A 40,629-nucleotide genomic window follows, 5' to 3' on the forward strand; every position below is an offset into this window, starting at 1 on the left:
CTCGAGGCGGCAGCCGGCGAGCCCGCGAACTGGGTTACCCACGGTGGCGACTACGCGGAGGACCGCTTCAGCACGCTCGAGCGGATCACCCCCGAGAATGTCGAACGGCTCGGCCTCGTGTGGGCCTACGATATGCCCCTGCGTGGGGGAGTGGAAGCCACGCCGCTCGTCGTCGGGGGCGTCATGTACACGACCGGGCCCTGGAGCATGGTCTTCGCCTTCGATGCACGCTCCGGCGAGCTCCTGTGGAGCTTCGATCCCCAGGTGCCCCGACTGCGCGGGCTTCAGGCCTGCTGTGACGTGGTGAACCGGGGCGTCGCGCTGTACGAAGGCCACGTGTTCGTCGGTACTCTGGACGGGCGGCTGATCGCGCTGGACGCGGGGCGTGGCACGCCGGTCTGGGAGGTGGTGACCGTAGACCAGACAAAGGATTACAGCATTACGGGCGCGCCGAGGATCGTGAACGGACTCGTGATCATCGGAAACGGCGGCGCTGAGTATGGCGTGCGCGGTTACGTGACCGCGTACGATGCCGGGACGGGTGAGCAAGCGTGGCGCACTTTCACGGTGCCGGGTGACCCCGCTCTGGGCTTCGAATCGGCCGCGATGGAGCGGGCGGCCGAGACGTGGTCGGGGGAGTGGTGGAGCTTGGGTGGTGGTGGCACGGCCTGGGACGGCATGGCGTATGACCCGGCTCTGGGTCTTCTCTACGTGGGGACAGGGAACGGCTCCCCCTGGAACTGGCGCGTGCGGAGCCCGGGTGGAGGCGACAACCTCTACCTCTCGTCGATCCTCGCCCTGCGCGCGAGCGACGGCGAGATCGTCTGGCACTATCAGACGACGCCGGGCGATCACTGGGACTTCACCGCCACGCAGCCGATGATCCTGGCCACTTTGCAGATCGAGCGTCAGGCGCGCGAAGTGCTCATGCAGGCGCCCAAGAACGGCTTCTTCTACGTGCTCGACAGAGCGACCGGGGAGCTGATTTCCGCGGAGACCTTCGTGGAGGTGACCTGGGCCGACGGCATCGATCTCGAGACCGGGCGACCACGGATCCGGGAGTCCGCTCTGTACGGAGACGCTCCCGCGGTAGTAGCTCCGACGGCGATCGGAGGGCACAACTGGCAGCCGATGGCGTTCAATCCCGGCACGGGTCTCGTATACGTCCCGATCACCGAGATGGCCGCGCGGTATTCGGGGAACCCCGAAGGCGGCCTCTACGCGGGCTTGTGGAATACCGGGGCAGATTTCAGAATCGCATCGATCCCCATGGGCTTTCTGCTCGCGTGGGATCCGGTCCGGCAGGAGGAGGTCTGGCGGGTAGGGCACGAGCACTGGTGGAACGGCGGCGTCTTGACCACTGCGAGCGGGCTCGTATTCCAGGGCGCTGGAGACGGCCGCTTCGTCGCGTACCGGGCCTCGACAGGAGAAGCGGTTTGGGACATATCGACCGGGCTCGGCATCATCGCTCCACCGGTCACCTACGAGTTGGACGGCGTCCAGTACGTCACCGTCTCAGCGGGCTGGGGCGGGAACAGTGGCCGATATTTCTCACCGGCGGGCGACGCGGCCCAGTACGAGCAGATCGGCCGCGTCATGACGTTCGCGCTCGACGCGAACGCACCGATGCCGACACCGCAGCTGAGGGCGACGGAGCCCTACGTCGCCCAGCTGGAGCTGTCCACGGACGCGGCTTCGACCGAGCGCGGCGAGTCCCTGTTCGCGGTCGACTGTTCATGCGTACCTCGTTCAGCAGGCACGACAAGCTACGGGGGGGGGTTGACTTGACTGCCCGTTTCGCCAGCTAGCGGCTACGTTCCGTTCCAGGGTCATGACCCCGGAACCGCCGATCCCATGAGGCTTTCGTGATCGCCGTAACGCGCAGAAGAACTGTTCCCGTCGACGTCGGAGGCGTGACGATCGGCGGAGGCGCGCCGGTGGTCGTCCAGTCGATGACCAACACGGACACCGCCGACGTCGAGTCGACGGTCGATCAGGTTCGGCTGCTCGCGGACGCCGGAAGCCAGATCGTGCGGGTCACAGTCAACAATGACCAGGCGGCGCAGGCGGTGCCGGAGATCGTGAGCCGACTCCACGACGATGGCTACGAGACACCCATCGTGGGCGATTTCCACTACAACGGCCATCTCCTGCTCACGAAGTACCCGGACACTGCGGACGCGCTCGCGAAGCTACGGATCAATCCCGGAAACGTCGGGACCAAGCGCCGCGACGAGAATTTCACGCAGATCATCGAGGTCGCGATCGAGCACGACAAGCCCGTGCGCATCGGTGTGAACTGGGGATCGCTGGACCAACGCTTGCTCACCGAGTTCATGGACGCGAACGCGCTGGCGGACGTCCCCAAAGAAGCTCGGGAGGTGCTGCTCGAGGCGATGGTCGAGAGCGCGCTCCGCTCCGCGGCGTTGGCGGAAGAGACGGGGCTCGGCCACGATCGCATCGTGATCTCCGCGAAAGTCTCCACCGTTCGCGACCTCATCGCGGTGTACCGCATGCTCGCGGCCCGCAGTGACTATCCGCTGCACCTCGGCCTCACCGAGGCGGGCTTGGGCACCAAGGGAATCGTGGCTACAACCGCGGGGCTGGCTCCCATCCTGCTCGACGGGATCGGCGACACCATTCGCGTGTCACTGACGCCGAGGCCGGGTGGCGACCGGGCCGAAGAGGTGCGCGTAGCTCAACAGGTGCTCCAGTCTCTGGGCATTCGTCACTTCGAACCCCAGGTGACGTCCTGCCCCGGGTGCGGCCGCACCACCAGCACCTTTTTCCAGGAGATGGCGGAGGACATCACCAACTACATCAGGGAGATGATGCCTGAGTGGCGTGGCGAGTATCCGGGCGTCGAGGAAATGGACGTCGCGGTGATGGGCTGCGTGGTGAACGGACCCGGTGAGTCGAAGCACGCGAATATCGGGATCTCGTTGCCGGGCACCTCCGAGGATCCCAAAGCGCCCGTCTACATAGACGGCGAACACTCCACGACCCTCAAGGGCGACGGGCTCGTGGACGAGTTCAAGGAGATCCTTCTCGACTACGTGAAGAGAAGGTACGCGCGTCGCGCATCCGCGGGCGCGCTGGGCGAAGAGTAAGGTCAGGGGCGAGCGACCCATGACCGGCCGATCCGGCTTCTTTCGGCTCTCCGCAATGATCATCTACAACTGTCGGTGCAACGATCCCGGGAAGGTTCCGCGTCCTATGGACGACCGCTTCGGACGGACGGTCGGATGAGGCCACCACTACACCTGAGAAACCCGCACCTCGAGGACGTAACATGAGCTTTTCCAGACGCACACTGAGCTTGGTCACAGTGCTGCTTGTCTTCGGTGTCCTCATCGTCGGCGTCTGGTGGCGTCTTGGCGGCTTCGCCCGAGAGGCGGAGGCCGGGAACGTCGCGGAAGGGGGTGAAGCCGACCTCCCGGAGACCAGTGGTGGCAGCCAGTTCTCGGCCGATATGCCTCAAGCCGTAGGCGGTGCGGAGGTGGTCAGGGACACGCTTTGGATCCGCGTCGGCGCGGCCGGACAGGCGGAGGCTTTTCGCAGGACGACGCTCACCGCTCAGGTCGGGGGCGTCGTGCAGGAGCTCCCGGTACGGGAGAACCAGCGCGTGACGGAGGGCACTCCCTTGCTGCAAATCGACAGCACCGAGTACGCCCTGGGGGTCGCACAGGCGCAGGCCGATCTGCTCGCTGCGGAGACGGACTACCGGCAGTTGACCCTGTTCGATGACGAGATCGAGGATCCGGCGGTTCGGGCCGAGCGTGAGCGAATCGCGCGCACGCGCAGCGGGCTCGACCAGAGCCACGTCGCTCTCCGGCAGGCGCAGTTGCAGCTCGAGCGCTCTCGGGTCACCGCTCCCTTTGCAGCGAGGATCGCCGACATCCGTGTGGTGGAAGGGCAGTACGTGAGCGCCGGCACTGAGTTGATGACGGTCGTCGATCTCGACCCGATCAAGGTCGAAGTGCAGGTCCTCGAAGCCGAGCTCGGCTTCCTCTCAGAGGGCCGTCGAGCGGAGGTCCAGTTCGCGGCCTATCCGGGTGAGACGTTCATCGGCTCCATCGAGACGATCAATCCGGTCGTCGATCCCGACAGCCGCACGGGTCGCGTCACTGTCCTGCTCCCCAACCACGACCACCGCATCAAGCCGGGCATGTACGCGGAGGTGTCCCTGGATGCCGAGGCACTGCCCGACCGCGTCATGGTTCCCCGTGCGGCGATCCTGGAGCGCGGGGAAGGAACGCGGCGCACCATGCTGTTCGTTTACGAACAGAATGGGAACGTGGGCGTAGCGGCGTGGCGGTACGTCAACACGGGTCGGGAGAACGACACCCACGTAGAGATCCTCCGGGAAGGCCCGGAGAACGGCATGGTGGAGCCGGGCGAGATCGTGCTCATCGACGGGCACCACTATCTGGCGCACGACACGGCGGTCCGGCTCGTCGACAACGTGGAAGCCGCCGGGGGAAGGCCGAGCCGATGAGGTCCAGGACGCTCGTCGCCGCGCTCATCGCGACCGGGCTTGTCGGCCCCGGGTTGGCGGCTCAGTCGGCGGACACGCTGCGGCTCACGCTTTCGACAGCGCTCGACATCGCCGAGGGGAACAACCCGACCTACCGGCAGGCGAGCAACAGCGCGCTGCTGAACGATATCGAGATGCGGACGACATGGTTCGATCAGCTGCTGCCGCGGGTGAACCTGCAGCTCTTCGATACAGGGTTCCGCGGCAACATTCAGCGCGTCGGCTACGACAACTTCGGCAACACGATCGTGAACGATTCCGCGGACTGGCAGTACTCCTCAAACACCCAGCAGGCGATGTCCTTCAACTGGAATGTCCGCGGTCGGTCGCTATTGCAAGCGCATCGCCGGCAGTCCATCACGAACGAGGATCGGGAGCTCAGTGTGGTCAGGGCGCTCACGGGGCTCCAGGTCCAGATCCAGCGGCTGTACATGGACGCGCTCGAGCAACGCGACCTCATGCGCGCGGAGGAGGAGTTGGTAGAGGCGCGGCAGATCGACATGACCGTTGCCGAACGGCTGTTCAGCCTGGCTCTGCGCACCCGCGTGGACGTGCTCAACGCCGAACTCGCGGTCGAGCAACAGTTGCTCGAACTTCAGCAGCAGCGGGCGACGTACGAGCAAGCAGTGCTCGCTTTGCGAACCCAGCTCGGAAGTGAGGAGCGGGTATCACTGTCCCTGGCTGATGAGGATCTGCCGATCTTCGATCCGTCCGGCCTCGAAGTCGAGCAGTTGGTCGCCTCGGCGCTGGTCGTGAACCCCGAGCTCCGGCAATCGAGACTCTCGATAGAGTCCGCTAGCCTCGGAGTGCAGGAGGCCCAGAACTCCTGGTGGCCCGCGGTGTCGATGAGCGTCGACGTGTGGCGGCGTTCCCAGCCGCGGGGTTTGTCGGTATTCGACGTCGGAATCAGCGAGCCGCTGGAGGCCCAGTTTCGCGTGCAGTTCTCCATCCCGATGTTCAACAACTTCTTCCAGAATCGTCAGGCGATGGAACGGGCCGCGGTTCAGCTCGACAACGGCCGCGAAGCCGAACGGGAGGCCAGGCTGCGCATCGAAGAGACGGTGCGCAGTGCCGTGCTGGAGATCTCGAATCAGTACGAGGTACTTCGCCTCGCAGAGCGGTCTCTCGAGATCGCCCAGGAGGCGCTGCGCCTCGCTCGTGAGGAGTACCGCATCGGGACCCGTACCTTCGAGGACCTGCGATCGAGCTTCGACTCGGAGGCGACGACCCGCCGCCAGGTGATCACCGCCCGGCACAGCTTCGTGGACGCAGTTCTGACCCTCGAGGAGGCAGTGGGAGCCCGTGTCCGCGGCGGCACGCCGCCCATTGCGTCCGGCTCGGGAGGGCGCTGAGCGGTGTCCATACCCGGTGCCTCGACCCGAAGGCCAGTAGCGGTTTGGATGCTTTTCCTGGCGATCATCTTGCTGGGTGGCATCTCGTACGTCAGGCTGCCGATCGATCTGCTGCCGGACGTGAGCTACCCGCGTCTCGTCATCTACACGTCGTACCCCGACGTCGCGCCCGCTGAGGTCGAACGGCTCGTCACGGAGCGCATCGAGGGACAGGCGGCTGCCGCGCCCGGTGTGGAGCGGGTGACGTCTGTGTCGCGGGAGGGTGTGAGCCTGGTGACCCTACGCTTCGCGTGGGGCACGGACATGGACTTCGCGATGCTCAACGTGCGCGAGCGCATGGACAACGTGCGCGAGTCCTTGCCGGAGAGCGCCTCGCGGCCGGCGATTCTTCGTGTCGATCCCGAGTCCGACCCGATCATGACCTTGTCGGTCTCCGGCGGCATCGATCTCTGGCAGACGAAGGAGCTCGCCGAGACCGTGTTCCGACGTCGACTCGAACAACTCGATGGGGTCGCGGAGGCTGCCGTCACCGGTGGGCTCGACCGCGAGATTCAGGTCGAGGTCGACCCCAACCTGCTGGACTCGTACGGAGTGACGATCCTCGAAATCTCTCAGGCGCTCGACGCCGCCAACGTGAGCGCGCCGGGCGGCACGATCCTACAGGGCAGGTACCGGTACCCGCTGCGCACTCTGGGCGAGTTCCAGACGGTCGAGGAGATCGCGGACGTGGTCGTCGCACGTCAGCCGATCGGGGGTCAGGGAGGCGGAGCAGCCACAGGGACTGGTGTGACCGGCGGGGGCGGGAGCCAGGGATACAGGGTCGTTCGCCTGAGTGACGTCGCGCGCGTTGTCGACGGCTTCGCAGAGCGCGAGACCATCGCCCGGTACGCCGGCGAAGAAGCGGTCGGCCTGCTCGTCTTCAAGGAGTCCGGGGCGAACACGGTGAGGGTGGCCCGGAGAGTAGAGGAAGTTATCGAGCAGTTGCAGGCCGAGTATCCGGGCATGCGCATCGACGTTGCGGACAATCAAGCAAGCTTCATCGCGGACTCGATCTTCAACGTCGTGCAGGCGCTCATCATTGGAGGTATCCTCGCGTTCCTGGTTCTCTTCCTGTTCTTGAGAGATCCGAGGTATCCGGTCGCGATCGCGCTGGCGATCCCGATATCGGTGGTGGGTACGTTCGCGCTCATGGATGCGGCCGGCGTGAGCTTGAATATCATGAGCCTCGGGGGGCTCGCGCTCGGCGTCGGCATGCTGGTCGACAACTCGATCGTCGTGCTCGAGAACATCTTCCGGCATCGGGAAGAGCTGGGAGAGGATGCTGTGACGGCGGCTGCAGCAGGTGCCGAAGAGGTGCAGACGGCGATCACGGCGTCCACGCTCACGACGATCTCGGTTTTCGGTCCCATCGTCTACGTCGAGGGCGTGGCCGGGGAGCTGTTCAAGGACCTTTCCCTCGCGGTCACGTTCTCACTGCTCGCCTCGTTGCTGGTCGCGCTCACGCTGCTTCCGTCTCTGGCCGCGCGGTTCGCGGGTGGCGGGAAGGAGCCGGGCCCGACAGCGCCACCGGCGGGCGGCCGGCCCCCAGGCTTCTTGAGGACCACGCTCTGGATCTTCGAGCGCACCGCGCTGGCTCCGTTTCGCTTCGTTCGTGGCAGTTGGCGTCTCGCGCTCGCCCTCCTACGCTTTTGGGGGATGGGCATCGCGGCGTTCCTGGGGCACGTGTTCGGCCCGCTGCTGCGCGCGTTCGACCGGCTCTTCGATCACTTTGCAGTTCGCTACCACCGCGTCCTGGAATGGGCCCTCGATCACCCCGGACGTGTGCTCCTCAGCTCGGGAGCTGCGCTGGCGATCACTGTGACGATGGGGTTCACGCTGCAGAGGGACCTTCTGCCCACGGTCGATCAGGGGGCCTTCCGCATCCGGTTGGAGCTGGAGGCAGGCACCGCACTCGATGCTACGCTCGAAGCCGCGATTCTCGTGGAGGCGGCGGCGCTCGCGGACCCGGACATCGACGTGGTATTCACCAACGTGGGTCGCGACGTGCGTGCGTATGCGAAAGGGGAAGAGGCTTCGGGGTTGCACACGGCCACGTTCCAGATCCGTGTACGGGAGGGTGTGGCGAGCGCTCCGGTTGCCGAACGAATGCGGGCGCTGGCGTCGAACTTCCCACCCGGGGCGCTTTCGGTCGAGACGGGGCAGGCCACGGCACTCGGCACCATGCTGGGTGGATCCGAGGCGGATGTGGCCGTGCGGGTGCGCGGCGAGAACCTCGACGCGGCGTATGCGCTGGCCGAACAGATCCAGGGACGCCTGAGCGGGTTGATGGGTCTGGGCAACGTCCGCATCGGGACCGAGCTCGGGAAGCTGGAAGTCCAGATCGAAATCGATCGTGCGGCGTGCGCCAGTTATGGCATCGATCCGCAGCTGGTGGCGGGAACCGTGGATCGCGCCATGCGGGGTGACATCGCCACGGAGTTCGTCGACTTCGACCGCAAGATCGACGTCGTCGTCCGCTATCCGGACGAGCTACGGTACTCCCGGGCTACGCTGGACGGGCTGCGCGTCCAGGGGGTCCCGATTCGGGAGCTCGTGCACGTGCGCGAGGCGGTGGGCCCGGCTGAGATCCGCAGAGAAGAACAAGCGCGCGTCATCCCCGTGTATGCGGACGTGGTCGCGGGCGGGCTCGACCAGGCCATCGGGGAGATCGAAGCCGCGCTCGAGACGCTCCCACGTACGCGAGAGCTGCGTTGGGAAGTCGGCGGTGAGAACGAGGAGATGCGCCGTTCCTTCCGTGACCTGGCGTTCGCCTTCGGACTGGCGCTGATCCTGGTCTACATGATTCTCGCAGCGCAGTTCGAGTCGTTCGCGCATCCGCTCACGATTCTGATGTCCGTCCCGCTCGCGCTTGTCGGTGCTGTGCTCGCGTTGATCCTCACGGGTCAGGGGCTCAATACGATGAGCCTCATCGGGGCGGTCATTCTCGTGGGAATCGTGGTGAACGACGCGATCGTGAAGGTCGACTTCATCAACCTGGCCAAGTCGCGCGGCCTGGATCTGCGAGCCGCGATCCTCGAAGCCGGACGAGTGCGGTTGCGTCCGATCATCATGACGACCGTGACTACCGTGCTCGGCCTGACGCCGATGGCGCTGGGACTCGGGCGCGGCTCGGACCTGAGGGCGCCCATGGCGATCGTGGTGATCGGTGGATTGGTGGTGGCCACGGCTCTCACGCTGATCGTCGTGCCGGTCGTGTACCAGAGTGTCGAGATCACGCGCATCCGCGTGACGGCCGGGCTCGGCCGATGATACGGATGAGCCTGAGAAGACCTGTGGCCGTTGCCATGACGTATACGGCCGTCTCGCTACTCGGCGTTGCTGCCTGGCGCAACATTCCCATCGAAATGCTCCCGGACACGCAGCTTCCACAGCTTACGGTCACGGGGACATGGCGCGGAGCGTCGCCCGAGACGCTCGAGGCGTTTCTCACGGCGCCGCTCGAGGCGACGATCCAGCAGGTCCAGGGTGTCGAGAAGATCGTCTCAGAGTCGTTCGAGCAGCAGGGCATCGGCACGGCCGAGATCCGGATCGAGTTCGACCGTGACACCGATATGGATTTCGCGCGGCTCGATCTCTCCGAACGCATCGCCACGCTGGAAGAAGCGCTCCCTCCTGGGGTCGATCGGGTTACGGTGAGCCAGTACGTGCCCGAAGAGTTCCAACAGCAGAGCCAGCCGTTCCTCTATTACACGTTCACGGGACCCTACACCCCGGAGGCTCTTCGCCAGCACCTGGAAGACGTGGTGCAGGACGAGCTCGGCCAGGTCGGTGGCGTGGCGCTGGTCCGGGTGTTCGGCGGCCGTGACCGGCGGCTCGAGATCGACCTCGACGAGGTGGCGTTGGCGGCGCTGGGTCTGGATCCGCGAGAGGTCGGGCAGAGTATCCGCGACCTCGATCTGGTTCAGGAGGCCGGCGCGATCCGGGAGGGAGACGACCAGCGCACGATCACCATCGTGAACCGGCCGGCGAACGCCGAGGACGTACGCAACGCGGTGATCACCGCGGTCGGCGGCACAGCGGTCCGCGTCTCAGACATCGCGTCCGTGCACGATACCTACGAGGAGGCTCAGTCCTACTCGCGGATCGACGGTCGGCCGTCTGTGGGCTTCACAGTCGTGAAGGGCGTCGGGGTCAACACGGTGCGCGTCGCCGACGCGGTGAAGGCCCGGCTCGCCGAGCTGGAGCGCCTGAGCCCCTACGGCACCGAATTCGACCTCGTATACGACGAGAGCGAGGATATCGAGCGACAGCTCACCGATCTCCGCAAACGGGCGGGCTTCAGCGCGATCGTGATCTTCGTCGTGCTGCTCGGCTTCCTGCGTTCTTTCCGCTCGGCTGCGCTCATCTTCGCGACGATCGCGTTCAGCGTCTTGATCACCCTCAACCTGATCTACTTCGGTGGCTTGACGCTGAACCTGCTCACGCTGATGGGGCTGGCGATGGGCTTCGGCCTCATCGTGGACAACTCCATCGTCGTGTTGGAGAACGTGTACCGAAGGTGGCAGCGCGGGGAGGAGGCATTCTCCGCTGCGGAGGGCGGCGCTCGTGAGGTCGTGCTGCCCATCCTGGCGTCGACGGCCACGACGCTCATCGTCTTCGTACCCTTCGTCTATCTGCAGGGCGAGCTACGTGTCTATTACGTGCCACTTGCGATCGTGGTCGCGCTGACCCTAGTGGCTTCGATCTTCGTGGCGTTCTCGTTCATTCCCGCGCTGGCCGCTCGCTTTCTCCAGGCCGGCCGGGGGGCTCCCAGGCGCGAGCCCCAAGCGCGCCAGCCCCTCTATGTCCGATTCTACTCGGATGTGGTTTCGTTCACCGTGCGCTGGCCGTGGTTTGCGATGTCGGTGGCGGCGATATGCTTCGGGGGCTCCTACTACCTGTTCGACACGTACGTGAACACATGGGCGATGTGGGGTGGAGGCTTCGGCTCCCGCACCTACATCCAGGTGAACATCACGCTTCCGAGGGGCTCGAACCTCGAGCGCACCGACCAACTCGTGCGTTACTTCGAGGACCGCGTGGCGCAGATGCCGGAGGTCGAACGCTACACCGCGGACGTGCGCGCCCAGCGCGGACGCGTGGAGATCACCTTCCCGGACTCCATCGAGAACACGCAGATCCCGGTTGCCATCAAGGAGCAGATGGTGGCGTACAGCCACACCTTCACCGGAGCGAGCGTCCGCGTATACGGGTTCGGTCCGTCCTTCTACGGGGGCGGCGGCAGCGCGCCCAACTACGGGATCCAGGTGCTGGGCTACAACTACGAGAAGGTCAGGGACATCGCCGAATCACTGGGCCGGAGACTGGAACGAATCAGTCGCGTTCAGGAGGTTGACACGAACTCCAGCTCGAACCGGTTCAATCGTGACAAGGCGGCAGAGTTCGTCGTACGCGTGGACCGTAACCGCCTTGCACAGCATGATCTTACGGTCGAGCAGCTCGTGGTAAGCATAAACCAGGCTGTGGGCGGTAGCGCGCAGCTCGGGACGGTCAAGCTGGGCGGGGAAGAAGTCCAATATCAGGTGAAGCTCGCGGGCAATGTCGACATGGACGTGCTCGCGCTCCAGGAGATCTTGATCGACACGCCCGGCGGCCAGCGCATCCGCCTGGGGGACGTGGTGAGCATTGAGGCGCGGGATGTGCTCGCGCGTATCCGTCGGGAGAACCAGCAGTACGAGCGCACGGTCGCCTATGAGTTCCGAGGGCCCCAGAAGCTCGGTGATATCTGGCACGAGGGCATCATCGAGTCGACGGAAGTGCCTCCTGGCTACACGGTGAAGAAGGGCAACACGGGATTCTCGATCCGCGGGGAAGAGCGCACGCAGATCTGGCTGGTCATCGCACTCGCGCTTCTGCTCGTATATATGGTCACCGCGGCGCTCTTCGAGTCGCTGCTGCAGCCATTGTGCGTCATCCTCACGGTACCGATGGCGCTCATTGGCGTGTACCTGATCTTCTTCTACTCCGAGGCCTCCTTCACGCGGGAGGCGTACGTCGGGGTGATCATGATGTTCGGAATCGTGGTGAACAACGCGATCCTGCTCGTGGACCACGTGAACCAAGTGCGCAGGAAGAGTCCGGAGCTTCCGCTACCAGACGCGATCGTGAAGGGGACCCTGGAGCGGGTCCGACCGATTCTCATGACCACCGCGACGACGGTGCTGGGGTTGCTTCCGCTCGTGCTCTTCGGCGACGCGGCGGGCTCGAACATTTGGGACGCGCTTGCGCTTGTGCTGATCGGTGGCCTTCTGTCGTCGACTCTGTTTGTACTGACCATTACCCCCGCTGCGTACCACGTCTTGGAGCGCGGGAAGGCTCGACGCGCTTGACGGCATTGTCCATCCCGGGGGACACGGGATGTCTCGGCCACTGGAGAGAGGAGATGGGTGGTGCGGAGCAACCGTTGCTTTGCAGTGGTTTTTTCGCCATTCAATGGTGGCACGAGGGTTGCTAAGTGTACCGATAGGACGGACACTGTGGTGGGACAGGAGAGATCCAGCATGACTCCGACGCAACGAGTACGGACGATCCAGGCTCTTTTGGTGGCGGCACTCTTTGCGGTGGTTCCGCCTGAAGATGCGGTGGCGCAGGGAGGTCCGGGCTTTCTGTTCAAGGAGCCCGTCGTGTCGGTGGGACTCCGCATGGGATACGCCATGCCGAACGCGGGAAGCGATCTCTTCGCTCATGCGGTGGAATTCCTAACTATCGAGAACAGCGACTTCGCTTCTGCCTACTACGGTGGAGAGCTCTCGGTCCGAGTGTCGAGTCGCGTGGACATTGCGCTCGGCGTCGGGCATACCAGGTCGATCACGCCGTCCGAGTTCAGGTGCTGTCTCGACCTCGACAGCCTGGCGATCGAACAGACCACGGAGTTCACCACCACCCCGGTCACGCTCAGCGCCAAGTACTACCTTACGGACCGCGGGCGCTCGATCGGTCGCTTCGCTTGGGTGCCCGCCGTGGTGAGTCCGTTCGTGGGTGGCGGCGTCGGTCTGACGTTCTATCGCTTCGACCAGACGGGCGCGTGGATCGATTTCACAGCGGAAGATGGCGAGTGGCTGGACCATACCAATCTACCCGACGACGCGCGCCTCGATATCTTCGACGATCGGTTCGATTCGGACGGGAGCGGAAAGCAGTTCCACTTGCTCGCCGGGCTCGACTTCTCGATCAACAAGAACCTGTACCTCACGGGTGAGGGTCGGTACCTCTGGGCGGACGCGGGCATCAATGAAAGATTCTTCGAAGGCTTCGAGGATGTGGACCTCTCCGGCTTTCAGTTCACGGTCGGGATTTCGGCCCGGTTTTAACCGGAAGGGACAAGCATGATGAAGGCACATCGCTACGGTATGGGCGTTCTTTCGGCCGCGTTCCTCGCGGTCGCGTTGACCACAGCCCCGCTTGCCGCCCAGGATGTGGATTACCGCTGGATGGCCTTCCTCGGTTGCTGGGAACCGACCGGGGAGGCGGCCGAGTCGGGGCTCCTGTGCGTTCGCCCGGCGGAAGACGGCGTCGAGCTGTTCACGGTCGTCGCCGGCGAGGTCACGACGAGCGACATCATGGTCGCGAACGGCGAGCAGCGGCCAAGGAGCGTGGAAGGGTGCGAGGGCTGGGAGACGGCTGAGTTCTCCGCCGATGGCCGACGCGTGTTCACGCATTCCGAGTTCGTCTGTGGTGAAGGTCTCCCGCGAGTTTCCTCTGGTGTCATGTCCCTGACCGCACCCACGCAGTGGCTCGACGTACGCTCGGTGGATGTTGGGGGAGAGCAGGTTGCCTGGGTCCAGGAGTACCAACTCGTCGGCCCGGAACGCATGGCGGAAGCGGGTGTCGACGACGCGACACAAGGTCTGGGCTTTGCGGTGAGCTCGGCTAGGATGTCGGCGTCTCGTCGCATCACTTTGGCCAACGTGCGTGAGGCTGCGCAGAGAATCGACACCAAGGCGGTCGAAGCTTGGGTCGCGGCCCGTGGGGAGCGCTTCGCTCTCGACGCGGACGCCCTGATCGAGCTCGCCGACGACGGAGTCGAAGAGAGCATCATCGATGTGGTGGTCGCGGTCACGTACCCCGAGACCTTCTCGATCGACGCGAATGCGGATGCCCGTACTCGTGGCCGCGGTGAGCTTCGTGGCGCTCGCGTCGGGGACGCCTACGGCTACGGCATGCGTGGTTTCTTCGGAGCTCGCTCCTTCTTCTGGGATCCGTTCTACTATGGCTCCTTCGGGTACGGCTCTTTCGGGTACGCCCCCGGAAGGTTCAGCTCTTTCTATGGCAGCCCGTTCGGCTATGGGTTTGGCTCCGGGTTTGGCTCCGGGTATGGCTACGGCTACGGTGGGGGCTACTACACGCCGGTTGTCGTGGAGCGCATCCCCTCCCCGGATCGCGGTCGCGTAGTCAACGGCCGAGGCTATCGACGGAGCGGCGGATCGAGTTCTGCGGGCGCGCGTGGCAGCAACGGTGGTGGCGCGAGCGCGGGACCGTCGCGTGGCTCGTCCGGTGCAAGCAGCGCCGGATCGTCCCGCGGGTCGTCGGGTGGGGGCAGGACCGCAAAGCCCAGAGGCGGACGGCGCTGATAGACGCTCTGAGCTGATAGACGCTCTGATTCGAGACTGAACCGGGGGCCTTCGGGGGCCCCCGGTTTTTTTTCGCCCTGCCGGGCTCTAGGGCTAACTTCGACGATGAGCACCAACAAGGGCGATAGCCCGGCGACGGACTTCATTCGCCAGATCGTGAAGGCGGACGTGGAGAGCGGACGCTATGACGGTCGTGTCGTCACGCGCTTCCCGCCGGAGCCGAACGGCTACCTGCATGTCGGCCACGTGAAGGCAATCTCCGTGAACTTCGGCATCGCGGAGGACTTCGGCGGGCGGTGCCACCTGCGCTTCGACGACACCAATCCGGAGAAGGAGAACGAGGAGTACGTCCTGTCCATGCAGGACGACATTCACTGGCTCGGCTTCGACTGGGGTGAATACCTCTACTTCGCGTCCGACTACTTCGAGCAGATGTACGACTTCGCCGAGGTCTTGATCGAGAAGGGACTGGCGTACGTCGATTCACAGTCCGGAGAGCAGATTCGCGAGAGCAGAGGCACGGTCACGGAGCCCGGTGTCGAGAGCCCTTACCGAAACCGCTCCGTCGAGGAGAACCTGGACCTCTTCCGCCGCATGCGCGCTTGCGAGTTCGAAGACGGTGCCCACGTGCTGCGCGGCAAGATCGACATGGCGTCGGCGAACATGCTCATGCGCGATCCGGTGCTGTACCGGATCCGGCACGCGCATCACTACCGGCAGGGTGACGAGTGGTGCATCTATCCGCTCTACGACTACGCGCACTGCATAGAGGACGCCATCGAAGGCGTCACGCACTCGCTCTGCTCGATCGAGTTCACCAACAACCGCGTGGTGTACGACTGGGTACTGGAGGGGGTCGGCTTCGAGGAGCCACGCCCGCACCAGTACGAGTTCGCGCGGCTGGAGGTCGAGAACGCGGTGCTCTCCAAGCGGAAGATTCTCCCGCTGGTGGAGGCAGGCTTGGTATCCGGGTGGGACGACCCGAGGCTCTCCACCATCCGCGGCCTTCGGCGTCGCGGGGTACCGCCCGAGGCGCTCCGCAACTTCGTGAACATGGTCGGAATCGCGCGCACCGAGTCGACGATCGACGTCGCCAAGCTGGACTTCGCGATCCGCGAGGTGCTGAACCACTCCGCGCCCCGGGTGATGGCGGTGCTGGATCCGCTCAAGATCGTGCTCACCAACTACGCCGAGGGCCCCGGAGAGGTGCTTGAAGCACCGTATTACCCCCACGACGTGCCTTTGCAGGGGTCGAGGGGCGTGCCCTTCTCCCGGGAGCTGTACATCGAGCGTTCGGACTTCGAGGAAGATCCACCCGAGGGCTTCCGGCGCCTCGTGCCCGGCGGCGAGGTACGGCTCCGATACGCGTACGTCATCCGATGCGAGGAAGTCGTGAAGGACGCCGAAGGGACGATCGCGCAGCTACGATGCAGCTACGACCCCGAGACGCGGGGTGGCGACACGCCGGATGGGCGAAAGGTGAAGGGCACCGTCCAGTGGGTCTCGGCCGAGCACGGGATGGACGCAGAGGTGCGCCTGTACGACCGCCTCTTCCTAGACGAGGCGCCACAGGCGGACGAGGACGAGCCGGTCGACTTGCTCGCGCTGGTCAATCCGGAGTCGGTCAAGGTCATCGATGGTGCCAAGGTCGAGCCCTCCGTGGCGGACGATCCCACCGATACCCGGTATCAGTTCGAGCGTACGGGATACTTCTGGCGTGACCCGGTGGACGGGACGGATGGGAGGCTCGTCTTCAACCGGATTGTTACGCTCAAAGACAGCTGGGGGAGGAAGGTCTCGGCAACGCAGCAGCCGTCCGTCCCGGAGCCGTCCATTTCGAGCCTGACGGCGAAGCCCAGCTCCTCCGACGAGTCGACCGGTCCTGCTCCGGGTGAGCGCCCCGCGCTGAGCGAGCGACGTGCCGCGGCTCGGACCGCCGACCCCGCGCTCGCGGCGCGCTTCGAGCGCTACTCGACCGAGCTGGGCTTGAGTACCGAATATGCCGATCTGCTGAGTGCGTCTCACGCGACTGGTGACTTCTTCGAGGCGGCGCTCCGGGCGCATGACGAGCCCGGCGAGGTCGCCGCCTGGATGGTAACCGACCTGCGTGGGCTGACAGGCGATCGTGCCTTGGCGGAGCTACCGTTTGGCGGTGAGGCTCTCGGTTCGTTGGCCGCGCTGGTGGCGAGCGGCGGGGTCTCGCGGCGAGCCGCCAAGGATGTGCTCGCCAGAATGGTCGAGCAGGGCGGCGATCCCGCAGAGCTAGTCGCCGAGATGGGGCTCGAGCAGGTCGACGACCATGAAGCGCTGCAGTCGGCGATCGACCAGGTGCTCGCGGCGTGGCCGGAAAAGGTCGACGAGTACCGTGCGGGCAAGAAGAAGCTGATCGGCCTGTTCGTCGGTGAGGTCATGAAGGCCACGCGCGGGGCGGCGGACCCCAAGGCGGTGCGGGGGCTGCTCACTGCGAGTCTAGAAGGGTGACTCTGCGTGTACGCTTCGCTCCGTCGCCGACGGGGTACCTGCACGTAGGCGGAGCGCGAACCGCGCTCTTCAATTGGCTGCTCGCCCGTAAGGAGAGCGGGGTCTTCGTTCTGCGCGTCGAGGACACGGACCGCGAGCGATCCAGTGATGAACACACCCAGGTGATTCTCGACGGTCTGGCTTGGCTCGGCATCGACTGGGACATCGGCCCGCTGTTCCAGAGCGAGGGCGTTGAGCGGCATCGGGCGGACGCGCTGCGACTCCTCGAAGAGGGCAAGGCATACCGGGACTTCGCCGATCCCGCCGCGATTCGAGCCGAGGCCGAAGAGCGGCGTGTGCACGCCAGCCGTGTCGCCCGGGAGAAGGCGGACTTCATGGGAGAGGATGAGTCCGGTGAGCGCGCCGCCAGCGGGGAAGCGTTTGCGGTCCGCTTTCGGGTGCCTGAGGGCGAGACTCGCTTCACCGACTTGGTGCACGGAGACATGCGCTTCGGCAACGACGACATCGACGACCTGGTCATCCTGCGCGGGGACGGCACGCCCGTATACAATCTGGCCGTCGTCTCGGACGACGCGCACATGCAGATCACCCATGTGATCCGCGGTGACGACCACCTCTCCAACACGCCCAAGCAGGTGCTGCTCTACCGTGCGCTTGGGCTCCCCGAGCCGGTATTCGCGCACGTCCCGCTCATCCTGGGGCCGGACGGCAAGCGGCTGTCGAAGCGCCACGGGGCGACGGCTGTCGGCGAGTACGGCTCGCAGGGGCTGCTTCCGGAGGCGATGGTCAACTTCCTGGCACTGCTCGGGTGGAGTCCTGGCGACGACCGCGAAGTCATGGAGCTGGACGAGCTGGTGGCGGCGTTCTCGATGGAGCGGGTGCTAAAGAAGAGCGCGGTCTTCGACTTGGACAAGCTCATGTGGCTGAACGGAAAACACCTCGCCGAGAAGCCGGCTTCCGAGTTGCTCGGGACGGTTGGCGCGCGTCTCGAGGCGGTCTCGGGGGTCGATCGGGCTCGGCTCGAGGACGCCGCGTGGATGAGCCGCCTCATCGATCTGATCAAGACCCGCGCCCGTACCATCGATGATCTCGCGGACCAGGCTGTGCCGTTCACGACGGACCGCCTCGAATACGAGGACAAGGCGATAGCAAAGCATTGGGCGAAGGATCCCGCAGCAGCTCGCGATCGCCTCGAAAGCCTCGCCGCGCTCTGGGCGGATGCCGACTGGACGGAACAGAAGCTGGAAGAGGGCCTGCGTGGCTTGGCCGAAGGACTCGGTATCGGCGCCGGCAAGCTGATCCACCCGCTGCGCGTGGCGCTCACGGGACGCATGTCGAGCCCCGGAATTTTCGAGGTACTCGTGCTGCTTGGAAGGGACCGCTCGCTCCACCGGATCGAACGGGGCATCGAACGGACTCGTGACCTCTGAGTGAAACACTTTCTTGACACTGTTGAGACGCGAGCATTAGGATAGACTTTGCCGCTGAATTTGGGCGGATTCACCGTACTCCGGGGTTCCAGTTGGTCCGTTCCAGCACCATCACACCGCGCGAAGCTCCGACCACTCGTCGCCGGGTCGAGCCGCTCAGCGAGATCGAGCGGAAGATCCTCGACTTCATGGTCCAGTATCTGCGGTCGAATACGTACCAGCCCTCCATCCGTGAGATCGGAGAGCGGTTTGGCATCAAGAGCACCAAGACGGTCTCGGAACACCTGCAGGCGCTTGCGAACAAGGGTTTCTTGGAGCGCGATCCCTCGCGCTCGCGCGGCGTAAAGATTCTCCACGTGGATCTCAGCGCGGAGACGGTTTCCGTTCCTTGCTACAGCGAGGTGCCGAAAGCTCACGGTGTTTGGGACGCCTACATGCACCTGTCCATCGATCGCCGCATGGGCGGGGAGAGGGGGTGCTTCATCGTGAAGGCCAAAGCGGGCGATCTCGCTGTCCTCGGCGTCGCGGAGGGTGATTTCGTTCTGGTGTCGCCCGCGACGGTGGACGAGGTCGCCGACGGCGCCATCGTCGTCGCGCGTGTGGGTACCGACTCGTTGTACCACCGATTCTTGCGCAACGGGAAGGGCGTGTGCTTGGAGTCGTTGACGGCCGGGGGTGAGGACAGTTTCGTCGAGGACGCCGAGCGTCTCGATCTTCTCGGTCGCGTCACCGCTTTTTACAGGCGGATGGACGACGCAGCTTCGGTCAACCTGACCCAGCACTAGAACGAGGACCGATGGCTGAGCAGCCGTCGCCCGCGCTCGACCCCGCACACACGCGTTGGATGCGTCGCGCCTTGCGGCTAGCGCAGGCTGCGGTCGACTCGGAAGAGATTCCGGTTGGCGCGGTGATCGTTCGGGACGGAGAGGCCCTCTCAGAGGCTCACAACCGGACCGTGGGCGACGCGGACCCGTGCGCGCACGCCGAGGTGTTGGCGATTCGTGCGGCTTCGGCAGCCGTGGGCGACTGGCGCCTTCTGGACACGGTGCTCTACGTCACGCTCGAGCCGTGCGCGATGTGTGCGGGCGCGATCGTGCTGGCACGCATTCCGCACGTGGTCTTCGCGACTCCCGACCCCAAAGCCGGCATGGCGGGCTCCCTCGAAAACCTGCTTCAGGACGAACGACTGAACCACCGTTGTGAAGTGACGAGTGGTGTTCTTCGGGACGAGTCGTCCGAGCTACTCAAGCGCTTCTTCCGAGCACGCAGGGGGTGAGTTTCATCCCACGGCTGAAGGAGGGCGCCCTCGTGGGAGTACTCGGGCTGTTCGGCTGCTCGGTCGTCGGAACGACACCGCTCGCACCCGCTGGTGAGCCGCGAGGGCCCCGCTCGGACGACCCGGTTCTTCTGCCCCTCGTTCAGCCCGTCAGACGCTTCGAGGAGGTGCGGGGACTCTGGGTCGTGCGCTCGACCATGACCAGCGCGCGTGAGGTCCGAGAGATGGTCGAGCGCGCCTCCGCAGCCGGATTCAACACCATCCTCGTGCAGATTCGCGGCCGGGCGGACGCGTTCTACGACTCGCGGCTGGAACCGAGGGCTGAGACCGTGACCGATGGGCCCGACTTTGATCCGCTCGGCCTCGCCATCAGGCAAGCGCATGCCCACGGTATCGCAGTTCACGCTTGGGTGAACACGCACCTCGTGTGGGGGTCCGACGCTCTGCCGCGCAGTCCACGACACCTCGTGAACGCCCATCCGGAGTGGCTGGCGGTCCCCCTGGCCCTCGGGCGTGAGTTGTACACGGCAGACCCGAGCGAAGCCAGCTACGAGGAACGCCTTCTCCAGTACGCCCGGGACAATTCCGGCACGGTCGAGGGCCTGTACTCGAGCCCCTCGCATCCGGAAGTGAAGGACCATGTGTACGACGTGTGGATGGACCTCACGGACCGGTACGACCTCGACGGGATCCATTTCGACTACATACGCTTCCCGTCCGGGGATTTCGACTACTCCGCTGGCGCGCTGGAGCGGTTCCAGGTGTGGGTGGGCGTGCGGTTGCCGGCGGCCCGAAGGCACGCACTGGAGGCTGCCGCGAGGGACGACCCATATGCCTTTGTCGACGCGCTACCGGGCGAGTGGGACGAGTTTCGGCGAATGCACATCACCGACTTGGTTCGGAGGATCTACCGGGGGGTCAAGTCGAGGCGGCCCAGGATGGTCATCTCGGCGGCGGTGTTCGCCAATCAAGACGACGCCTTCCACAATCGATTTCAAGATTGGCCGAGCTGGCTCGAAGAGGGCATCCTCGACGTTGCCGTCCCGATGGCGTACACGGTGGACAACGATCGCTTTCAGCGCTTCATCCGTGCGGGTCGCGAGGCGGCCGGACCGCGTGCACGGCTCTGGGCGGGGATCGGTGCTTATCTGGATACGGAGAAAGGGACGCTTGAGAAGATCGATCTCGCGCGCTCGGAAGGTGCCGGAGGCGTCATCCTCTTCTCGTACGATTGGGCGGTGACCGCGGGCTCCCCCAGCGGCGGCGCATCGCTGCTCGAGCGTATCGGTCGCGCGAAGTTCGGCTCTTTAGGGCGAGACGGCCTCCCCTCGGAAGTGCAGGAAGAGGAAAAGCACCGCGGCACCACCCCCGAGCGCGACCCACGAGGGCAGTCCATACGCGGTCCCGATGCTGCCGATCAGCATGGCGACGACCGCCACGAGCAGCGCGTAGGGTAACTGGGTACGGACGTGATCCATGTGGTCGCAGGCGGAAGCCGTGGACGAGAGTACCGTGGTGTCCGAGATCGGAGAGCAGTGATCTCCGAAGATCGCTCCCGCGAGCACCGACGCGATCGCACCGAGCAGGATGTTCATCTGCTCGCCGCCCGGGTACGTCGCAGCACCTCCGAGCGCGACCGTGAGCGGGATCACCAAGGGCAGCATGATCGCCATGGTCCCCCACGACGTCCCCGTCGCGAAAGCCATCGCTCCGGAAAGCACGAAGACGATGACCGGGATCAGCTCCAGCGCAACCCGATCGGAGAGTAGCTGCGACAGGTACTGGGCGGTTCCGAGCTCCTCAGTGACCGCACCGAGCGACCAGGCGAGCGTGAGAATGATCATCGCGATCATCATCGCTTTCATGCCACCGAGCCACGCGTCGATGCACTCCTGAGTCGTCAGGGCTTTTTGGCCGACGGAGAGTAGGATCGCCATCAGGCAGCCCGCGAGGGAGCCCCACAGGAGCGTGGCGAATGGATCAGCCTCCCCGAATATGTCCATCAAGGAGGCATCGGGACCGGCGCTCGCGCTGCCGGTCGTGTACAGGCCCACGAGTACGACGACGATGACGGTCATGACCGGGATTCCTGCGTTCCACCAAACGTGCGGCACGCCGTCCTTTGCTTGCATCAAGTGCGAGGATGTGTCGGTTGCCAGTGTCGCACCCGGTCGGTAGAGGTGTCCCTCGGTGGCGGCCCGGCGCTCGGCCGCTGCCATCGGTCCGAAGTCCTTGTTCAGTGCAGAGGTCAGTAGCACGAAGACGATAGTCAGCAGCGGATAGAACAGGAACGGGATCGTCTGGATGAAGATCGAGAACGGGCTTGTTGCGAGCAGAGCATCCGCGCCCGCCGGGTTCTGCTCCGCCGCGATCCGAAGTCCGTCGGCGATGAGGCTGATCTCGTATCCGACCCAAGTCGAGATCGGGACGAGTGCCGCGACTGGAGCCGCGGTCGAGTCGACGAGGTAGGCCAGCTTCTCCCGCGAGATCTTCAAGCGATCGGTAATGGGCCGCATCGTGTTCCCGACGATGAGCGTATTCGCGTAGTCGTCGAAGAAGATCGCGAGCCCCGCCGCCGCGGTGGCGAGCTTGCCGCGCCGCGCGTTGTGCGCAAACGGGGTGACCGCCTTGACGATGCCCATCGTGCCACCGTTGCGTGCGATGATGCCGACCATGCCCCCGAGCAGCAGCGAGAAGACCACGACCTGCGTATGACCGTCGTCGGTATTGCCGAGAGCCGGCACCACGAACTGGTCGATGAGGCGCCACGTCGCCGTCAGTGGATTAAATCCGGCCACCGCGAGTGCCCCGAGCCACACGCCCGCGAACAGGGCGGTGATCACCTCTTTGAAGATCAGCGCGAGAGCGATCGCGATGATGGGCGGCAACAGCGAAAACCAGGGGGGTGTGAGCGTGACATCGAGCTCCTGGGTGCTATCACCGATCCGAATCTGGAGCGGCAGCGCGTCACTCGACGTGATCAACAGGTCGATCGCCGTCGCGGAGCCGTGAGCCTCTACGGTTCCCCCGGCGAGCACAGTCCCGGTTGCGGTCCGGATTTCGTAGAACGCCGACGGCTCCGTCCCGCCCAGCACCGTGAGCTGAAAGGGAACACCCTTTAGGATGACCGACGGCGGGTCCGAAAGCTCTTGGGCCCCGACACTCCCGGGAAGCGAGGCGAGCGAAATGAGAGCGGCCAGTCGGAAGAAGCGCATGGAACGGAGATCCGGGTTGAGTCGGAGGCCTGCTGCCTCCATATGGGTCGGAATTATGGGGCGCAATGATGAGCAATACGACCTGCCGGTGACAGGGCGTGCGCCGACGGCCGACCGGGTCGTTGACCGTAGGCCGCCTAGGGCCGAACTTAGCGCCGCCCACGCCGCTGTAGGCCCGTGTAGGCCCCCAGCAGGCCCCCAGCCCCGCCGTACATGGCCGAAGACAACCGCATCCACGTGATGGACGAGGCCGACGTCCACCGGGCCGTCGCCCGTATGGCCCGTGAGATCGTGGAGCGGAACGGGGGTACCGAGGGCCTCATCCTCATGGGCATCCACCGCCGAGGCACGCAGATCGCCGATATTCTCCGCGACGAGATCGAGGCCGCCTCCGGCGATGTCGTGGCGTCCGGCTCGATCGATATCACCCTGTACCGAGACGACCTGATGGCGATCGGCCCGAGACCGGTCATCGGAGGTTCGGACTTCCCCCCGAACGGTATCGACGACCAGAACATAGTAATCGTCGACGACGTTCTCTACACGGGTCGCACCGCCCGCGCGGCGCTCAACGAACTCACCGACTGGGGTCGGCCGAGACGGATCTACCTCTGCGTCCTGGTCGACCGAGGAGGACGGGAGCTCCCCATCCAGCCGGATATTGTGGGTCGGAAGGTTCCCGTGATGGAGAATCAGCGTGTCGACGTGCTCGTGCCGGAGCTGGACGGGCGCCTCGGCGTAGAGATCGTGCACGGTACCCCGGAGCCTCGGTGAATTCGACGGTCTCTTCTCTAGGAAAAGACCTCGTCGGCCTCGAGCCCCTCTCTCGTGAACAGATTCTCACGATTCTCGACACCGCAGAGCCGTTCAAGGAAATCTCGGAGCGTCGCATCAAGAAGGTTCCCGTCCTGCGGGGAAAAACCATCGTCAATCTCTTCTTCGAGGCTTCGACCCGGACGCGCGTCTCGTTCGAGTTCGCTGAAAAGCGACTCAGCGCGGACACCGTGAACATTTTGGCGAGTGACTCCTCGGTGGTGAAGGGCGAGACGCTCGTCGACACGGCACGCAACCTCGAGGCGATGCGCATCGACATGGTCGTCATACGGCACGGATCCTCCGGCGCGGCGCGCTTCCTGGCAGAGCGAATTCCATCGAACGTCATCAATGCAGGTGATGGCCGGCACGAGCATCCCACGCAGGCGCTGCTCGACCTCCTGACGATCCGTGACCATCTGGGACGCATCGAGGGGCTGAAGGTCTGCATCGTCGGGGACATCCTGCACTCGCGTGTCGCCCGCTCGAACATCTTCGGGCTCGTCAAGCTGGGTGCGGAAGTGGCGGTCTGTGGCCCGCCGACGCTCCTGCCACCTGCGATCGAAGAGTTGGGCGTGAAGGTCTTCACACGGATCGAGGAAGCGACCGAGTGGGCGGACGTGTTGAACGTGCTGCGGCTACAGCTCGAGCGAATGGAGGGCGGCTTCGTGCCGAGCCTCCGGGAGTACAACCGCATCTGGGGTGTGACGTCCAAGCGGCTCGCCGCCGCCCCGAGGGATGTCCTCATCCTGCACCCCGGCCCGATGAACCGAGGCGTGGAGATCGATTCCGACGTGGCGGACGGACCTCACTCGGTCATTCTGGATCAGGTCACGAACGGCGTCGCGATCCGCATGGCGGTCCTGTACTTGCTCGCAGGTGGCCAGCTCGAGAGCGCTGAAGCGGCGAAGCAGGGAGGAGAAGCGTGAGTCACAAGCTTCTGCTCCGCGGGGGACGAGTTCTCGATCCAAGCCAGGATCTGGACGGCGTTCGGGACGTCCTGCTCGCCGACGGCGTCGTCGCCACGCTCGGCGAGGACATCGCTGCCCCCGAGGACGCGCAAGTCATTGATTGCGGAGGCCTCTTGGTGATCCCTGGACTGATCGACGTGCACGTGCACCTGCGTGAGCCCGGCGGAGAACACAAGGAAACGATTGCTACCGGGGCTCGCTCAGCGGCGGCCGGAGGGTTCACCGCAGTGTGTGCGATGCCCAACACCGAACCCGCGATGGACGATCCCGCCGCGGTCGGGTTCGTTGCTGCCGAGGGACGGAGGGCACGCGCGGCGCGGGTATACCCCGTCGGCTGTATCTCCGTGGGACGCGCGGGGGAGCGTCTCGCCCCGGTAGGTGAGATGGTCGACGCCGGAGCGGTGGCGATCACGGACGACGGGAGTCCGGTCATGAACTCGGGTCTGATGCGCCTCGCGCTCGAGTACGCGCAGACGTTCGGAATTCCCGTGGCAGATCATCCGGAGGACACCAGCCTATCGGTTTCCGGGCAGATGAACGAGGGGCTCGTGTCAACCCGTCTCGGCCTTACCGGGAAGCCGAACGCCATGGAGGACATCCACATCCTCCGTGACATCTTGCTCGCCGAGCTGACCGGGGGTCACATCCATCTGCAGCACGTCTCGACGCGCCTCGGGGTGGAGTCGATCCGGCAGGCCAAGGCCAGGGGTGTGCACGTTACGGCCGAGGCCTCGCCGCACCACCTCGTGCTCACCGAGGCGGCGGTGGACGGCTACCGGACCGAAGCGAAGATGAACCCGCCGCTACGCGCGCAAGCGGACGTAGACGCAGTGCGAGCGGGGCTGGCAGACGGCACGCTCGACACCATCGCAACTGACCACGCGCCGCACCATTATGACGAAAAGGAGGCGGCGTTCGACGACGCCCCGAACGGGATCGTGGGGCTGGAGACCGCGGTTGGCATCGTGCTTACGAGGGTCGTGAACGAGGGCGTGATCGACCTCGCCACGATGGTCGAGCGCATGAGCTGTCAGCCTGCGCGGGCCTTCGGGCTGCCGGGTGGCACGCTCGCGGAGGGCAGCGTCGCCGATGTTTCTGTGCTCGATCTCGACGCGCAGTGGACGGTCGATGCGGCTGCGTTCCTGTCGAAGAGTCGGAACACGCCGTTCGCCGGTTGGAAGCTGAGGGGAGCCCCCGCGCGCACGATCGTCGGAGGGAAGACCGTCTGGGAAGCTGCTAGGTGAGCGAGTTGACGTGGCGCGCGAGCTGACCTTTCACGCGGGCTGCCCGATTCGGGTGGTAGAGACGTTGCGTGGCCGCGCGGTCCAACATCGCGACGACATCACGGAGGTGAGCCTGACCCTCTTCGGCGGACTGCGCCCCGCGGACCCTCTTGATGGCCGTGCGGATGCGTGCGCGCTCGGACCGGTTCTTGGCCCGAGCCACGGCGCTCAACCCCATCCGCTTTTTGGCGCTCTTGATGTTCGGCATGCGTCCCTCGTGGCGCGGTCATTTCGTTCGGTTATGAGCCAACAAAGCTAGAACCGACGCATTGTGGGATCAACGGGTATCGAGGAGTTAGCTTAAGCACACCATGGAAGTCGTCCTTCTCATCGCCGTCCTCATTTTCTCGGTCGTAGTGCACGAGGTCGCGCACGCCTGGCAGGCTCGCCGGGAGGGTGACGACACCGCGGACCGACTCGGGCGGATCACGCTGAACCCGTTGCCGCACCTCGACCCTATCGGGTCCGTGATCGTTCCGCTCGTGCTGCACTTCACCGGGAGTGGCTTCTTGTTCGGGTGGGCGAAGCCGGTGCCGGTGAATCCCGCGAACTACCGGAGCCCGGTTTGGGGTGACATCCGCGTCTCGATGGCAGGGATCGTGTCGAACCTGGGTCTCGCGGTTCTGTCGACGTTCGGCTTGGCGATCGCATTCAAGGCCCAGAGCAGCCTCGGCTCCCTAGGCGGTGCCACGGCGCTGGCGGCTCAAGCCGCGTACTATGGCGTGCTCATCAACCTCGTGCTCGCGTTCTTCAACCTGATTCCGATCCCTCCCCTGGACGGCTCGCACGTTCTCTTCCATGTGCTGCCGAGGCCGCTGGCGATGCGCTACCGGGAGGCGGGACGCCACGGGCTGCTCATCATGATGGGGCTGCTCTTCTTCTTTCCGGGTGTGTTCAGGTACCTCCTCTGGCCGGTGACGTTCTTCGCTGGGCTCGCCACCGAGTTCGCTCGCCTATGGATCTGACGGTCGCCGAGAGGGCCACCGAGCGCGAGGGCTTCTTCCTGGTCGAGTTCGAGCGCTTCAAGGGGCCGCTCGACCTGCTGTTGCACCTCATCCGGTCGCAGGACATCGACATCTTCGAGATCCCGATCTCGACCATCACCAAACAATTCCTCGAGGCGATCCGGGGATTGGACGCTCACGACCTGGATGGAGCCGGGGAATTCCTGGAGATGGCGGCGACGCTCGTGCACATCAAAGCGCAGATGCTCCTGCCGCGCTCGGTCGAGGAGGAGGAGGAAGGAGACCCCCGAGCGGAGCTCGTGCGTCGGCTGCTCGAGTACGAGCAGATTCGCGAGATCTCGTTGCGTCTGCGAGTCGCGGAGGCGGATCGGGGCCGTCGATTCGGTAAGGGATACATCCCGCTGCGCCCGAAGATGCCTCAGGCCGAGGTCCCACTCGAGACCACCTGGGATGAGGTGTACGCCGCTGCCCTTCTGGTCGAGATGCCTGTTCCCCGGCAGCGGGAGCACCGAATCACGATCCGTACGGTGTCGATGCAGGCCAAGGTCGTTCTGATCCTGGACGCACTCAAGCATGAGTCCCGGGTCGAGTTCACGCGCCTGCTGGCCGGCTTCAAGGATCGCACGCACGGGGTGATGACGTTCCTGGCCAGTCTCGAGCTGACACGCCGCGGTGTGCTCTTCCTGCGCCAGACGCGGCCGTTCTCCGAGTTGTGGATCTATCGCAGGAACGAGCAAGTCGAGGAGGGGCTTCTGGCCGAAGTCGAGGCTCCCGAGGAGCCTCGCCCCGAAGCTCAAGCTGATGAAGGAGCGGAAGCTTGAACGCACCGCAAATCGTGGAAGCGGTCCTTTTTGCGTCGGATGCTCCCCTTAGCCCCGACGAGATTGCGCGCGCGGACGAGCTGCTCGATGAAGACCGAGTCGAAGAGGCGCTCCAGTCGCTGCAGGCGGAGTACGATGACGCACAAAGGGCCTTCCAGCTCGTGGAGGTCGCGGGGGGTTATCAGATCCTGACGCGCCCCGAATACGCACCGTATCTGGAGCGTTTCGACAATGTCCCACGCCCGGCGCGGCTCTCGGGTCCGTCGCTCGAGACGCTCGCGATCATCGCATACCGCCAGCCGATCGGGCGCTTGGAGGTCGAGTACGTCCGCGGAGTGGGGGCCTCCGGCGTGATCCGTACTTTGCAAGATCGCCGCCTGATCGACGTAGTCGGACGAGGGGAGGGGCTCGGCCGGCCCCTCTTGTACGGCACCACGACGCACTTCCTCGAACACTTCGGTTTCAAGTCCCTCGAAGGTCTGCCCCGCCCGGAGGAGCTTCCGATAATTCTGCGTGAGCGGCTGCCGCTCGGCGACGGAGCCACGGACAGCGACGCCCCGACGGCCGATGTGGACGAGGGGCGATCAGAAGAGCCGCAGGAGCCCGCCGAGCCGGATATCGGCGACGAAGACGACTCTCGAACCGACTCGGTCGACTAGTGTCCTATCCCAGAAGTTCGGCGTGCACCGAGGGTGCCGAGGCGCCGCGACCACTCGCCTTTCGGCGAGCGGTGCCCCAAGGCGCGACGACGAGGAATAGCAGGGCTATGGGGCACCCGCGCCGCAGGCGTGGGTCGAGGAGCAACGCAGCCAGGGTGGATGCATCGGTGCCTGAATGCCGGCGAACTTCTGGGATAGGACACTAACAGGCGGTGTCCGAAGGGATCCGCGTCCAGAAGTACCTGTCTCGTGCGGGACGCGCGTCCCGGCGGGAAGCTGAGCGGTTGATGCTCGCAGGACGAGTCCGCGTGAACGGGAAGGTCGTGCGAGAGTTGGGTGTCTGCGTGGTGCAGGGTCGCGACACTGTAGAGGTGGACGGCGAATTGGTCACGGGCGCCGAAGTTCGATGGATCGCGTTCCACAAGCCGCCGGGGGTGCTCACGACCAGGAGCGATCCGCATGGGGGCAGGACCGTGTACGATCTCTTGCCGCCCGAGCTGGGGGCGTTGCGCTACGTGGGCCGGCTCGATCGACCGGCGGAGGGACTGCTGCTCCTGACCAACGACGGAGACGTCGCGAACAGACTCCAGCATCCCAGCCGCGGCGTGGAGCGAGAGTATCTGGTTGTGGTGAATGGTGAAGTGGGTCGGGCGAGCCTGGCGGCTCTGACGCTTGGCGTCGATCTCGAGGACGGCCCAGCCAGGGCGGCTTCGGCCCGGATCGTCGAGCGCGGAGCGCACGATACCACACTCCGGTTGGTCCTGACCGAAGGCAGGAAGAGAGAAGTTCGACGCATGATGCTCGAGATCGGGCATGGCGTAAGTCGGCTCGTCCGACTCCGCTTCGGCACCGTCAACCTCGGAGATCTGGAGGCGGGTGCGTGGCGCGAGCTCGAGCCCGACGAACGAAAGAGCCTGGTGGCTCTGTCCATCAAGAGGTGATCATGTCCGAGCTTCCCAACCTCACCGTGGTCGACCATCCGCTCATCCGACACAAGCTTGCTTTGCTGCGCTCGGTCGATACGCCCACGAAGCTCTTCCGCGAGCTCGTCGAAGAGATCGCGATGCTCATGGCGTACGAGGTGACGCGTACGCTCGAGGAAGAGGAGGTCGAAGTCGTTACGCCGCTCGAGACCATGACCGGGCATCGCATCGCGGGCAAGAAACTCGTGGTCGTGCCGGTGCTGCGGGCGGGGCTTGGTATGGTCGAAGGTGTGCTGCGCCTCATCCCCGGCGCACGGATCGGGCACGTCGGCCTGGCGCGCGACGAAGAGTCTCTACAGCCCGTCGAGTACTACTTCAAAGTGCCGAGCGAGCCCGAAGCGCGGCGTTTCCTCGTCGTCGATCCCATGCTCGCGACCGGCGGGTCCGCTTCTGCGGCGATCGCGCGGCTGAAGAGCAGGGGCGTGCGCAGCATCACCTACATGTGCTTGGTCGCGGCCCCAGAAGGTGTGCGCGCCTTGGCAGAGGTCCATCCGGACGTGGCGCTCTTCACAGGCGTTCTGGACCGGCAGCTCAACGACGTCGGCTACATCCTGCCGGGGCTCGGGGACGCGGGCGATCGACTTTTCGGGACCAAGTAGCCTTCTAGTGAAACGAGCGCCGAGCCTTCCACGTCTCGGGGTGGAAGAGCAGTAGCACCGTGTAGATTTCGAGCCGGCCGACCAGCATGAAGAAGGAGAGCACGATGAGCGCGGGGTCTGACATCCACCCGTAGTTGTCCGTGGCGCCGACGTCACCGAAGCCAGGGCCTACGTTGCCTATCGTGGCTATGCTCGCCGCGATCGACGTCAGCGGATCCATGCCCAGGAAGCCGAGCACGACTGCGCCGGCGAGGCAGAGCAGGAGATATAGGATCACGAAGCCCGTGACGTTGGCCAGCACTTCCTGCTTCACGGTCTTCTCCCCGACCCGCGTCAACAGCACCGCCCGGGGGTGGAGGTGCTTCCTGAGCTCAATGGCGGTCTGCTTGACCAGCAGCAGGACGCGCATCGTCTTGATGCCGCCGCCAGTCGAGCCGGCCATTCCACCCACGAAGAAGAGCGCGAAGAGAGCCATCTGCGCCCCTGGAACCCACAGCTCGTAGTCGGCGGTCACGAAGCCTGTAGTGGTGGTGATCGAGGTCGCCTGGAATAGCGCGTCGCGCACGGCGGGCTCGAACGCGGCGTAGCTTCCCGACGCCAGGTTCACGACGGCGATCGCGATCGCGGCGAGTACCACGATGCAGGTGTAGAAGCGCCACTCATGGTCGCGGAAATAGACTGGTCGCCCGGTCGCCGCACGGAAGTGCAGTGAGAAGTTCACGCCCGCGAGATACATGAAGACGATCGTCACCCAGTGGATGTATGCCGAGTCGAACGAGGCGATCGACGCGTTCCTGGTACTGAAGCCCCCAGTGGCGAGCGTGGTGAAGCTGTGGTTCACCGCGTCGAAGAAACTCATGCCTCCCAGCAGATAGAGCGCGGTCTCCGCCGCGGTAAGGCCGACGTACACGAGCCAGAGCAGCTTCGCGGTCTGCGTAATACGGGGTCGCAGCCGCTCCGGGGTCGGTCCGGGCACCTCGGCCTTGAAGAGCTGCATGCCGCCGACACCCAGGTACGGCAGAACCGCAATCACGAGCACGATGATGCCCATCCCACCCAGCCACTGCGTCAGAGACCTCCAGAAGAGCACTCCGTGAGGAAGCGACTCGATGTCGGTGAACACCGACGCACCCGTGGTCGTGAAGCCCGACATCGCTTCGAAGAACGCGGTGACGGGTGAATCGAGCGCTCCTGTGAACAGATACGGAAGTGTCCCGAACGCGGCCGCCGCCGTCCAGGCCAGCGTGACGATCGCGAAGCCTTCTCTGGGTGTCAGGTCACCCTCGAACATCGTGATTCTGTACGTGAAGCCGCCCACGAAAAAGGTCACGATGCCGGCCAGGAGAATGCCCAGAGCGTCGCCGTCGCCGTACACGAACGCGACCCCTGCCGCCATGAACATCGACAGGGAAACGAAGATCTGGAGCAGACCTACGACGTTCGCGACCCGGGCTAGGGACATCAGTCGAAGAGCTGCTCGACCTCGGGGACCGCGTCCGGCAGCGCGAACACGATGACGTCGTCGCCCGGCAACACGATGTCGTCGCCGCGAGGGAGGATGATCTCGTCACCACGCACGATGGTGCCGATGACCGCGTCCTTCGGGAAGTGCACGTCTTTTAGCGCCTGGCCCGCGATCGCCGACCCTTCATCGACGCTGAACTCGATCATCTCGGCGTCGGTGCCGGTCAGCTCTGCGACGGTGACTACGTGACCCCGCCGAACGTAGCGCAGGATCGCGTTCACCGTGGACATCCGCGCAGATACCGATGCGTCCACGCCGACGCGCGGTACCAGTCGCAGATACTCGAACTTGTGTACCAGGCTCACGACCTTGTGGGCGCCCACGGTCTTGGCGAGCAGGCTCGAGAGCAAATTGGTCTCGTCGCTGTTGGTCGCTGCAACGAAGCCATCGATATCCGCTACGCCCTCCATCTCCAGGAGCTCGAGGTCGGTCGCGTCCGCGTGGAGCACGAGCGCGCGCGGCAATCGCTCCGCTAGCTCGAGACACCGCCGCCGATTTCGGTCGAGGATCGTGCAATCGATGCCCTTCGCGTCGAGGATCTCCGCGAGGTACTCGCCCTCTCTGCTACCTCCGGCGATCATCACGCGGCGTAGGCGGGACGACTTGTATCCAGCGAGCGGCGCGAGATCCTCGATCTCGCTGGTGGGGGAGAGCAGGTACAGTTGGTCTCCCGCCAGGATCTTGGAATCGCCCTTTGGAATGTGCGTCTTGCCGTCACGGACGATGGCGACCGTCGCATAGTGGTGGTCGTTCAAGTCCTCGGCGAGCTCGGCGAGCGTCTTGCCCGCCACTGGCGCCCCCTCCTTGATGCGCAGTCCGATGAGATGGACGCGACCCCCTGCGAAGGGCACGACATCGGTAGCGATCTCACTGCGCAGCAGGTCGAACGTCTCCCGTGCACACTCGCGCTCCGGGTTGATCATCAGGTCGATGCCCATCTGCTCTTGGGAGAGCACCGAGCCCTCTCCGTAGTACTCGGGATTCGATATGCGGGCCACGACGTGCTGCACGCCGAACTTCTTCGCCGCCATCGACGCGATGAGGTTGACTTCGTCCTTGCTCGTGACCGACAGCAGCATGTTCGCGTCGCTGATTCCGGCCTTTTCCAGCACAGGAAGCGAAGCGCCGTTACCTACGACGGTGAGGATGTCGAGCTGTTGCGAAGCGAAGTCCGCCCGCTCCGGGTCGGACTCGATCAGGATGACGTCCTGATTCTCTTCTGAGAGGCGCTTAGCCAGGTGGAAACCCACCTCGCCTGCGCCGAGAACGACCACTTTCATGCGAGAGCTCTGTCGCGGGCGTGCGAGTGCGGCGTCCAGGACGGACGGCGCTGGCGCATGAAGCTAGTTGGAAGGGGGCACTGCGCGAACGGTGGCATGGGCTGTATCTTCTTTGCCGCGGGCCCGTAGCTCAGTCGGTTAGAGCAGCCGACTCATAATCGGTAGGTCGCAGGTTCGAGCCCTGCCGGGCCCATTGCCGGGCCCATTGCGGGGACCCCTCTAGTCCAAGGGGTTCCGGCTGTTTCGTAGCTCAAAGTCCGGCATGTCCTTCCGCTTCGTCGCTCACCGGCGCCTGAGTGTGTGCCAGCCGGCTCCGAGCTGGTGGGGTAGCTCGGCCGCGGAAGAGGTGCGAGCCACTCCCGGCCGAGCTTGTCCTCGTCCCTGCGCCATCGGATGGCTCCGTGGCTCCCTCGGTCGGGCAGCCACTCCGAATACCGGAGGGCGACGATCGCGCCAATCCGGTGAGCGTGATCATCGTGAGTGGGCTGTTCGCTCTGGGGTTGCCGTTCGTATTGTTGTAGCGAACGCGACAGAGACGAGCTTACTGGCGCTCTGCAGCAGTACCGCGTATCCTATGACCGCTCCCGCCTCCGCCCCCGGGCTCGATGCCTGTATCTGGGAGCAGCATATGTGAAAGTCGAAGGCGGACCTCTCGCTCGTGGCCCTCACGATTCTTCCCGCGTGTTCCTCGGCGCGGTCCGGGCTAGGCCGTGGCAGGTCGGTACTCCCCCCTACCTGTTGGAGGTCGTGATCGGGCGCACAGCTGGCGGAGCGGAGTCGACGACGTGATCGCCGGCTGACCCCCCCTGGCGAGCGCCGCCGGCCACTCAACCTCGAAAAGCCCGTTCACTCGTGAGACGAATGACGCTCGCCGTGGGCGAGGCAAAGTTCGTTATGCCACGTCGACTGTGGAAGAGATCTCGGAGAAGTTCACCATGGATTACGCAAGCCACGCTCAAGAATTGGATATCGAAGTCAGAAAGGTGCTGCTCACCAGTGTTTGCCGGCCGCTGGGTGAGAAGTATGGCCACGGTCCCAGCGTGGGCTATGAACTTCTGCACGCCCAGGTAACTCGGGCCCAGGGGCTGTTCAGTCCCCGTTCGCTGCATGTGAGTTTTGGTCTGGAGTACATCGCTGAAAACATCGACGTACCCACGACGGTCCTGCAGTATCCCTCAAAGAGGGAATTCATCGGGGAATTGAAGTGCGGCCACGATTTGATCGGCATCTCATTCGTGCTCGGCACCTTCAACAGCATGAAGGAGCAAGTGGAACTCATCCGCAAATACTCCCCCCACAGCAAGATTGTGCTGGGAGGATATGGAACGGTTCTCTCAGATGAGACGCTCCTTCCTCTGGCTGACTTCATCTGCCGGGAGGAGGGAGTGGGATTCATGCGCCGGGTACTCGGACAGCCTGAGAAGGCCATGCCCTACAGCCACCCAACGATTGTCAATCCACTGACGGTCTTTGGCCGGAATGTTTCCCGTACCGGAGTCGTCTTCGGGGGGCTGGGTTGTCCCCATGGCTGCGATTTCTGTTGCACCTCGCATTTCTTCCGGCGCAAACATATTCGCTTGCTGCCCACCGGGGCCGATATCTACGCTGTGGTCCAGCGATACATGAAGTTGAGTCCCGAGATGACCATCATCATTCTCGACGAGGACTTCCTTCTCAATCGAAAGCGCGCCTTCGAATTCCGAGACTGCGTCGTAAGAGATGGCAAGGCGCTCTCGATCTTCTGTTTCGCCAGCGTGAAGGCCGTCAGCATGTATACGGTGACCGAGATTCTCGAGATGGGAATCGACGGGATATGGATCGGTTATGAGGGCACCAGGTCAGGTTTCGAAAAACAATCGGGCAGACCGGTTGAAGAGATCTTCACCGAATTCCGCGAGCATGGCATCACTATTCTTGCCTCCATGATTGTCGGCTTTGATTACCAGACGCCGGAGATCATCGAAGAGGAGCTATCGGGACTACTGGCACTGAAACCCTGCTTCAACCAGTTCCTCATCTACGGACCGGTGCCGGGCACGCCTTTCTTCGATCGGGTTGCGGAACAAGGTCTGCTTGTCCATGACGTGAGAGATGACCCCGTGGGATTGAGCCGAAAGGCTAGTGGATTCGACGCCCTGGTGAAGCATCCCAGCATGAGCGGTTTTGAAATCGAGAAGACGCAGAGGACATGCTTCGAGCAGGACTTCAAGCGCTTGGGTCCCTCAATATTCCGGTGCATCGAAACCTGGTTGCTCGGGCATTTGAAACTAAGGGATTCAGACAACCCCATCCTGCTGGACAAGGCCCGGATGTACGAGCGGCAACTCCGAGATTCCTATCCTGTGTTCCTGGCCGGGAGATTATTTGGTCCCACCCGGGAGGTTCGCCGCTGGATTGGACAGCTACAGGAGCGCATTCATTCTGTCATTGGCCGGCCGACGTTACCGGAGCGATTTCTGGCCGTCGCCGGCGTGGGCCTGGCTGCAGCCACAGGAACCGCTCTGAAACTGGGCTGGTTCCAACATCCCAAGCTCATTCGTCACACGTATGGTGAAAGAGAAGGTTCCTCAGCAGAATCTGTGTGAAAGAGATCGCGGCCCTCGGGCTCAAGCCTCCGCGACGTCCTCGCAAGACACGAATCGTGTGCGACAGGTCAGTCGCGCTCCGGATCCGGGGGTTTTCGGAGTCGCTTGGCTTGCCCTCGTTTGCGCTTGTTGCCGAGACGCTTCTCTTTCTCCCTGCGCGGCACCCGCGTCGATATACGAGGGGTCTTGCGACGCAGGAGCTTCTCGAGCTTCTCGCGCAGTCGCTCGAGCGCCCGGGTGCGGTTGCGATGCTGGCTGCGCTCCTCACGGGCCACCACTCGGAGGCCAGAGGGCAGGTGTACCAGCCGGACGCCGCTCTCGCTCGTATTTTGGTGCTGTCCGCCGGGTCCGCCCGCACGAAAAGTCTCCACGCGGCACTCGGCGAGGAGCTGCTCGTCCGAGTCGGGAATCTCCAAGTATGGGCTCGTCTCATTGTCCATTGCAGAGTCGCCCTCGGGCTATGGCACCATTTCGACGGTAGGGGTAGTGTTTGGCGCGCGCCGTATCTGCGGCGTCCCAACTAGCCCCTGCTAAGACCTCATGATCTTCGAGCGCACGGAGGAACATCCGGGCGCCAGGTTTCTCCTCATCCTGGCGTGTTTGGTCGTCGTGGTCTACGGGCTGAAATCTGCGGCGCCGATTCTGCTGCCTACCGCTCTAGCGCTGTTCCTCTCTGTTCTGAGCCTCCCGATCATGCTCTGGCTGGTGCACCACCGGGTACCGGCGGGGTTCGCGACCTTGATCACGGTGCTCATCTTCGTCTCAGTCGTCGGCCTACTGATCCTGGTGGCGAGCCAATCGGTTACCGACCTCCAGGACAATATCCAACGGTACCAGGACCTGTTCGGAGAACGCGTGGCAGCCGTGATAGAGTGGGTCGACGGTCTGAGCCCGAACTTCGACGTCAGCCCTTACATCACCACGGACCTGATCAATCCGACCGCGGTCGTGGACCTCGTGCAAGGCACGATCGGGCGCATCGCCCAGTTCTTCGGGACGACCTTCATCGTCTTCCTGATCATGGCCTTCATGCTGGGTGAGGCCACAGTCTTCCCGGAAAAGATCAGGTACGTGCTCGGGCAGAATGCCGGCGACGAGGACCGGTTGGCCAAGGTGGTTACGGAAGTGCAGACTTACCTGGGCATCAAGACGATGGTATCACTCGCTACGGGGCTGGTTCTGGGTCTTTGGGCCTATTACATGAAACTCGAGTTCGCTCTTCTGTTGGGCCTGATGGCGTTCCTGCTCAACTACGTGCCCACGGTTGGCTCGATCATCGCGGCGGTGCCCGCGGTGCTCTTGAGCATCGTTTTACACGGAACCGTAACTCACGCCCTGTTCGTGGCGATGGGTTACGTCGTTGTGAACGTCCTCTTCGGAAACATCCTCGAGCCCAACCTGTTGGGGCGCCGGCTCGGCCTGTCTACGCTGGTCGTGATCCTGTCGCTACTCTTCTGGGGGTGGGCGTGGGGTCCACTCGGGGCGCTGCTATCCGTGCCGCTGACGGTGATGGTGAAGATCTGGCTCGAGAACACACACGATTTGCGCTGGGTGGCGGTGTTGTTGGACAAGTCTCCCCCGCCCGTGCCGGCAGGCGGTGCGGGGACCGACCCGGAGGCGGCGTAGCGATGCCCAAAGTTGCGTTCGATGCGCTACCGGATCGTGGCCGGTTGTGGGTCTTTCCGGCTACGCAGGCCCTCAGTTCGGTCCAGTCCGATGCCTTCCTGCAAGCGGTCGACTCATTCCTCGACGCCTGGGCCGCCCACGGCGTTCCGCTTCGCTCCGGCAGGGAACTGAGGGAGGACCGTTTTCTGGTCATCGGCGTGGATGTGGACGCTGAAGCCCCCTCCGGCTGCTCGATCGACGCGCTGGTGAACCGCCTGCGTGGTCTCGGCACGGAGCTGAGCGTATCGATCATCGATCATGCTCCTGTGTGGTACCGCGACGGGGAGGAGATCCGGACTGTTACCCGCGCCGAGTTCCGGGCGCTGGTGGAGTCCGGGGCGGTGGGTCCCGAAACGCACGTGTTCGACACGAGCCTGACCACGATCGGAAGCTTCCGTGCCGGGGAGCTCGAGCAGCCGGCGGCTGCGACATGGCACGGGCGCGCCTTTTTCAAGGCTCACGTCAGCAACTGACCGGCGGACTGGACCACATCCAGAAGAAGCGATGGGACGATGAAGCTGATCGCTGTGCTGGCACTCTCGCTTGCCACCGGGCTCCAGGAGGCTCCTCCCGCTGACCGCCTCTACGGGCGCGTGTGGATAGATCTCAAGTCGATCGACTTCATCACGATCTCTGATCCCGCGATGGGTCAGGTGGTCGCGGGCTGGGACGACGTCGAACAGATGACGCTGGCGCGTTGATGCGGAAGAAGACAGTTCGACTACTTCTGCTGCTCGCGGCCGTCTTCACGGCGCCGAGCGCGCTGCAAGCGCAGGAGCCGGCACCTCCCTTGGCGCAGATGCCGCGTACCCTGCGGTGGGGTTTGCAGCGACCGGACCTCATGCGTTTCAACCGCGTGGAAGGACTCTCGATGGGAGTGCGTGGGCAGGTTCGGCCTCAGACGTCGCTCGGACCGTTGTCGGTGACTGGGACGGCTCGCATCGGGATTGCGGATCTGGAGCCCAACGGGCGTGTCGACATCACGCGCGAGACTTTGAAGCGACGCGTGACGTTCAGCCTCTTTCACGAGTTAGCTGCCATCGATGAGGATGCCCGGCACCTCGGGCTCGGCAATTCGCTGCTCGCGGCGTTCGCCGGTCGGGACGACGGGGACTACTATCGGCGCTCCGGGGCGTCCTTCGAGTGGACGCCACCCGAGTTGGAGCGACGAGACTTCAAAGTCAGAGGCTTCGCTGAGTACCACCGACCCGTAGTGGTGGAAACCGACTTCGCCGTCTTCAAGCTCCGTGACGACGCGTTTCGCTTCCGGGAGAACCTGATAGCGGACGAGGGTTGGGTGTACGGAGGCCAGGTCGCGATAACGCCCTGGTGGGGTTCCGATCCGAGCCTTGTACAAGGAGGTCTCAAGCTGACGGCCGAGGCGGCGACCGGCCACTTCGAGTACGCCCGCACCGCGTTGCTCGCGCGGTTGGCGGTGCCACTCCCGTCCGATATGCGCCTCGGACTCGAGGCCGGCGCCGGCAAGGGCTGGGGGAAGCTGACCACGCAGCGCATGTGGCACCTGGGTGGACCCTCGTCCCTGCGCGGTTACGATCCGCGCAGCCTCACAGGCACCAGCTTCGTCAGCGCGAGGGGTGAACTGGCGCGCACGTATTCGTTCGCTTCGGTATCGCTCTTCTCGGACGTCGGTTGGGTGGGGGAGTCCGAGAGCTACCGCTTCGAGGACGCGCTGTACTCGGCCGGCGTGGGCCTATCGGTGCTGGACGGCCTCATCCGGCTGGACTCCGCGTGGGGGCTCCGGCCGCCGCGCGCGTTCCGCCTCGAACTGTACCTCGACGCGATTCACTAGATTGCGTTCCATGAAGATCCATAGGTCTCGATCGTTCTCGCTCGCTCGCGTCGCGCCCCGGTTCTTGCTCGTCGTGTTCGTCGCGGCGTGTGACCCGGTCGCGCCGGACGCCGAGCTACCTCCAGTCAGACCGCGAGATGGGTTGCTCACTGACGCCACGCTGCAAGGCGTGGTGGATCTCCAGGTACAGCGGGACGGGGGGGCGCTCGCTGGCATGTTGACGCACGAAAGGGCCGACGTGCGCGCACGCGCGGCGCTCGCTCTCGGTTCGGTTCAGGCCGCTGAGACGCTCGTGCCCTTGCTGGCGGCCGCGCGCGGTGACCTCGACGCCAATGTCCGCCGGGACGCGGCGTTCGCCGTCGGACAGCTCGGCCAGGCCTCGTCGGTGCGGGAATTGGCCAGCGCCTTCGAGGCGGAATCCGACGCGGACGTGCGTGACCGGATCCTGGAGGCACTCGGTAAGATCGCTTCGCCGGAGGCCGCGAACGCTTTGCTTTCAGCGGAGGTCGCGGCCGCGGAGCAGGGGCGCAGGGTGCTGGCGCTCTCGGTGAACGGTGCCGTGAAAGGGGTCCGAAGCCAGGCGGCCCAGGACTTCCTTTTGGCGCGGCTCGACGACGCCGACGCCAAGGTCCGAGCCGGTGCGGCCTACTACTTCGGCCGCCTGGCAGATGCTTCGGCCTGGTCCGCTCGTGTGTCGCGGGTACGAGACGCGCTCCGCGCCTATCGGCGAGATGATCCGGCCGCGATGTACCTGGTCCAGGCTCTGGGGCGGATGTCAGATCCGTCCGATACGGATCGCCTAGCCGACTGGGCTGGATCGGCTACGGACTGGCGTACCAGGAGCAACGCCATGGCAGCGCTCGTTGGGCGGGAGCTGGAACCGGCAGCGCGGGACGCGCTCATGGCGGGTCTGGACGACCCGATGGAGCACGTGGCCATGAACGCGGCCACCGCGCTCGCGGGGAGCGCCCAGCCGCCGTCGGTGCTGGGTAGGCTCAAGGGCTGGATCGAGCGGAACCCAACGCGCATGGTCGTGATGGAGCCGCTCATCGTCATGCTCGCGAGGCAGAATGAGCGGGAGTTCGTCCTGAGCTGGCTCGACGCCCTCGACGAGACGGACGAGGCTGGTTGGCGCGTCGGGCTGTCCGCGATCAGCTCCTTGAGCGGCCGCGAAGCTCTGGATCGCCTCCGGGTCGCCCTGAACTCGCCGTCCGAGTCGATTGCCGGGTCTGCTGTGGCGGCGATGAGTCAGCGTTGGGCTGTGGACAAGCGAGATCCTCAGTTGCGCGACGTGTACTTTGCGATCTTCTCGGAGGCGCTGAACAGCGGCAATCCACAGCTCGAGTTCACGGCCGGGCAGATCCTGACCGATCCGCTGCTCTTTCCACATGGAAGCCAGCAGCTCCTGTTGGACGCATACCAGCTCAGACTGACGCAAAACGAAAGCCGAGAGGCCGCCGAGTTTCTGCGCCTGATCGCGGTGACCGAGGCTCCGGGGGCCGAAGCGCTTCTGCGGCAGGCACTAGACCCAAAGCAAGCGTGATGTTGTGCAGCCTACCTGAATAAGAAACCGGAAAGGCTTATCTTTATTGGAGTTAGCAAGATTCTCGGCAGAATCACTGCTCCAACGCAGGAGGCCTTTCCGGTGAAGAGAATATCGTTCAAGCAGAGCCGAAAGAACAGTGCCCGTCGCAAGCGCAAGGTAGCTGTCCGACATGCGCAGGCAGGGCATTGGGAAGCTCAGGCACA

31 protein-coding genes and 1 tRNA gene (1 of these 32 cut by a window edge) are annotated in these 40,629 nt (G+C 64.6%); 27 read left to right on the top strand and 5 right to left on the bottom strand.

Translation table 11 applies throughout. The annotated features are described in order from the left end of the window. The 12 genes from IIB36_08595 to tadA all read left to right on the top strand — a co-directional run. A protein-coding gene (locus IIB36_08595) for a PQQ-dependent dehydrogenase, methanol/ethanol family (GenBank protein ID MCH7531800.1) crosses the window boundary here: on the top strand, nucleotides 1–1,788 show its 3' portion. The gene continues 108 nt to the left of window position 1, outside the view; 1,788 of the gene's 1,896 nt are visible here — the last part of the coding sequence; its start codon lies beyond the left edge, outside the window; the stop codon is at nucleotides 1,786–1,788. Between the two features lie 77 nt (nucleotides 1,789–1,865). Next, nucleotides 1,866–3,110 (top strand): flavodoxin-dependent (E)-4-hydroxy-3-methylbut-2-enyl-diphosphate synthase, encoded by a 1,245-nt coding sequence (gene ispG, locus IIB36_08600; protein MCH7531801.1) that lies wholly within the window; start codon nucleotides 1,866–1,868, stop codon nucleotides 3,108–3,110. A gap of 182 nt (nucleotides 3,111–3,292) precedes the next feature. Then, on the top strand, nucleotides 3,293–4,498 hold the full coding sequence (locus tag IIB36_08605; GenBank protein MCH7531802.1) for an efflux RND transporter periplasmic adaptor subunit: 1,206 nt from the start codon (nucleotides 3,293–3,295) through the stop codon (nucleotides 4,496–4,498). Further along, a complete protein-coding gene (locus tag IIB36_08610; protein MCH7531803.1) occupies nucleotides 4,495–5,889 on the top strand; it encodes a TolC family protein in 1,395 nt (464 codons plus the stop codon). The genes IIB36_08605 and IIB36_08610 overlap by 4 nt, the downstream gene beginning before the upstream one ends. A 48-nt stretch (nucleotides 5,890–5,937) precedes the next feature. Next, on the top strand, nucleotides 5,938–9,198 hold the full coding sequence (locus tag IIB36_08615; GenBank protein MCH7531804.1) for an efflux RND transporter permease subunit: 3,261 nt from the start codon (nucleotides 5,938–5,940) through the stop codon (nucleotides 9,196–9,198). A gap of 5 nt (nucleotides 9,199–9,203) precedes the next feature. Then, nucleotides 9,204–12,278, top strand: coding sequence for an efflux RND transporter permease subunit (locus tag IIB36_08620; protein MCH7531805.1), 3,075 nt, complete (start codon nucleotides 9,204–9,206; stop codon nucleotides 12,276–12,278). Between the two features lie 171 nt (nucleotides 12,279–12,449). Then, nucleotides 12,450–13,259 (top strand): outer membrane beta-barrel protein, encoded by an 810-nt coding sequence (locus IIB36_08625; GenBank protein MCH7531806.1) that lies wholly within the window; start codon nucleotides 12,450–12,452, stop codon nucleotides 13,257–13,259. 15 nt (nucleotides 13,260–13,274) lie between these two features. Continuing rightward, nucleotides 13,275–14,519, top strand: a complete 1,245-nt coding sequence (locus IIB36_08630) for a hypothetical protein (protein MCH7531807.1) — start codon at nucleotides 13,275–13,277, stop codon at nucleotides 14,517–14,519. Nucleotides 14,520–14,624: 105 nt separating this feature from the next. Further along, on the top strand, nucleotides 14,625–17,000 hold the full coding sequence (locus IIB36_08635) for a glutamine--tRNA ligase/YqeY domain fusion protein (GenBank protein MCH7531808.1): 2,376 nt from the start codon (nucleotides 14,625–14,627) through the stop codon (nucleotides 16,998–17,000). Continuing rightward, nucleotides 16,997–18,430 carry a glutamate--tRNA ligase gene (locus IIB36_08640; protein MCH7531809.1) on the top strand — a complete coding sequence of 478 codons (1,434 nt, stop codon included), beginning with the start codon at nucleotides 16,997–16,999 and terminating at the stop codon, nucleotides 18,428–18,430. Before IIB36_08635 ends, IIB36_08640 begins: the two co-directional genes overlap by 4 nt. A gap of 92 nt (nucleotides 18,431–18,522) precedes the next feature. Continuing rightward, a complete protein-coding gene (gene lexA, locus IIB36_08645; GenBank protein ID MCH7531810.1) occupies nucleotides 18,523–19,215 on the top strand; it encodes a repressor LexA in 693 nt (230 codons plus the stop codon). Between the two features lie 11 nt (nucleotides 19,216–19,226). Further along, the gene (tadA, locus tag IIB36_08650) at nucleotides 19,227–19,706 is read left to right on the top strand and encodes a tRNA adenosine(34) deaminase TadA (GenBank protein ID MCH7531811.1); all 480 of its coding nucleotides are present in this window, start codon (nucleotides 19,227–19,229) and stop codon (nucleotides 19,704–19,706) included. Nucleotides 19,707–21,013: 1,307 nt separating this feature from the next. Here the strand turns inward: tadA and IIB36_08655 are convergent. Continuing rightward, nucleotides 21,014–22,921, bottom strand: coding sequence for a Na+/H+ antiporter NhaC family protein (locus IIB36_08655; protein ID MCH7531812.1), 1,908 nt, complete (start codon nucleotides 22,919–22,921; stop codon nucleotides 21,014–21,016). A 213-nt stretch (nucleotides 22,922–23,134) separates the two neighbouring features. On the opposite strand from IIB36_08655, the gene pyrR reads away from it, so the two are divergent. The 3 genes from pyrR to IIB36_08670 are packed head-to-tail and all read left to right on the top strand — an operon-like array spanning nucleotide 23,135 to nucleotide 25,949. Then, complete coding sequence (pyrR, locus tag IIB36_08660; GenBank protein ID MCH7531813.1) at nucleotides 23,135–23,695, top strand: bifunctional pyr operon transcriptional regulator/uracil phosphoribosyltransferase PyrR; 561 nt, start codon at nucleotides 23,135–23,137, stop codon at nucleotides 23,693–23,695. Next, complete coding sequence (locus IIB36_08665; protein ID MCH7531814.1) at nucleotides 23,692–24,663, top strand: aspartate carbamoyltransferase catalytic subunit; 972 nt, start codon at nucleotides 23,692–23,694, stop codon at nucleotides 24,661–24,663. The genes pyrR and IIB36_08665 overlap by 4 nt, the downstream gene beginning before the upstream one ends. Further along, nucleotides 24,660–25,949, top strand: a complete 1,290-nt coding sequence (locus tag IIB36_08670; GenBank protein MCH7531815.1) for a dihydroorotase — start codon at nucleotides 24,660–24,662, stop codon at nucleotides 25,947–25,949. The genes IIB36_08665 and IIB36_08670 overlap by 4 nt, the downstream gene beginning before the upstream one ends. On the opposite strand, the gene rpsT is transcribed toward IIB36_08670, so the two are convergent. After that, entirely contained in the window at nucleotides 25,942–26,196 is a 255-nt protein-coding gene (gene rpsT, locus IIB36_08675) for a 30S ribosomal protein S20 (protein ID MCH7531816.1), read from the bottom strand. The two genes, IIB36_08670 and rpsT, sit on opposite strands and share 8 nt — an antisense overlap. Before the next feature lie 103 nt (nucleotides 26,197–26,299). Here rpsT and IIB36_08680 point away from each other — a divergent pair, with 103 nt between their 5' ends. From IIB36_08680 to upp, 5 genes are all read left to right on the top strand, one after another. Continuing rightward, nucleotides 26,300–26,953 carry a site-2 protease family protein gene (locus IIB36_08680; GenBank protein MCH7531817.1) on the top strand — a complete coding sequence of 218 codons (654 nt, stop codon included), beginning with the start codon at nucleotides 26,300–26,302 and terminating at the stop codon, nucleotides 26,951–26,953. Further along, nucleotides 26,944–27,774 carry a segregation/condensation protein A gene (locus tag IIB36_08685; GenBank protein MCH7531818.1) on the top strand — a complete coding sequence of 277 codons (831 nt, stop codon included), beginning with the start codon at nucleotides 26,944–26,946 and terminating at the stop codon, nucleotides 27,772–27,774. Before IIB36_08680 ends, IIB36_08685 begins: the two co-directional genes overlap by 10 nt. Then, a complete protein-coding gene (gene scpB, locus IIB36_08690; GenBank protein ID MCH7531819.1) occupies nucleotides 27,771–28,433 on the top strand; it encodes an SMC-Scp complex subunit ScpB in 663 nt (220 codons plus the stop codon). The genes IIB36_08685 and scpB overlap by 4 nt, the downstream gene beginning before the upstream one ends. Nucleotides 28,434–28,645: 212 nt before the next feature. Beyond that, the gene (locus IIB36_08695) at nucleotides 28,646–29,374 is read left to right on the top strand and encodes an rRNA pseudouridine synthase (GenBank protein ID MCH7531820.1); all 729 of its coding nucleotides are present in this window, start codon (nucleotides 28,646–28,648) and stop codon (nucleotides 29,372–29,374) included. Nucleotides 29,375–29,376: 2 nt separating this feature from the next. Then, a complete protein-coding gene (gene upp, locus IIB36_08700; protein MCH7531821.1) occupies nucleotides 29,377–30,015 on the top strand; it encodes a uracil phosphoribosyltransferase in 639 nt (212 codons plus the stop codon). Nucleotides 30,016–30,019: 4 nt separating this feature from the next. Here upp and IIB36_08705 read toward each other — a convergent pair whose 3' ends face one another. Further along, nucleotides 30,020–31,477 (bottom strand): TrkH family potassium uptake protein, encoded by a 1,458-nt coding sequence (locus tag IIB36_08705; protein ID MCH7531822.1) that lies wholly within the window; start codon nucleotides 31,475–31,477, stop codon nucleotides 30,020–30,022. Next, nucleotides 31,477–32,820 (bottom strand): Trk system potassium transporter TrkA, encoded by a 1,344-nt coding sequence (trkA, locus tag IIB36_08710; protein ID MCH7531823.1) that lies wholly within the window; start codon nucleotides 32,818–32,820, stop codon nucleotides 31,477–31,479. The genes IIB36_08705 and trkA overlap by 1 nt, the downstream gene beginning before the upstream one ends. Nucleotides 32,821–32,939: 119 nt before the next feature. Between trkA and IIB36_08715 the strand changes: the two genes are divergently transcribed. Together IIB36_08715 and IIB36_08720 are read left to right on the top strand one after the other, a co-directional pair. Further along, nucleotides 32,940–33,013, top strand: a tRNA-Ile gene (locus IIB36_08715). A gap of 742 nt (nucleotides 33,014–33,755) precedes the next feature. Continuing rightward, a complete protein-coding gene (locus IIB36_08720; GenBank protein ID MCH7531824.1) occupies nucleotides 33,756–35,405 on the top strand; it encodes a hypothetical protein in 1,650 nt (549 codons plus the stop codon). Nucleotides 35,406–35,473: 68 nt separating this feature from the next. Here the strand turns inward: IIB36_08720 and IIB36_08725 are convergent, their stop codons facing one another. Further along, on the bottom strand, nucleotides 35,474–35,845 hold the full coding sequence (locus IIB36_08725) for a peptide chain release factor-like protein (GenBank protein MCH7531825.1): 372 nt from the start codon (nucleotides 35,843–35,845) through the stop codon (nucleotides 35,474–35,476). Between the two features lie 100 nt (nucleotides 35,846–35,945). On the opposite strand from IIB36_08725, the gene IIB36_08730 reads away from it, so the two are divergent. The 5 genes from IIB36_08730 to IIB36_08750 are packed head-to-tail and all read left to right on the top strand — an operon-like array spanning nucleotide 35,946 to nucleotide 40,423. Continuing rightward, nucleotides 35,946–37,031: an AI-2E family transporter gene (locus IIB36_08730; GenBank protein MCH7531826.1), complete on the top strand. Its 1,086-nt coding sequence runs from the start codon at nucleotides 35,946–35,948 to the stop codon at nucleotides 37,029–37,031. Nucleotides 37,032–37,033: 2 nt separating this feature from the next. After that, complete coding sequence (locus IIB36_08735) at nucleotides 37,034–37,543, top strand: hypothetical protein (GenBank protein ID MCH7531827.1); 510 nt, start codon at nucleotides 37,034–37,036, stop codon at nucleotides 37,541–37,543. A gap of 39 nt (nucleotides 37,544–37,582) precedes the next feature. Further along, nucleotides 37,583–37,771 carry a hypothetical protein gene (locus IIB36_08740; GenBank protein ID MCH7531828.1) on the top strand — a complete coding sequence of 63 codons (189 nt, stop codon included), beginning with the start codon at nucleotides 37,583–37,585 and terminating at the stop codon, nucleotides 37,769–37,771. After that, nucleotides 37,771–38,880, top strand: a complete 1,110-nt coding sequence (locus IIB36_08745; GenBank protein MCH7531829.1) for a BamA/TamA family outer membrane protein — start codon at nucleotides 37,771–37,773, stop codon at nucleotides 38,878–38,880. Before IIB36_08740 ends, IIB36_08745 begins: the two co-directional genes overlap by 1 nt. 10 nt (nucleotides 38,881–38,890) lie before the next feature. Beyond that, nucleotides 38,891–40,423 carry a HEAT repeat domain-containing protein gene (locus tag IIB36_08750; protein ID MCH7531830.1) on the top strand — a complete coding sequence of 511 codons (1,533 nt, stop codon included), beginning with the start codon at nucleotides 38,891–38,893 and terminating at the stop codon, nucleotides 40,421–40,423. Nucleotides 40,424–40,629 lie beyond the last annotated feature (206 nt).

Source organism: Gemmatimonadota bacterium, assembly GCA_022560615.1.
Taxonomy (GTDB): domain Bacteria; phylum Gemmatimonadota; class Gemmatimonadetes; order Longimicrobiales; family Gaopeijiaceae; genus UBA1138.

What these genes read in the sequence shown, in the direction of transcription:
- IIB36_08750 (MCH7531830.1), top strand. Translation starts at nt 38,891, where the DNA reads ATGAAGATCCATAGGTCTCGATCGTTCTCGCTCGCTCGCGTCGCGCCC.
- IIB36_08620 (MCH7531805.1), top strand. Translation starts at nt 9,204, where the DNA reads ATGAGCCTGAGAAGACCTGTGGCCGTTGCCATGACGTATACGGCCGTC.
- IIB36_08625 (MCH7531806.1), top strand. Translation starts at nt 12,450, where the DNA reads ATGACTCCGACGCAACGAGTACGGACGATCCAGGCTCTTTTGGTGGCG.
- IIB36_08615 (MCH7531804.1), top strand. Translation starts at nt 5,938, where the DNA reads ATGCTTTTCCTGGCGATCATCTTGCTGGGTGGCATCTCGTACGTCAGG.
- IIB36_08720 (MCH7531824.1), top strand. Translation starts at nt 33,756, where the DNA reads ATGGATTACGCAAGCCACGCTCAAGAATTGGATATCGAAGTCAGAAAG.
- IIB36_08730 (MCH7531826.1), top strand. Translation starts at nt 35,946, where the DNA reads ATGATCTTCGAGCGCACGGAGGAACATCCGGGCGCCAGGTTTCTCCTC.
- rpsT (MCH7531816.1), bottom strand. Translation starts at nt 26,196, where the DNA reads ATGCCGAACATCAAGAGCGCCAAAAAGCGGATGGGGTTGAGCGCCGTG.
- IIB36_08610 (MCH7531803.1), top strand. Translation starts at nt 4,495, where the DNA reads ATGAGGTCCAGGACGCTCGTCGCCGCGCTCATCGCGACCGGGCTTGTC.
- IIB36_08605 (MCH7531802.1), top strand. Translation starts at nt 3,293, where the DNA reads ATGAGCTTTTCCAGACGCACACTGAGCTTGGTCACAGTGCTGCTTGTC.
- pyrR (MCH7531813.1), top strand. Translation starts at nt 23,135, where the DNA reads ATGGCCGAAGACAACCGCATCCACGTGATGGACGAGGCCGACGTCCAC.
- IIB36_08745 (MCH7531829.1), top strand. Translation starts at nt 37,771, where the DNA reads ATGCGGAAGAAGACAGTTCGACTACTTCTGCTGCTCGCGGCCGTCTTC.
- IIB36_08725 (MCH7531825.1), bottom strand. Translation starts at nt 35,845, where the DNA reads ATGGACAATGAGACGAGCCCATACTTGGAGATTCCCGACTCGGACGAG.
- trkA (MCH7531823.1), bottom strand. Translation starts at nt 32,820, where the DNA reads ATGAAAGTGGTCGTTCTCGGCGCAGGCGAGGTGGGTTTCCACCTGGCT.
- IIB36_08680 (MCH7531817.1), top strand. Translation starts at nt 26,300, where the DNA reads ATGGAAGTCGTCCTTCTCATCGCCGTCCTCATTTTCTCGGTCGTAGTG.
- IIB36_08685 (MCH7531818.1), top strand. Translation starts at nt 26,944, where the DNA reads ATGGATCTGACGGTCGCCGAGAGGGCCACCGAGCGCGAGGGCTTCTTC.
- tadA (MCH7531811.1), top strand. Translation starts at nt 19,227, where the DNA reads ATGGCTGAGCAGCCGTCGCCCGCGCTCGACCCCGCACACACGCGTTGG.
- upp (MCH7531821.1), top strand. Translation starts at nt 29,377, where the DNA reads ATGTCCGAGCTTCCCAACCTCACCGTGGTCGACCATCCGCTCATCCGA.
- IIB36_08630 (MCH7531807.1), top strand. Translation starts at nt 13,275, where the DNA reads ATGATGAAGGCACATCGCTACGGTATGGGCGTTCTTTCGGCCGCGTTC.
- IIB36_08735 (MCH7531827.1), top strand. Translation starts at nt 37,034, where the DNA reads ATGCCCAAAGTTGCGTTCGATGCGCTACCGGATCGTGGCCGGTTGTGG.
- IIB36_08635 (MCH7531808.1), top strand. Translation starts at nt 14,625, where the DNA reads ATGAGCACCAACAAGGGCGATAGCCCGGCGACGGACTTCATTCGCCAG.
- IIB36_08655 (MCH7531812.1), bottom strand. Translation starts at nt 22,921, where the DNA reads ATGCGCTTCTTCCGACTGGCCGCTCTCATTTCGCTCGCCTCGCTTCCC.
- IIB36_08740 (MCH7531828.1), top strand. Translation starts at nt 37,583, where the DNA reads ATGAAGCTGATCGCTGTGCTGGCACTCTCGCTTGCCACCGGGCTCCAG.
- IIB36_08705 (MCH7531822.1), bottom strand. Translation starts at nt 31,477, where the DNA reads ATGTCCCTAGCCCGGGTCGCGAACGTCGTAGGTCTGCTCCAGATCTTC.